Source organism: Lactiplantibacillus sp. ME-2, from assembly GCF_022549155.1.
In the GTDB taxonomy this organism is placed as follows: domain Bacteria; phylum Bacillota; class Bacilli; order Lactobacillales; family Lactobacillaceae; genus Lactiplantibacillus; species Lactiplantibacillus plantarum.
Genome location: NZ_JAKZEQ010000001.1, coordinates 57,672 through 115,342 on the forward strand (window position 1 = coordinate 57,672; position 57,671 = coordinate 115,342).

Sequence of the window (57,671 nt, forward strand, 5' to 3'; positions counted from 1 at the left end):
TAGGAATTGTCACCACCGCAACCCCATTTTCACGATAAGCCGTCCGAATGGCCTTATCGACGACGTATGGTAAGCTTTCTGGTGTCATGACGGTTCGATTAAAGACCGCCACATCACTAAAAATCGGTTCTTCAGCGAATTCTTGGAAATAATCATAGTTCATATTAGTATGAGCAACTTGGCCCACCAAGGCAAGTACGGGCACGTGATCTTCCTTAGCATCATACAACCCGTTGAGTAAATTAACGGCACCAGGACCGGCCGACCCAAAGGCGACCCCGATTTTACCCGTCAACTTTGCATCCGCTGCCGCAGCGAGGGCCCCCACTTGTTCGTGACGTACGTGCACATATTGGAGCCGTTCTTGCTCAACATCCAACGCGTGCATGGTTGAGTTAAACGATCCACCAGCATAGCCGTAAATCTGTTTAACATCCCAAGCTTCAATAACTTTTAACATTGCAACAGACGCTTCAATCATCTTTGCCATAGTAAATGCCTTCTTTTTAAAATTATTGTATACGTTTTCATTTACGGTTATCAGAATACATCTAAATTGTTCAAAATTCAATTGTAAACAATCATTATTTTATAAATATTTTCTTAACTAACCAAATTCGATGACCTGACACTGGCCCGAAATCGTGTTAGCCTGCCGTTGTTCTGGAAAATATCGAACGCTTATCCATCGGCTTAATCTAACCAATCAGCAAGGTGAAATAATAATGAAAGATAAAGCAATTAATATTCTGACTGCCGAACTGTCAGCACTCCCCGTTTTAATAATGACGTACTATGCGCTTACCGCGAAACCGACCGGACAGTGGCAGCTGACCTTTAGTTTCCCCGTTTATTGGCTGATCAGTTCCGACCTGCTAGCCTATCCCTGGCTCCTCACCCGGATTCCCCGCTTGCGCCACAACCCTCTCAAAATGAATTCACTGGCTCTAAAGGCAAGCTCAAGATACAACTGCCGGCTCAACGAACGGGTCGCGCGCTGGGATGATGAGATGAATCTCGCGATTTTCTTACTGGAACGCGGTTGTCTAATGTTACTGTCAGAACCACTACTTTTAGGCGATTTAGGCTATCATAGTGTCCGACGATTATGGTATTGATGGCAATAAAAAGCACCCATGCTGTTCAGTTTTATGAACAGTGGGGTGCTGTGTGCATTATTTAAGAATGTTGGTCTCCAAGAAAGCGACAGCAGCTTCTTGAATCTTGTGAGGTACGTGGTGAACGCCACCTTCAGCGCGTTTAAAGACAGTTGCCTTCAGGGCTGGCTCATCTTTAAAACGGTGCTTAAAATCACGAATATACTGATAAGGTACCATTTGATCGGCCGTACCGTTGAAAAAGAACATTGGTCGTCCTGCCAGTGCTTCTGGGTGTTCAGATAAGTCAAACTTCGCCAGTTGTTGATAAGTTTGTTCAATTAGTTCTGCTGGGAGCTTAGCTTGTAATGCCGCTGGTAATTGTGCAACTTGATCGGTTGCAAAGGCCACCGGTTCTGGTGAACCAATTAACGAGACACCAGCAACTACCGTGGGCTGCGTTGCCATAATACCGGCAGCGGTAATGCCGCCCATCGAAGTTCCCATGACACCGATTTTATTAGCATCACTAATTCCAGCAGCCACTAAGGCCGCGACTAATTGTGGAAATTCCGCAACTGAATGTCCAACAATCGACCAAAAATGTTCAGGATGCCGATCGAGATCAGTCCCATCATTTCGACTGCCATGTAAATACGCTGTCGGGAGAATGACTCGAAAACCCGCGCGTACTAACTGATAAGCCGTACCCAGTTCAGTCGCTGTCTGATTTGTCCAACCATGATAATCGATGATCGTTGGTAATTTAGTTTGTGCTTGACTAGCTGCAAACACGTGTAATACGGGCAAGTCACCAAATTTGGTCGTCCGCACCACCACATCTTCAAATAAATTTGTTGTCATGTTTATCACCGTTTCCAAAATTAATAGTTAATAGTGTAGCAGAAGCCCAAACGAAAACCAACCCAAACGCGTCCATCGTGGTTAAAGCTTAACCATCATGGACGCACTCGAGTTGGCTCGTTTTAACACGGTTAGTTATCAGCTAACGTCATGCCTTTCAAAACTACTTTTCAAGTGTATCTAAGAAATCTTCAACTTGCTTTTGGGTCTTACGGAATTTGTCAACATATCGACCAATTTCTTGACCATCTTCAATCCCAACAAAACTAGGAATCCCCATCACACCCATGTCTTGGGCAATTTCAATGTTGGCGTCACGATCAACCGTGATCCAGTCATATTGATCGTACTTCGCTTCGATTTGGGGCATTACTGGTTTAATAAAAGCGCAATCCGGGCACCAGTCCGCCGTAAAGAATAACATGTGTTTACCCGTCTTGATACGTTCGCGAATTTCTTCGTCGCTTAAAGTTGCAGTTGCCATGAAAAATGCCTCCAATATCTTTATAATAATTATAGTTTACCACATACTAAAAGTAAGTAAAGCCTTTTGCTTTATTTTGTTGCTCGGATCAGCGCTTGCTTGAGATCCGCTGCTAAATCGGCACTATTTTCGATCCCAACGGATAGCCGCAATAAGTTAGCGGTGATCCCCTTTGATTGTCGTTGCTCTTCCGTTAAATCTGCGTGTGTCTGAACTGCCGGAACTGTTAACAGGCTCTCGACACCGCCAAGACTTTCCGCAAACGAGATTACGTTCAATGCTCGTAAAAAGGTATCGACGTCGGTACCCGTAGCGAGATAAAAACTAATCATTCCACCACGTCCTGGATATAAGACACGTTCAACGTGTTCATCTGCCTCAAGGACCGTAACGAGTTCCTGCGCATTAGCCTCCTGCTGATGCAAACGTAATGGCAAAGTCTTCAAGCTCCGTAAGAGCAGCCAAGCGTCGAACGGGTCAAGGACCGCACCAGTCGTCACCAGATTAAATTCAAGCGCATCAGCATCCGCCTGCGACTTGACTACCACTGCACCGGCTAAAACATCATTATGACCGGCTAAATACTTAGTTGCGGAATGAACGACGATGTCTGCGCCTAGATCCAGTGGCTTTTGAATCAACGGTGTATAGAAAGTATTATCAACGATTAACTTGAGGTCATGGGCGTGTGCGGTAGCCGCTGTGGCCGTAATATCTATGACCTTCATGGTTGGATTCGATGGCGTTTCCAACCACAGGGCAACGGTTTGATCGTCTGCCAGTGCTGCCAATGTCGCTTGATCCTGCCCATCCCAGACAGCAAAATCCAAATGATAATGGTCGTGTAAGAGGTCAAAGAAGCGGTACGAACCCCCGTATAAGTCATCAGACACAATAATTTTGTCACCACTATTGAAAAGCGTGAAAACGAGCTGGATTGCCGCCATGCCAGAAGTCAGCGCATACGCAGCGATGCCGTGTTCCATCTCTGCCAGCACTCGTTCCAAAATACAGCGGGTCGGTTGGGCCTCGCGCGGGTAGTCAAATCCTGTAGATTGTCCTAAACCAGCATGTCGATATGCTGTCGACAAGTAGATGGGCGCCGAAATTGCCCCGGTCTTCTCATCATCACTCCGATTACCAGCTTGTGCTAACCGCGTTTCAATGTGTAATTTCTCAGCTTGTTTTGTCATAATCTCAATCCCATCCAATCTAGTTATGGTCGGGCAGTCTACAGAGACGCCAGTGTAAAAATGACTACAAAAAAAGCCGCCATCTTCAAGGGACGCCGGTCGCGTGTTACCACCCAAGTTCAATTACGGGTCACCCCGTTAAACTCATCAAGTCATTATTGACTCACTGGAGTATCGGCCAGTCCCGCCAGTACAGCCTTGCGACCGCAACTGGGCATTCCGAGTTCATCTTCATCAGGCGCTACCTTACCGCTTTACACTCCCCACGGCTCCCTGTCAAAGGTATAACCTGACTACTCTTCTCATCAACATGTTATTTAATGATGTTTTCATCTTACTCTCATAATAATAGGAGCGCAAGCCCCAATCTTATTTCAGCACAATAAAAAATGGTGCCAGCATTATCCTGACCACCATTTTTACAGAAACGCATTCGACACTGCCTAGCTATCCCAATAATTTCAAGACAATCACAAAATATCCTAAAATCAAAATACTCAACCCCAGCGTCTTCAAGAGGGCTAACCACTGGCCCCCTGCAGTTCGACCTTTAGGGCCCAGACAAATCGCAACGCCGCCACAAATCACGGCCAAGGTTCCTAGCTCACGGCCCCAGTTTGCATTCAATAAGTAAATGAACGGTCCCACTAAGCCGCTGACAATCGCGACGATCCCCAGTATTTTCAGAATCAAGCGGCCCAGTCGCTTATCCTGTTCGTCATAAATTTCATGTTTCTCTTTTGCCATCAAACCAGCCACCAATCTTTATGAACTACTTTCAGTATGCTGTATTTGGTCACAATGAGCAAGAAGGCGGTTACAATATCCTGGTCAAATTACTGAGGCATCACTAGGCTAGCTTGTCATACCTTACCTTGGGCCCTGCCGGCACTTACCCGTGATAACAGCTGAATCAAGCTACCAAATTGACCATGATGATACTAAAAATTAGGTGTTCAAAATTGACACCCGCTGAACACCCAATTGGCAATAACTATTTTTCAATTGTAACCTGCTAAACGACGCCATTATGGCTGTGTTGCAACAACTTGCCATACGTTCCCCTTAGCCAACTGCTGTTGTTCCAATTGACCTTGGGCGTTAATCCGAAAACGACCCGCTAAGTGTGCGACATCGGCGTTGGTATTTTCATAAACTTCCACGTAAACTAAACCACCGCTTTGATACTGATTAAACACAAAGTTTTGCTTATTGGCGGTTGTTTGTTGATAGTCCTTAGCCACTTGTTGCCAAGCCCAATCATTAATCTGACTAGCTGTTAACTGCTGTGGATTGGTCGTCTGCTGGCCGCTAGTTGATGATGAGGTCGCGGATGCAGACTGCCCGGTAGTTGTTTGACTAGTTGCAGTGGTATTTGAATGTCCCTGCGAGCTAGCTGCAGTAGCTGTCTTACTACCCTGACTAGTCGTTGCACTAGCTTCGGATTGTGACTCATTAGCTGAAGTTGTGGAAACTGACGATGCTTTAGTTGACGACGATTTAGCAGCTGTCGATTGCTTCGTCGACTTTGCTGAAGATGACGCGTCTTTTTTAGCCTTAGTCTTTGACACAACTGATTGTGTTTCACTAACCCGCGACTGACTAGACTGATGGTCGGCTTCTAAGTAATAACCGCCTCCCAGCGCAATGATCCCAGCAATCACGGCTGAACTAACTAACATTTTTTTCAAGATAATCAACTCCCCAAAGATTAATTGTCTGATGCTAACTACAGCATACGCTATGTTGTCTCACTTTACCAACGTTTACCTGTTCTGGATCGAAATTTAACTTTAAATTATATTTGGCTCAGTTGGTCCATTTTTGGGCACCTAAGATTCATTGTGCCATCCTTTTCTTGACTACGTATCTCCTCAACAACAACCGTGGCATCAGCAGAAATGAATTTTGTTAACTTGAAAGCTGTTTCCACAACCTTATTTCTTTAAAGTTCATTTTGCCATCATACTGCCCCTTATAAGTATATCGTAAATGACACCCGACTACGGCCCAAAGCGGGCTAACAATGTAACCGTTTCATAATTTGTCATCAAATTGTTACTTATGTGAGGCCCCCTTCGCATGCTATAGTAATCAACCGATACAAAAAAACTAGGAGTGTGTGAATAGAATGCCACGTAATTTAAAAGAAGAAGTTGTCTTTACCGCCATTATGGCCGGTTTAATGGTCTTTGTGATGACCGCCTATAACGTTACCCTTGCTCAAGGTTTCAGCAACGGGTTAGTAATGGCAATCCTTAGTGGCTACCCACTCGGTTTATTCGTTGCCATCATTTTAGACTTATTGGTCGTGGGACCAATTGCCAAACGATTAGCTTTCAAATATATCATTAATGATTACATGCGCAAACGGGTTGTCTTGATTGGGATTACCATCTCCGTCTTGATGGTTCTTGGCATGGTAACTTGCATGTCCCTCTTCGGGATTGCAGTGGAAGGTGAATTGTCCGGAAGTCACGTTTTAGCGACTTACGGTCACACTTGGATCTTTAACTTGATTGTTGCATTACCACTCCAACTCATCATCGTCGGCCCAATCGCCCGCGGTGTGCTTGGAAAAATGCAACGGGCAACTGCTAACACCGAGTCAGCAGCTGCAATGAACGAAGAGGACTAATCTTTCAGTCCATTGACGGACGGTCGCCGGGATAATCTTATCCTGATGGCCGTCCGTTTTATTTTACGACTATCCAGTCGACCACCGCTTTTGCCGAATAGTCCACCCTATGAAAGTCTTATGCGTGATCTGTACGCAAAAAAAAAGCGTGTCAGCCATCCGAAAATGGTTAACACGCGTTCATCGCGGCACTGGTAAAACCAGCGGGAGTGACACTCCACAATGTCAGTGACCCAGACACTCTGAAATACGTCAGAGAAACGTGCCCCGCTATCAATATTAGTCACTAGCCGCTCGCGCGGAACCGTTATTGCTAACGATCTGACTCTATCGACTCATCGCATGGACTACCGTATCATCTTCATTGATAAAATGCAAGTCGCACCGCCACAAAATTCGTGGCTCCTACTCACCACAGTTGGGCCGCAGTACTTAACTTTTCGCAACCAAAAAAATTGAGTATCCCGTTCGATTTAATGAACGACACACTCAATTCCATTGGTATTTTGATTTTGGCTTGGCTCCAATATCAATTCTTACCTTACCATAGTCATGTAAAGATTTAGTAATTAACTCGTAAAGATTACGTTTAAGCTTCCGCCGCCGTGATCTGGTCTAAGCGATCAGTCTGAGCCGTCAGCCAATCGGTTAATAACTTTTCAGCGTTGGCTTGATCAGCGAGCACGTCGGCAACGCTTCCCAGCTCATCAATTCGCAATCCTGACGGTAACGCATCGGATTCTGCAATCATGTAAACGTTGATTGGCAGCGTATCCTCTGCCGCCGTAACCTTTCCAATTTCGGTCAGATTAGCCAGTGGCAAATTAATAACACTCGTCTCCAACCGAAAGCTGATAGCTGGCTCATGCTTAGCCGTCAGCGTCACTTGGGCAAGCTGGTCGGCATTGAGTGCCGCTACCAGCTTCGCCAGCCAAGGCTTAACCTTGGTCGCTAGTTTGGCATAGGTACCAGTCAAGCTATCCTGCGTAACCTTGTCAGCCGTAACATCATCAATAAAAGCTTGTACGTTTCGTTGCATAAAACATTATCCCTCATTCATTATTCAATTTCGTTAATTTGCACGTCGCCAGCGAGTCAGTAACACCAACGTATAAAAGTTGATCCCCAATCCAATCACACCCATAACTTCTAACGCCAGTTTAATTTCCATGCCAGCCGTACTCTGATAGCCCGACATTAAGGCGCTGACAAGTCCTAAGCTATATATCAGTACAACTAACCCTAGGACGTAAAAACCCAGCATACGATTAATATACACTGCTAGAACGCCTAGAAAATATAAGACTAGGGCAATCAGCAACCCCTGCCACATTTCCGCTACCGAAATATTTTTTGCCTGCAGGTGAAAATGGCTAGTCGACATCATCCAATTGACGATACCGTAACAAAAAAAGGACACAAACGCAAATGCAACTAAGCGAGTCAGTTTCAACAAATCACTCCTATTATTGGGCAATTAAGTCAATAACGGCTGACCGTTCAATTCCCGTGAAGTACTGATTTAAATCAATATCTGCCAGCGCTTTAGCGATGGCCTCATGGTCGTACCGCACACCTTTAAGGGCGGCTTCAATATCTTGAACGTTGCCACTACCAAAGAAATCACCATAAAATTTAATGTTATTGATCAAGCCGTCATCAACCGAGATCCGCGCATCAATGGTTCCCATATCAAAGTGTTGACGCCGCTTAACCGAGAATTCCGGTGATTTACCGTAAACCCAATCCCAATTAGCATAATAGTCTTCGTAAATTTTATCAATAGCTTTTTGTTGTTCAGGTGTCACGTGATATTCCTTATCCGCAATCTGATCCAACGAATCAACATGGAACAACTCTTTTAACAGGGCATCCTGAAATTCTGGCACCGTGATATTCTGATATTCTGGCGCTAAATAAGGCCGTAAATTCGTGACCCGACTCCGAACGGACTTAATACCTTTGGAAGCAATCTTGTCGGTCGGGACTGTTAGCGCCTGTGGGACAACGTTTAAATCAACATTCAACATCAAAGTGCCATGGGAGAACGTCTTGCCATTCCGTGAATACATGGCGTTACCGGAGAATTTCTTACCATCAACGAGCAAATCATTGCGACCACTGACCGTCGCTGTCGTCGCCCCCATATCGTGAAGCGCATCAATGATTGGCTTGGTAAATGTCTTAAAGTCGCCAAACTCTTGACTGTCACTATCCACCACAAAGCTGAAGCAGAGGTTACCAAGATCTTGATACACAGCCCCACCACCAGAGAGACGCCGCGTTACGGTAATGTGATGTTCCCGGACATAGTCGGCATTAATTTCTTCAAGGGTGTTCTGGTTCCGACCAACAATGATGCACGGTTCTTCATAGTAGAACAAAACTAATGGTTCATCGAAATCCACGTTATTCATTAAATATTGTTCGGTTGCCAAGTTACGGCCAATCTCATGATCTTTCATTGCGACATAATACATGTTTTAAAATCTCCTTCAGCTTTAGGTTACTTTAATCATACAGCAAGATGAAAAAAGGACCCACAATGTGAGCCCATTTTTTGGAAGAATCATACAAAAAGTTTGGCGTGGCATTCTTCACACCACAAGATGACTGATTCACTATCCACATCCGTGAACGTTTGATTGGCGGCAATCCGTTCTCCGTGGACATAACCGTGCCATCAATAGATGGAGGTTGGGCCAGTCAGTTATCCGAAATTAGCGGAAACGCTGCTATACTGCACTAGCTATCACTTGACGGGTTTGTTACAACAACTGGGTAACAGTTTGATACTGACCTGTGACTCTTCCGATAAATCCAATATAGCATACAATGTAAGCGATTGCAAACCGAGTAAAAAAACAACCTAGTCAGCCGAAGCCAACTAGGTTGCCGAAACATTAATAGCGGTCGTAATCGCTATTCCATTTCAATATCCTTAGTATAAAGCCATTTGGACGCCGGAACAACTAATATGCCTAGCCTTCAAGCTTAGCAACATAGTGCGTTGCACCGGAGCGACTCAGATATCGGAGCCACGTGTAACCCTCAGCTTGAACCGTCCCATTGTAATAAACCGTTTCACCTGGGTTATATTCACCGACAACGCTTGCGCGCGTACTTGGCGCCGTACGAATATTAGTCGTCGTTACGAAGCGGAACGCCCCTTGACTGTTTGTTACCGGCTTAGACGTCGTATTTCCGGTAGCGGCATTACCACTAATCGCTACGTAATGTTGGGCGCCCGAATAAGACAAATACCGTAACCAAGTCTGGCCGTTAGCCGTTACCTTAGCGTTGTAGTAGACTGTATCACCAGCACTATAGGTACCGACACTTGGGGCATTTCCAGCCGGTGTATTCTTAATCGCCGTTGTTTGCGTAAAGCGATAACTACCACTTTGAGGCGTTACTTGCGGTTTATCAACATTGGTCGACGTACTCTCACCACTAATTTGCACATAATGCTGGGCACCTGAGTAAGACATGTAACGTAACCAAGTCTGACCATTTGTCGTCACCTTACCATTGTAATAGACCGTATCGCCAGCATTATAAGACCCAACCGTTGTCGCACTAGTTGCAGGTGAACTCTTGATTGCTGTCGTTTTCGTGAAACGATACGACCCACTGGTTGCAACCACGTCCGGTTTAGCCACAGCACCAACCTCATCACCACTCATAGCCACGTAATGCTGAGCGCCTGAATAGGATAAATACCGTAACCAAGTTGTCCCACCCGTGGTAATCTTGCCATTATAGTAAACCGTCTCACCAGCATTATAAGTGCCGACCACTTGAGCCGTTTTGCTTGCAGCTGATCGAATGTTGGTCTTTGCGGTAAACTTATATGACCCACTAGCTGGCGTAACTGTCGCCTGGTTATTATTATCATTAGTTGTTGTTTGACTAATCATCACATACCGTGATACGCCAGAATAGGACTGATAGCGTAACCAAGTTGCATTACCGACCGTTAACTTACCATTGTAATTGACTGTTTCACCAGCGTTGTAAGTACCCACTACGGCACTCGTGGCGTCCGGCGCATTGTGAATTGTCGTTGTCTTAGTAAACTTATGTGTACCACTGGTTGGGGTGACGTCTTGATCAGGCTGAACTTGGTTATTATCATTTCCGCCACTTGCCTGACCACTGAGCGCTTCTTGATCCCACTCGTGTAGCTTGTTATATTCAATGATGCTGATCAGCGAACTCGCGTACGTTGGCGCGGTTGCGTAGCCGTCTTGTTGCAAGAGACTGGCAACGCGCCGATAATCGGTAACCCCAATTAAATTGCTGTAACGCGGATTGACAACCAAAAAGGCGCCATGATCTTCAACACTAGCTGACCAATTCGGGTACTTCCGAAAAGCGTCTTGAATCGTAATGTATTGTGAGCCATTCCATTCCTGGGTTGGGAAGTAGATTGATTGCCCATGATAACTTCCCTTGATACCGAATAAGTTGTTTCCCTGAGTTGCAAGTTGTGATTGTCCCCAACCACTTTCCAGAATTGCCTGTGCGGCCGTGACTGATGGCAAGACTTGATACTTGTTCCAACCAGAGATTGCCCCCGCTTTAATCTGACTCAGGAAGATTTCCTGACTAGTCATTGCCCGCGTGGACCGTGCCATCATCGCTGATGACTGGACCGCATCAGCCGCCACAGCCGTCTCAATCTTTGGTGAGATTTTCGCGGCTACCGCCTGCTCAGTCGCTTGCTTAGGTGCGGCTGACGATGCGGCTGATTTGGCTACTTCACTCGTCACAGTCGCGCTGGATTGGTCCGTAGTGACATGACTATCCTGACTTGCGGCCGCGCTGGCTTTAGCCGTCTCATTAGTCGTACTGTGACTGGCTTGGCTCGTGGCTGCACTAGCTTTGGCCGTTTTATCAAGTTGATCAACAGCACTAGTTGTGGAGTCCGCCGTAGCACTAGCAGCCGCGTTATCCTTGGCAGCTTCACTGGCGGAGGACTGGCTTTGCGGTCCTGTACTGTCAGCTTTAGCGGCTTGACTGGCTGCCCGCACTGTGACACGACTTGTCGCACTGGTAGTAGCCGTCGTCGTGCTGGTCGATTCAGCTTGATCGTCAGTCTTGGCACCGTCACTGGCAACTGATTGGTCAGTCGCACCGGCCGCTGTCGTTTCCGTCTGACTGCCAGCACTTAAGGTCACTTGTTGGCTTGCAGCTGAAGCAGCGCTGTTTCCCTTAGTCGCAGCTGCCGGTTTTTGATTTGCACTTGCCGTATCAGCTTTACCACTCAACATCGGCAACAAAGCGGTACTTAGCAATAATGAAGTTACTACTTTTTTTGTCATTCCAATTTTCAATTTTAAAATCCCCAAACTTTCCGTGAGTTAGCTGTTAGCACAACCGATTTAATTCCCCTGTAGCACCTGCTATTACAGAATAATATTAGCATGTCGAAGAGGGACATTCAAACGAGATCGCTTCGAATTATTTTATTAATATCAATTGATTGACACCGCTATCATTTTAACTGATTGATCAGTTAACAATTTGTTATCGTTGACCGAATTGACAATCGCTGCAAGACGTTATGACCAGGGGCTTTTCCAAAATCAACTCGCTTCTCAATTACTGTATTTAAATTAAATGTGACTGATTGATCGATTAACGACCTTGAAGAATATTATTTTTCAAGGACTAGTACCGACTGAAAAAAATTAGTCATTTTTCAGTCCATTAAAATAATTATCCTTACAAACTCAAGTTATCAAATAAATCAATCGATTTTAAATGCTTACATTGCTGAAAATTAATGCTAAAATATAGTTATTAACTAGCCATATCAAACGGGGGTAACCATTATGTTACAACAATATCAAAATATCCTGGTACCAGTTGATGGCTCCAAGGCTACCGACGAAGTTCTTCGGCGGGGCATCGAAGTCGCTAAGCGTAACAAGACCCATCTCGACATTTTAAACGTGTTGGAAGTCAACCAATTTAGTGACACGTACGGCGGTGCGGTCAGTGGTGATGTCATCTACAAGTTGTCGGAAGACGTTCAAAAGCGCTTGGAAGAACTCAAGCAACAAACGATTGACGCTGGGGTGACCGACGTTGATGTCCATGTTCGTTTTGGTAATCCCAAAACGGTTATCGCGCGTGAATTTCCTGCAGACCACCATAATGAATTAATTATGATTGGCTCAACCGGCTTATCCGCCGTTGAACGTTTGATGGTCGGCTCCGTAACCACCTACGTCAGTCGCAACGCAATTTGTGACGTTTTGATCGTTAAGCCGGCCGCTAAAAAAGAAGACTAACAAAAAAGTCTGGATACGTTCCAGACTTTTTTAGTGGTTTCCGTGCGTTGCCCGTCTTCTTCCCCGTTATAAAGGAGCTTTATTCATGACCTGGACTTATCAACTCACTATCCCGTCTAGTTTGAATCAACAGTCGATTCGGGCTTGCCTTCGGACTTGGCTGATTCCAAAGCGGATTCAGGGCCAGTTACGCCAAACGCGGCGGATTCAGCTGAACGGTGCACCAACGTCGATTGCACAACTCGTCAATACTGGTGATTGCCTGACGCTGACGTTTATCCCCAGTGACTTTCGGACTCCGACCTCGAACTATATTGCGGCTGCCACGGCCCCAGCCACGATTTTATATCAAAACAGCGATCTGTTAGTCGTTGATAAACCCGCTGGCGTGAAATCGCATCCTAATCAACCAGGTGAAACCGGATCAATTTTAAATGACCTAGCAGCCACACTCCAACCAACTCAGCAGGTGCCATACATGGTTCACCGGCTCGACCAGATGACTTCTGGTGCGATGCTAGTCGCATTGAACCCGGTCGTCGTCCCGATTCTAGACCGCTTAATCAGTGACAAGCAAATTCGCCGGACTTATTATGCCTGGGTACGTGGTCACTTTGCCACGCCAACTGGGCATTTCACCGCGCCAATCGGTCATGATGCTACCGACAAACGCAAACGCTGGGTCAACACGGCCGATGCCCAGCCAGCACTCACCGACTACGAAGTATGTGCAACAACCGCCCATCAGAGTTTAGTTAAACTGACCCTGCATACTGGCCGTACCCATCAGCTACGGGTCCACTTGGCCGCCAGTGACCACCCGATTATCGGTGATCCACTTTACGACTCGCAAACGGAGTCGGCGCCTCGGCTGATGTTACATGCCCAATTGTTGGATCTACAACTTCCATTTAGCACCACACGGGTGACGGTACCGGCCCCATTGCCAAGTTTATTTGAGAAGCCGCGTTTAATCGAGAACTACTGATTGCTTGAATCTGTTTCAAGCATAGCGAAACCTCTAAAATTAGTGCTAAGACGCTTAATGGATTAAGGAGGATTCCCATGTTAACCGAGATAGGCAAAATCATTCGGCAACGCCGACAGCAACACGGCATCACCATCGAGCAATTGGCCGAACAATCCAATGTTTCAATCTCTCTAATTTCTCGACTCGAACGTGGTAAGGTCGATAACATTAAACTACAAAGTTTGACCGCAATCGCTGAAACTCTGAATTTAAAAATAGCGGACTTCTTTCGCGACGAGCTTCTCCAATCACCTAATGTTGTTGCATTACTCGACTACCTGAGTGATCTGCCAGCCCATCAACGTGAAGAACTTGCCGGTACGTTACTCAAACTACTCCGACTATCCAAATCGTGAGCATTTGCGCAACGCACTCCGGACAGTTAGTTCACCATTGAACCCCGTGATTCATCTACACTAAAAAATGATTCACCTTCCTCTGACAAGAAGGCGAATCATTTTTAATTTATCAAGCTTGTTAACGGTCGGCTAAGCGCCCTTAAAGCCAGCATACAGTTCTTAATGGTGCGTTGTCACTAGTAACCCACTCATCACTGCCAATATGATACCCACCGCCATGGCTTTGAGTGGTTCACGAACGATGGGGGTGGCGGTCAAAGCCTCGACCATCGCCCCACCTAAATACGTTACAACGAGCCCCAATACGGCGCCCCAAAAGATTGTGACTAGTAAACTAGCCAGCCACGTTGTCTTCAATAGCAAGCTCCTCCAATGCGGTCAGGCACGGCTGACCTTTTGATTGAGTGTATCAAAGTTGTCACGCGTTTGCAAATTTATTAATAGAATTCATAACTTTTATATAATAGTTCTATCCAAAGAAAATCCCCACCATCAATGACAAAAAAGCTCAGCACCGACCATTCAGGTCCTAAGTACTGAGCGATTATCATGACCGCTATGACAGGCTAATGTCCCCCACTACTCAAATCCGCAGGCCAATTTGATTCGACGACCGTTTGCGGAACATATTGGCGATTCAATAGTGCCAGCCACTGCCGGACAATCTTGCTCAAGGTAAAGTCATGACTGCGTTGCCGAGCGCGCGCGGCATATTCAGCGCGACAGTCAAAATCAGTTAACAGTGGCATTAAGCCAGTAATCAGAGCATTAACATCGCGGGCCGGAGTCAACACACCGTACTGGCCACCCTGCAAGTACTCGGCTGAGCCAGTATTCCACATTGAGACGATCGGTAACCCCATCGTCATCGCTTCCCCCATAACTAATGGCATCCCTTCCCAACGCGAAGTCATCATGAAGACACTCGCCTGTTGATAATGCGCCCGTAACTCAGTATCTTTCAGCGCACCCCGATAAATAATGCGGTCACGAACATCGAGTTCAGCCATCAACCGATTGAACGTCGCTAATTGGTCTTCGGGACCAGTCCCCGCGACTGCAATTTGCCAATCAGCAGGCAAGGCTCGCGCAACTGTCAACAAATAATCGAGCCCCTTATGTTGCAGGTCAATACGACCAGTGTAGGCAATGATATGTTGCGCCAAGTCGGCCTGCTGACCATGAGCTTGCATGGTCGGTGGATTATAGAACTTGACCGTATGGGCGTTAAAACGTGAGTAGCCTTCCCAATCATAATCGGTCAATGTCACGACCGTATCAGCCGCTAAGAGCCCTGCGACCAGTTCATCTTGCATTTGGACGTAATACTGATTGAGGTAGATATCAACATTATTGTGCATCCACGCAATGACATTGACCCGTGGAAAACGCTGTTTGATTGCCGGAGCAAAACTCGTCAGTAAACCTCCCGGGAGAATAACGGCATCGTAAGCTCCCGACCCAATCGTCGTGAGTAAATCATCTATTTGAGGCGCATAAACGGTCAACGGATCAGCGCCAAAGTAATTAAGTACCGTCGCACTTGCAGGCCGGCGCGCCGTGATAAGCGGTGCGCTCAGTTCATAGAAAGACCGGGGTTGGGCCAAGGAGTAAAAGGCAACTTCGGCTTGCGAGGTCAACGCATTGCCGAGGACCGTCGCCGCTCGTTTGACACCATCCATCACTAAATTCTCGACTGTTATCAAAATTTTCATTAGCATCGTTGACTGGCGATTAAACAACCAGTCGCTCCTTTCCACATAAACTCGGTTCATGGAACCGGAATCGACGATGTTAGGCTGAGCTGATTGCGTCAGACCCGTTCATCCTTAACTAATCACCATCACTAGTATCAGCTTAGGTAGCGTTATTATAACAGGAATAATTAAAAACCAATTAAAATATGCTCACAATTCACATTATGCTAGTCATTGCAAGTTGCTTCTTGATTAAACGTCAGTTAGCTAGGTTCTGATTAAGACGTCATAGGCTACATTCCAGCACCAATCAGCACTTGTTGACATACCACTAGTATTGCTTGATATACACGCAATCTGAAATAAGTCGCCCATGCTGAGTTGACAGTATCCAATCGACACAATTAATAGCGCACAAAAATAGCGTTGCTACTGGAGGCACAGGCCAGTAGCAACGCTATTTTCAAATTAAGATTTTAACTGCTTATTTTAAACCCTTCCATTGCCAATCATTAACTTCTGGCAAGTCAGTTCCGGCATCCCGGATATAGGCATTGTGTTTAGCAAGCATATTATCCATGGATTGAACGAAGGCCGCACCAGTGTTTTCCATTGCTGGTTGCGCCGCAATTGCCGACTTAGCTAAGTCGAAGCGGTCCATCTGGTTCATGACCCGTACGTCGAATGGTGTGGTAATATCACCATTTTCACGGTAACCGTGGACGTATAAGTTATGGTTGTGACGATCAAAGAAGATGTCACGAACTAAGTCTTCGTAACCGTGGAAAGCAAAGACCACTGGTTTGTCCTTAGTAAAGTAATGGTCAAACTCAGCATCTGACAAGCCCCGCGGATCCTTTTCAGGACTACGTAACTTCAAGATGTCGACCACGTTCACGAAACGAATCTTCATCTCTGGGAAACTGTCGTGTAGTAATTGGATGGCAGCCAACGTTTCAAGCGTTGGTTCCGTCCCAGCAGCTGCAAAGACAATGTCTGGTTCGCTATCTTGGTCCGTACTTGCCCAATCAATGATACCAAGACCATTGTCAACTAATTGCTTAGCTTCTTCAATGCTGAACCATTGTTGACGTGGGTGTTTTGACGTAACCACGTAGTTGATCTTTTCTTGGCTCCGGAAAATGACGTCACCGACAGCTAATAACGTGTTGGCATCGGCTGGTAAATATTCGCGAATGTATTCTGGTTTCTTTTCGGCCAAATGAGTTAATGCACCTGGATCTTGGTGGGTATAACCATTATGGTCTTGTTGGAATACAGTTGAAGCCGCGATAATGTTAAGTGATGGGTACTTTTTACGCCAATCAAGTTCATTGGCTTTACGTAACCACTTGAAGTGTTGCGTCAACATTGAGTCCACAACGCGTAGGAAGGCTTCATAACTGGCAAATAACCCATGACGTCCAGTTAAGACGTAACCTTCTAACCAACCTTCAGCTTGGTGTTCAGATAACTGAGCATCTAAGACCCGGCCAGCTGGTGCTTCATATTGGTCACTATCTGGATGAATGTCTTCCATCCATTGACGATTAGTGGTTTCGAAGACACCATATAAGCGGTTAGACATGGTTTCATCAGGTCCGAACAACCGGAAGTTATCAGGATTCTTCTTGATGACATCCCGCAAATAGTCTGACCAAACGATCATATCTTGCTTAACATTCGCGCCTTCTTTGGACGTATCGACCGCATAATCACGGAAGTTTGGTAAGTTCAAGGCTTTCGGATCGACCCCACCATTGGTGATTGGGTTAGCAGCCATCCGACTGTCCCCAGTAGGAATAATTTCTTTAATATCATCCTTCAAAGAGCCATCTTCATTGAAGAGTTCTTTTGGTTGATATGATTCGAGCCAATCAACTAAAGCATCCGCATGTTCCATGTCATTTTGATCAACAGGAATCGGAATTTGATGAGCACGGAATGAACCTTCGATCTTATCACCGTCCCATGACTTCGGACCAGTCCAGCCCTTAGGTGCGCGGAAGACGATCATTGGCCATACTGGCAATGTCGCATCGTCATTTTCGCGAGCATGCTTCTGGATTGCCTTGATCTTTTCAACGGCTTCATCCATGGCCTTAGCTAAGGCTGGGTGAACCTTTTCAGGATCGTCACCTTCAACGAAGATTGGTTCCCAATTCATGCTTTCGAAGTATTCCTTAATCTTAGCATCAGAAGTCCGACCAAAAATCGTTGGGTTAGAAATCTTAAAACCATTTAAGTTCAAGATTGGTAAAATAGCCCCGTCGTTGATTGGGTTAATGAACTTCGTTGATTGCCATGAAGTTGCTAATGGACCCGTTTCGGATTCCCCATCACCAACAACAACCGCGGCGATCTCGTCAGGATTGTCAAGAATTGCCCCAACCCCGTGTGAAATTGAGTAACCAAGTTCGCCACCTTCATGGATTGAACCGGGTGTTTCAGGTGCCGCATGGGAAGCAACCCCACCTGGGAATGAGAATTGCTTAAAGAGCTTTTGCATCCCTTCAACATCCTGCGTAATTTCTGGATAAATATCGGTGTAAGTACCGTCAAGGTAAGAGTTTGAAACCATCACTTGACCACCATGACCTGGACCTTCAACGTAGAACATTTTCAAACCGTACTTGTTGATGACCCGGTTAAGATGGGCATAGATAAAGTTTTGACCGGCAATCGTCCCCCAGTGACCAATTGGATGAACCTTAACGTCACTGGCCTTCAATGGCCGTTGTAATAGTGGATTATCTTTTAAATAAAGTTGACCAACTGATAAGTAGTTGGCAGCACGCCAGTACTTATCAACTTTTTGCAAATATGCTGGTGATGAGTAATCTGTTGTCATTTCAAAAACACTCCTTAATTTGCTTTTCACTTGAACGCTAACTGTTTAAATGTTTTCGTTTACAAGTTCTATTTTAACAACTCATTTCAAAAAATCAACCTTTTTGTTAATTGGAACGGTCCAATTTTATAAATTAAAACAAAAAAACAAGGCTCATCCCTTGGGACACCTTGCTTTTAGATTAATATATTTTTTAATAATTTGTACGCAGAATGATTGAAGCAGCCCATCAATTAGCTTTAATATGCCCAGAATTAACACCGGCGCCCTGATTAGTTAGTGGCAACCAGTTCAGTGCTTTTAATAGATAGCGGTCCCAGAAATCCCACTCGTGCGCTCCAGAACCGACCACATATTCATGCGAAACTTTTTTGGCCGTTAGAAAATGATCAAATTCATCATTCGCTGGCTTTAAGCCGTCCTGATCGCCAATCGCCATAAAAATCGCGGGTAAAGCGACGTGAGCTGCCAGTAATTTAGTTACGAGCACTTGCGGGTTTAATTCCGAATGACCAGCAGCTGCTAGATCTGGGCCAAAAACGCCATGCTGATATGCGGCCGTTTCCGCAAACCACTGAGGTTTTGCCGGTAACTTTTCCATTCCGGGTCGCACATTCAGTCCGGCTGATAAACTCACAATGGCCCCAAAAGTATCGTGAAATTTTAGTCCGTTATACAGCGCCCCGTAACCACCCATTGATAATCCGCCAATAAAAGTTTGGTCACGCTGGTGTGATAGTGGAAACGTCCGGCGTGTAAAATCAATCAATTCCTGACCAATAAATTGACTATACGTCTCCCCAGACCAAGGATGATCAGTATAGAAACTATTCTCGCCCACTGGCATCACGACAGCCAGGTTCCGTTCGTCGGCCCAGCGCTGGATTCGTGTGCCACTAATCCAGTCGACTTCACTACCTAAGATACCGTGCAATAAGTACAGGGTGGCAAACGGACCCTGAATCGGGCGCGGCACGCCCTGCTCATCTGGGACCAATTTATCCGTTGGTAAACACACCATCAGGGGAACGGTCCGGTGTAAACTAGCCGCCATAAAATTAATACGAATCAGTGCCATGACACCTCAGACTCCTAACTATTCGTTGACACAAACGTTGTATACTTCATATATTGATAATGTAGTCGCATATTAGACACTTCAAAGGGTGTCCCATCATCTAAGAAGAAAATCCCACTCATCAGGCCCACCGGTTCATTTGGCTGCAAATGTAGCAACTCTTGATCAGTCGTATTGGACGCATCGGCCGCAATCGATAAGAATGATTTGGTCACTGCGGCGTGCAAGGTCTTTTGCACGTAATTAAAGATCGAGCCACTGACCACTTGCCGGTTCAACTGGGGCACAAGCTTGATTGGAATATAGCCACTTTCAATCATGAAAGGCTGGTCATCCAGTAATCGCAGCCGTTTGATTTCATAAACAAACTCGTCAGCAGTTAAAAATAAGTCTTGTTGCAACTCTTGACTTGCAGGAATGACGCGAAAGTCTAATAATTGAATACTGGGCTTAGCACCCTCAGTATTTAAACTGTCCGTAATTCCTAGGTTAGTTCCTTCATACTTAAACGAAGATTGATTTTTAAGATATAATGGATTAATGAACGTTCCCGAACCCCGCTTCTTGAAAATCAGGCCCTTATTGGCTAGCACGTTAAGCGCGCGCTTAATCGAGCTACGACTTACCTGATACTGTTCGCTAAGACTACGTTCATCTGGAAGCTTCTTATCAACAAATTCATTCGCCATGATCCGTTTATTGAGATCATTGATGACTTGTTGATAAACTAGGTCAGCCATTGTAATCCCTCCTTTGAGGTTATTTCATACCTCAAGTATAGCAGAATTAATGGCGTTTGGGTGAATTGTTCCGGTCCATTTATAAAATTGGACCGTATTTTTAATAAATGTGAGGTTAACAATAATGTCAAAAAAGAAGAAAAAAGATCAATTAGGTAAAACACTTGTTGAAAAGATTTTGGATAAAGCAAATATCAGCTATCAACAATATGAATTCCCAACCGAAACGGAAGGCGACGTTCAACAATTACAAGTCGACCACCTCGGTGTTGACGAACATCATATCTACAAGACCTTAGCGCTGATTGGTAACAAGACCGGTCCCGTCGTCGGCGTCTTGCCGTTAGATGAGCACCTCAGCTATAAAAAATTGGCTAAGCTATCCGGCAACAAAAAAGTTGGCATGATTCCATTAAAGGACTTGGAACGGACTACCGGATACCAACACGGCGCCAACACACCAGTTGGTATTTGGGAAACTAAGAAGTTTCCCATCTACTTAGACGAGACCGCTAAGCAGCAAGGTAAGATTCTCGTATCTTCGGGTAAAATCGGGCGTTCAATTGAAATCGACGCTGATGATCTACGCAAGCTCGTGCACGGCACTTTTGGTCCAATAACGGAGTAGCCTCGTGGATAACTTGATCAAGAATAACGGCATCGTCTTGCTGGTCATCATTGGTTTACCCGGACTATTTGCTTGGTTACTGACGATTATCAACCGACAAACCAAAGCGAATCTGGTCAACCACTACGGTATTAACAGTCAGGTCTACTGTGGTTTTCTGGGCATCATCATCCACGAGCTTAGCCATCTAATCCTCGCACTGATTTTTCGCCACGGCATCCAATCGGTCCGGCTGCTCAAACGCCCTCACCTCCATCCTGAAGATGAGTCGGCGGATGATCTGGCACTAGGCTATGTTAACCATACTTGGAATCGGCACAGCCGGTATCAAGTCATTGGTAACCTGTTCATTGGTGTCGCCCCCATCTTCGGATGCACAGCGGCACTCCTTGGACTAGACTGGCTACTCGCTCCTGGCCTATTTCAAGCCATCTTCAAATTAGCTGATACACCCGAACAACCACAATGGGCTGCAAGTTTTCACTCGTTAACCAGTACGCCAACGAGTTGGTGGCAACTATTAATGTTGCTCTTTCTAACCCTCGTCATTGTGATTGGTGGCTTCGATCTAAGTCCCGCTGACTATCAGAATAGTGCGATCGGGTTGTATAGCACCATCGTCATCATTATCGTGCTGACTACCTTACTGACGTTCATCGGTATCACCGGTTGGATCCATACGTTAGTTACTTGGGGACTAATGGTCGCCATTATCTTGGGCTACTCACTACTCGTGTCCCTACTAGTCATGTTGGTAACCCATCTTCTGACCAACCGTGCCTGATTTAGATTGCCAGCCTTAAAACCAGAATAAGAGCTAAAAAGGCCATCACAAGAATTCACGATACATTCTTGTGATGGCCTTTTTCGTTAGCCAATATAAATGGTAATTGCATCATCTGATAACATGATCTCAGCTCAAAGAACTAGTGACTCAACTAGACGTAGGGATGCCATTACGCCTTATCATCCGCCGTCCACTCAGCCTTAAATTGGTCAACAAACTCGTGCATCACCGCTGTCCGGTGGGCTGCCAGTGCTTTGGCAGTATCCGTATTCATGAGAGCTGCTAACTTGAACAACTTTTCATAGAAGTGATTGATAGCCGTGCCGGGCTGGTGTCGATATTGTTCACGCGTCATATGTTCACGTGGCGCAATTGCCGGGTCATAGATTTTTTCACCGACATGACCTGAATAATACAACGCCCGGGCGATCCCGATAGCGCCAATCGCGTCTAACCGATCCGCATCCTGAACGACTTGCCCTTCAAGACTTAATTTTTGAGGGCCGTTGAAGGATTTGCTGAATGACATGTGATCAATAATTGCAAAAATAGCCGTTTGATCGGCAGCCGTAACATTTTGCGCGTTCAATTGAGCAATCAAATCTTGATGCGCCTTCGCTGGGTCGGCCATCAATTTATCGTCGATCACATCATGCAGCCAAGCTGCCGCTAAAGTCAGATTTAAATTTGCCCCTTCGGCTTTTGCCAGCCGGCGTGCTAGCCGGTTGACCCGCTGCAAATGATCGCGACCATGCCCACTATGATCGTGAGCAAGCTTTTGCAAAGCATACGTTTGAATTGCCGTTAATTGTGTTTCAGTTATCATACACTCATCCTATCCCTGGGTCTGGTAGTACGCCCGTAGCTTCTTGATCGTTCCCCGGCTAAAGGTCAAGTGATCATGATTGTCCATACTAATCACGCCCTTATTAAAATCAACCGTAATCACATGGTCAAGGTTGAGGGCATAACTTTGAAACTCATTAAAAAAATGCATCGCTGTCAGTTGTTCCTTAATCGTATTTAAATTCTTATGTACGACATAGGACTGGGTCGTCGTCACGATTCGCGTGGTCCGCAGCCCATGTTCCTTCTCACAGTAGATGATATCTTTAAGCTTCAGCGTTAATAATAACACACCACTTCGAATCGTTAAAGTCGGTTCAGCAGATTGCTGTAACATACCTAACCGTTTTTTTACGACTTGTAGGACTCTTTGTACTTCTGGAACAAACTTTGCCTTATCGAACATATTTGTTTTTGAAATAAACCCGGTTGGTGTTGTCATCGCACTCAACGTATCCGGGATCATGTCATCACGCACCGTCACATAGACAATAAACCCATCAGGATCATAATCACGAATCTTAGAGGCCAATTGAATGCCATTGATTTCGCGTTGTAAAACGATATCTAAAAAATAAAGATTTGGTCCGCCGCCATCCTTTACCGCCGCTAACACATCGGTCGGCTGCCATACTGAGACTAACTCATAATTAAAGTGCAATGCCTCCAGCTGTGCCGTAATGATGTCGTTTAACCAGAGACGCTGTTGTTCTTGATCGTCACTGATAAACACCTTCATATCAATCACTCTTCCCAATGTAAAGCAGATTAACAAACAAACCACTGTTGATCCACTCTATCCCAATTTAAATTGCTTACAATCATTTTATATGATACTAAAGCCCCGCCATTCCAGCAACCAAAAAAACACGTATGGACCAAATAACTGACATTACTTGGTCCACCGCATTCAGCTTATTTTTCAATTTGTTGTGGCTTGGTCTGTACTTGATTAAGTCGCAATAATTCATCCGTGCGCAATTTATTAACAATCAGTTGAGCCGCTGCGGTTGTTAAACTGTGACTGAGATCCTGATCAGAAATCGTAATTGGATCATCGGGATGATGAAGTTGATTCGTTAATACCGTAATAAAATTGTCGTAAGCTCGCTTGGGATAGCCAGTCGCAGTCACTTGGTCGATTCCCTGACGAATTTTATCCAGTGGATAACTCGGTTTTAGTAAGCTAATGACAATAATATCCGCCAATTGCATAATTTGATATTTCTTCTTGACTGGTGACAAGATCACTTTATGTTTGACATAATTATTGATCATTGCGGCAGTAACTGGATCAGCACCTAATGGCTGCAACGTTTCATTAATTAATAATAGGACCTGATCCATATATAAATCAAAGTTCGGTAACTCGATCCACTTCGGCAGAATCACCTTTGCCATGCGGGCTTGCCAATCTGCATAAGTCTCATTAGCTGCCATGCTGCGTCCTCCTCTGATAAATAGGTTACATTAATTATACCTAGATTAACTAGTCTTGTAAACTAGATGACATTGTAAATCACATTAATTTCTGAATATGGTATCATTTATGGGTTAATGCAAATACAAATGAAAAGTAGGTTATGTAGTATGTATGAAATGACCAAAAAGCTCCGTGTCGGTGACGATGTTAAAGAAATGATCCCACAAGCAGTGATTGCCGGACTTTGGGACCGTCTCAAAGCGATGCGCAAAGAGAAATTATTGATTGATAGCACGATGGCCATCATGTTCAGTGACGATTACGAAGACAATAAAATTTTCTTCATGACACTTCAAAAATCCGGCTCATTCGCCAATGAATATGAAATGGCCTATGATGGGCCCAAAGACTTCCTCGGCCATGGGACGATTGTTATTATCAAAGACCGTCCCCGTACGATTCAAATGAGCATCTCGGATGCTAATAAAGCTGAAGACACCACTGACGATGCGACTGATGAGCAAAAGTAGGCTCGCACTTTAAATCACATCATGATTGCTAATAAGCTGCTCAGGTGGTGACCGATGTTCACTGACTACCCCGAATTTGTACCTGGTTATGCTACAGACTTTCAGATTCGTGCTCACTTAGGTTGTCACGACTGATTGCTAGCTCTATCAACTAGTTGAGACAGCACCTTGCTAACAACACCCCTAAGTGTGCAAAAAAATCCGTTGTCATCAATGTGTATGTACCGAATAAAAGCACCGTCAGGATTCGCTGACGATGCTTTTATTTATTGTATTTCGATCTTACCTTCGCTATCCGCAACGGTTTTTGGCAACGTCACGGTCAGCAGTCCTGCTTGATAATGCGCTTGAATCTCTTCGCGCACGACATTCGTTAGATGAAACTTCCGGGTAAAGTCCGCGTCCATTCGTTCGCGATGGAGTACGCGCCCGTCATCGTTGCGATCGTCTTGCGACCGGTGCGCCCGAATAGTTAGCCATTCGTCAGCATACTTCACCGTAATAGCGTCCTTATCAAAACCGGGTAATTCTGCCGTTACGGTGTAATCATCGTCATGTTCAACCACGTCCGTTTTCATCCCAACGTGTGCGTTTAAGACGTTCTCTGCTTCCCGGTGAGCCCGCTTCAATAATTTGGTGGGCTTTAGTAGATCATCCAGATGATGACCGAATAATTGCTGGCGCATGTCAATAACCTCCGTATCAAATCAATTATTAGTAAGCCTGTTGGTGAATGGCTTCAGCAAGTAAATCTAAGGCATGGTCACGCGTGCCAACTTGGTCCATATCAAAGATGATCGAATCAATGTCGCCACCCTTGAAATCAAATTGTTCGAAGTAGATGTACGGGTCTTCGCCTTCAACTTTTAGGAAAGCGGCTTCAATCTTTTGATCAAAACCGGCCGCCCAATCCGCATCGTCCATCTGATTGAAATCTGCACGGGTCACGTAACCACGGTCACGAATTAAATCCATCGCTTTTTTGACATCACTATCTTGATAAACCAATTTCTTCGAATCCTCATGAATCTTAGTTTTCGTTTCTACTGGCATCATTAAAGATCTCCCTTTACTTGGTATACCCTTAGTTTAGCACCATTCATTGGAAACGTTAACCATCTTTCTCGCAATCGCATTATTTGGGCTTAAAGGGTTGCCAGTAGGCCCGCTGACTACGATAGACCAATTAATTAACCGTCGCGGGGGCTGACAAAACGGGTGATAAGCCTTATAATATTAGCTACTTCGCGTTATACTTAAAGTAACTAATATTATGAAATGAGGAATGTTTCTTTGGACAGTGGCCAGATAATTTTAAATTTAGTCATTATTGTCATTACGTTCTTCGTCGCGGCTTTCTTTGTGGCCTGTGAATTTGCACTCGTTCAGACCCGCCCTAGCGCTCTCGAAGAAGAACAAAAAAAACGTGATAAACCGTCAAAACGGATCGCAACTTCTTTGCACATGGTCCGCAACCTTAACGAGTATCTTTCAACCACCCAAGTGGGGGTCTCGTTAGCTGGTATCATTTTAGGTTGGATTGGTGAACAAACAACTGAACACTTTGTGCTTGATTTCTTATCCCTCTTCAACCTATCCGTCTCAACCACGGTATTACGAGGTATTAGTATCGTCATTGGGGTTTTCCTACTGACCTACTTAGAAGTGGTCTTAACCGAAATCGTGCCTAAAAATATCGCAATCGACATGCCACTCAAAGTAATGGCAGTCATTACGACACCATTACGGTGGTTCCACGTGATGTTCTACCCCTTTGTATGGTTGTTGAATGTCTCATCAGCTGGCGTCGTCAAAATGTTAGGCATCCCAGTTGCGAATGAAGATAATGATGTTTATTCACAAGCCGAAATTCTTAACCTATCACGAAATGCCGTAACTGGCGGTGAGCTTGAACGTAACGATTACCTTTACATGGAGCGGGCATTTGAGTTCAATGACAAGATCGCTAAGGATATCATGATCGACCGTACTCAGCTAGTTGTGATTGATATCAACGATACCGTCAAGCAAGCCATTCGCGTTTATTTACAGAAACGCTTTAGCCGCTTACCCGTCGTAGCTAACAATGATAAGGACAAGATTCTGGGTTACGTTTATAACTATGACTTAATTCGCCAAGGTGAAGTTGACGATGATATTCGGGTCAATAAGTTATTGCGTAATATCATTACAATTCCTGAAACTACACCGATTCAAGCTATTCTCCAAAAGATGATCGACAAACAAACGCCGATCGTCGTCGTGGTTGATGAATATGGTGGGACCAGTGGGATCGTCACTGATAAGGATATTTACGAAGAACTTTTCGGAACCGTCAATGACGAAATCGACAATGTTTCTAACGAATACATCGAAAAGCAGGCCGATGGCACTTACCGCATCAGTGGTAAGATGACCATCTACGACTTTGAACGCTACTTCAAGACCGACTTACAAGAATTTGAAGATTCCGATGTTGTCACTTTGACCGGTTATATTTTGGATAATTTTCCTAAAATCCAAGCCGGTGATACGATTCAAATCGGTAACTTCAATTTCAAAGCGCTTGATTTTGAAAATGCTTATATCAATTGGTTTGAGATTAGCGCCCAGAGGGATAGCACACCTGACGATCAAACACAAGACTAAATATTTACACGCACTACTTAAAATGGCACTTAAGAAAGTTGATTTCTTAGGGGCCATTTTTTTGTATCCGGCGAACTTCAACTGGTCAACTTTGGTACTTTTATATGATAAGTCGTGTGAATTGCCACTAACCTGTTGTACATAAATTGGATGCGGTTGATTTAAGGGAAAGCCTACTAAAAATTAAGTTTATCTTAAGCCGGCCGTTATCACGACAAACTGCGACGATTCGGAGCCGTAGTCGTTTGCAATTAAGTAGTGCCCAGCGTAAACTAAAACTAATGTAAAACAGAAATGAGGAACTGCTGTGAGTAAATCAACAATCAATATCATTTATATCTCCATTGAAGGCAATACCCGCTCATTTGTCACTGGTATGCAGGATTACGCCAAGACCCAGCATGCAGCTGATGATAGCAACCCGTTAATTACCTTAAAAGAAATCACCGAACAGTCAGACTTTGCCATTGAGACTGAACCCTACTTCGCCTTTGTCCCAACCTACCTTGACGGTGGTAACGGCATTGACAATGGGGTTAAGGAATTGATGACCAACGTGTTAGGTGAATATCTTAACTACGATCAAAACTCACGGTTCTGTCTCGGAGTTGTTGGTTCTGGTAACCGTAACTTTAACGATCAGTACTGTCTAACCGCTCGGCGTTATGCTGAACAACTTGACACGGACATGATTGCGGATTATGAGCTTCGCGGGACTGCCGTTGATACTGAACGCGTCTATAACGTGATGAAAGACCGTTTGGCCGCCTATTTAGACAATCAAACCTTTTAATCGAATTAACCAAACAATCAAGGTCCAAGTTAGTTTTCGCTAACTTGGACCTTGATTGTGTTCACAGCACGAAGTTGACCAATCGCCTCAGTAACGACGATTTCACGCTATTCCGTTGCCTTATCCTTATCAAATATCGTGGGGCCGATGACTAGTGATTCCGCTAATAAGGTTTCATTGTACAATTTAAAAACGTACTTCTGATACTTGACCTCTCGTTGTGAAATCATATCCAAATATTGCCGTTCTTGTTCGAGTGCATTCATAAATGCTCGCATCTCTAATTCTTTTTCTGCACCAGTAAATTCCGGTCGCCGAACAACGTCAACCCAGGCACGCGCAAAATCACGAGTCCTAGTCCGTTGTTTCTGGGTCATCAAATCAAAAATGACGGATTCTTTCACATTCGACGGCAAATACATTTTCTGAACCGTATCAATCGCGTGGTGAACCATCGCCACCCGAATCTGATCAATCTCACTAGTTGCCTCATCATCAGTCAACGCCGGCTTTAGCAACCAGCGAAAAATAATCGTCGGCACGACCATACTCAGAATAATCAACGTACTGGCAGCCATTAGAACCAAGTTAAAGTCACCACGTCCGACCGCAGTATCGGTTAACGTATAGGCTAAGGCCAGCGTTACCGCACCGTGCACGCCACCTAACGCAAAAATCCATGCGGGCCGATTTTTGAAACTCAACCGCAACCGACCATAGCTGTAACGCACCAGCACATTGCTAATATACAGAACAAGCCCAATCAACAAAAAGTTCAAGGACCCATGCCCGAATTGTTCGTTAACAAGAATTTTGATAAACATGAATCCAAGAACCACAAACACCATGCTATTAAAGATTTCAGTAATCATGCTCACCAAGTCAAAAGCAAAATGAACTTGTTGTGCATTAATTAACCGGCTTCGTTGGGCTTCCGCATTATGCACTAATCCCGCAACCACAACCGTAATGATTCCAGAAACGTGAATCGCCTCAGCAGCATAATACAAAATAAAGGGCGTAATCACGTACATCAACAGCGACGCATTCAACGAATTATACGAAGAGCGTAACAATACTTGCCGAAACAGAACCATGATCCAGGCACTGACAAAACCAAAGAGTACCCCACCCACAGCTGAAATAATAAAATCAATAATCGTTTGCCCATAGTTAATATAGCCATTAGCATACCAGAGAACCGCCATGTTCAATAAGATGATGCCAGAAGCATCATTAAACAACGACTCCATTTTTAAAAAAGTTCCCTCAGTTGATGGCATCTCCAAACCGTTCGTCACCGATTCCATTGCCGTGGCGTCGGTCGGCGTACTGATAGCCGCTAGAATAAAAGCTAACGGCAAGCCGACTAATCCCAGTCCTGCCAAGCTAAATCCCGCGACAATTAAGGCAAGAATGACTAGTCCAACTGTCGTTTGGATAATGTGCTTTAATTCCTTACCAACAGCATTCAGTCGAGTGGCTTGTCCTTCAAAAAACAGGAGTGGCGCAACAATCAGGCCAATAAAGATTTCAGAATTGAAGTTTTCAATATGATTGCTCAAAACTGGAATAAAAAACAAGCCAATACCGACGATCAGACTCAAGTAGTTCACAGATATTTGCGGCATTACCCGGGAAATAAAAATACTAACAACCGCAGCCAACACCAGAATAAAACTGGAAACCATCAAATTCACGTACTCACCTCATTTTATTAATTAATTCATTTATTCTATCCGATAATGCTCAAATTGTATCGTCAATCGTCTCCATCATCACTTTCAAAGAATCAAAAAAGCTTTCAAGGCATTTGACCTTAAAAGCTTTGTTAATATCACGGGGCCCACCTGCTCCTTAACCATTTAATAAGTGTTCTCGCCGGGCGCGCCACAAGACTAACGCCAAACTACCTAACATTAAGATAGTCACCGTAATAAACAATAACGAGTAGGAGAACTGAGCCACCATCATGCCACCGAACAATGGTCCCACAGCTCGTCCCAATGACAAAGCCATGTTGTATCGACCTTGATATTTTCCGCGCTGATCATCAGCCGCCATATCATCGACCCAGGCGGGTGCAATCGGTAAGCCAATGACCTCACCGATCGTTAAAACCACCATGATAATAATAAAATCAACGTATTGCCGAGCAAACACTAATCCCAAGAATGATAAGGCAAATAGCGTAATGCCCAAGCCAATCTGAGTGCCAATCTTAAATCGTTCGTTGAATAACGCCACGATCGGCTGACTCACAATAATTAATAGCCCGTTAATCGTCCAAACTTCACTATACCGGCGGAACGGAATCCCCAAGTTGGTCATGTGCACGGAAAGAATACTTTCCCATAAGGCATAACTCAGATAAATGGTGAAAATCATCAAACAAATCATCCAGATTAATTGACGGTGATTTTTAGGCGTCACATCCCGCTTCTGCGGCGCAGCTTTCTCTGTCCGAACAGTCGGTGTGACGTTAAAGGTACTTAGCGTAATCGCCATAAGGCCAAGGTAGCAAACTGTTGCCACCATGAACACCACATTGATACCTAGTTCCAACAAGTAACCGACCAATAATGTCCCAATAACGACCCCAACGTTGAGTGCTAAATAAAGCATGTTAAAAACATACCGGTTGGATCTAGTCGTTACCGTTGCGGCATAGGCATTGACGACTGTCATGCTGATACCATCACCAAAGCCGACAATGATCAAGCCAATCGCGTAAGGCCACAAACTATGCCAGAAAATCAACGTTGTTAAAATTGCGGTCGAAATACCACCACCAAGTAGCGCTGTATAATATGGTCGCCAGTGATCAAACAAGCGCCCGCCAATAAAGTTACCAGCAATCATAGCCAACGACATCAAAAAAAGAATAATTCCCGAAAACGTCAAGCTTTGTTTGAGATAATTATGCATGTAGACCGTTGTTAATGGCCACATAAAAGCGGCACCCGCATTATTCAGCAAATTGGCTAGAAACAGCCACCGTAACCGAACTTCTTTTTGCATCTCCTCACCACATTTCTGATTTAAGTTTATTCATTGAGAAAACAATACCCTAAATAGTATACGCCGCCTGACCGTTTTTACCTACCAATCAGGTCGCAAAAGGTGCTGAGTAGTCTACGAAATCATTTTTACTTAAGCCGCGCTTAGCATCAAGTCTTACACTGCATGTTGTTTACAATCGCAACGCTGTAGTCGCAGCCTAGGCCCGTGCTTTGACCATTTGGTGCATTCTAAATGCGGCCCCCACTCCGCGGAGCCGTTTCATCCGTTTTAGTATTGTTCCGAGAAGCACTGACCACGTGTATACTAAAGTCAAAAAGGAGCAATTGACATGAGACTTTTCACCATTCCAGCCGAACAAACGGCATTTAGTACCAAAGAGGTTGTCGCCATCACCGGTATGACCAAGGACGCCCTCCGTTATTATGAACAACAACGGTTGATTGGGCCCGTACCACGCAACCACAACAACTACCGACAGTATTCACGTCAAAATTTAGAGCGTCTACAATTCGTTGCCACTTTTCGGCAATTAGGCCTTGATCTAAAACTACTCAGCGGTGACGGCCACATTCCAAACCGGGCCCAGCGAATCCAAGAACTGAGCGCATATCGTGCTACTGTGAAAAAGCAAATCGCTCAATTACAGGCAACTGATCAGTTTTTAGCACATAAGATTGCTTACTTTGAGGCTTCTCCAAATCATTAACCAACTTTTTTACTTTTTACTTGCTATCGTGTGGACACTATAGTTTATACTAACGGCACACTTAATCAAAGAAGGTTACGATATTATGAAAACAATTGCTATTAACCAATACGGTTCCGCAGATGAATTTACGATGGTCGACATGCCCACGACCGAACCACAAGCTGATGAAGTTCAAGTTGCGATTCACGCCTTTAGTCTCAATCCCATGGATATTGCTGGCCGGATGGGAGCCCTATCCTCACCCTTTACTGACTTATGGGCCTTTCCATTGGTCTTAGGTTGGGATTTCGCTGGTGTCATTACCAAAATGGGCAAGGCCGTCACTGGTTTTAACATCGGTGACGCTGTGTTTGGTTCCGCCGCGCCTGCCCACGCAGCTAATAACGGCACTTATGGTGAATTTATTACTGTTAATACTAAAGAATTAGCCCATCTCCCAGCAGGCTTATCATTTGATCAAGCTGCTGCTTTGCCAATCGCTGGACTAACCGCTTATTACGGCATGAAGCACAATCTTAAGCTGCAATCCGGACAGAAGATTCTGGTGCAGGGTGGAGCTGGTGGTGTTGGCCTCTTTGCAATTCAAATTGCTAAAGCCTTTGGCGCTTACGTCGCGACCACCGCTAGTGCTAATCACCGTGACTTGTTAACTCGCCTAGGGGCCGATGAAGTCATTGATTACCACGAAACCGATCCTGCCGCCGTCTTGCACGACTATGATGCCGTTTTTGACACCGTTGGTGATATTGATACTGGTCTCAAGGTCCTAAAAGCTGACGGCCAGCTCGCAACCATTGCCGGCCAACCGACGGACGAGCAGCAACATGATCAACAGAAAAAAGTTGCCTTTCAGTTCACCCAAGGCTCATCACAAGACCTAGCCGACTTAGCCCAATTAGTTGTCAGCGGTCAAGTGAAGCTAACCGTTGCGACATTACCGTTCTCCGTAGCCAATGTCATTAAGGGTCATCGATCCATCGAAAGTCGCCATACGACGGGTAAAATCGTCATTCACGTGACGGATTAACCAATCCTGCTACTCGATAAATATCTTCCGGCACCATTCTTAGTAGCTAGTCCCACTGTAAAAATGAACGTTCAGAGTTCGAAGGACTTCTGAACGTTCATTTTTATTTTAGCGGCCCAATTAGCCATGGCACACTTGGTAGCAAACCAACCAATTTAATTTAATGAATCACTTTAAACTTCGCAGCACACTTAACAACCAGTTATAATTCACGATGCCATGATGAATTTGAACTAAGTTCAAACTGTCTCAACCAGGTCGTACTAATATTAATTCGACAATCCATAAAAATTAATATTGAAATGTCCGGTTTTTGAACCTGATTGTCGACTACCACCCCTGATGATTGTTATAATATAATTAAACACTGCCAACCGGTGTAATCTTTCAACAATTGAGGTGACAACATGGCGAATAACAACTTTGGCTTGGCGTTAGGCTTCCTAGTGATTCTGTTGCTCTGGATCTATCAACGCGTGCGAATGCCTAAGATGCGCTCACTCGCTGGCTACATGTCGCGACGCGCGATTGAAAATGAGGAAACATGGCGGTTCGCACAACGCTTCTATTCAATGTTTGGCATCGAAATCTTTTCCATTTTGTTAATCGGCGCGATTATTGGTGGTCTGTTCAAGATTCCGCTATTGCAAAGCTTTAATTTTCAAGCCATCGCCTTAGCGGTTGGTTTGATCATGCAAAACGTTGCAACTGAGCGTGAACTGAAACACCAGTTCCCAAAATCTCCGCAACATTAGTACTTTATAATTGACCATCACCACGTATGGTTTAATATTAATACGGTAGTTTAATCTGAATTAATGCTTATGAACAAGTACTTGGTTTAAAATATTCTTAGTAAAGAAGTGAAATTGATGAGTAACGAAAAAATTGCCTTATTCACCATCTTTGGCGGTACTGGTGACCTCGCACAGCGTAAACTGTACCCGTCACTATTTAAGCTCTATCAAAAGGGCTATCTCAAGGACCACTTTGCCGTTATTGGGACGGCTCGGCGTCCTTGGACTGATGATCACTATCATGAAGTTATTAGTGACTCCCTAGCTGATCTGAATGCTGATCAGGAAACGGTGACGCAATTTGCGAGCCATTTTTATTATCAATCGCATGACGTTACTGATGCTGAACATTACCGAACTTTGAAAAAATTATCAGAAAAGCTGGACGCCCAATATGGTTTACAAGGCAACCGGATCTTCTACTTAGCAATGGCACCAAACTTCTTCGGTACGATTGCCCAACACTTACGTTCCGAAAATATTCTGACAGATAACGGTTTTAACCGCGTCATTATCGAAAAGCCTTTTGGTCATGATTATGAAAGTGCCAAGGAACTTAACGACCAATTAACGGCTACTTTTAACGAAAATCAGATTTATCGAATTGACCACTACCTTGGTAAGGAAATGATTCAAAATATCACGGCCATTCGTTTTGGCAATAATATTTGGGAATCATTATGGAACAACCGTTACATCGACAATGTCCAAATTACGTTAAGTGAAAAACTGGGTGTCGAAGAACGGGCCGTTTACTATGATAACAGCGGTGCCTTGCGGGATATGGTCCAAAATCACATTTTGCAAATTTTGAGTCTGTTAACAATGGATCAACCAGTTGAATTCACTGAAAATGATATCGACGTGGAAAAGGTCAAGGCTTTACGGAGCTTACGACCACTTAAACCAGAAGAAGTCGCAACCAACTTTGTCCGTGGTCAATACGGTGCCGGCGATGATGCTAAAGCTTACCGCGACGAAGATAAGATTTCATCAGATTCTAACACCGATACTTTCGTCGCTGGTAAAGTCATGATCGATAATTATCGGTGGTCCGGAGTGCCGTTTTACATCCGGACTGGGAAACGCTTAGCCGATAAGTTCACGCGAATCGACGTGGTGTTCAAACGGCCAGTCGTCAATATCTTCAATCATGAAGACGTCCGAGCTAATGACGACGCAGCAACCAGTCTCGATCCAAACATCTTGACAATCAACGTTGAACCGACTGAAGGCTTCGAGCTCCGCATGAATGCTAAAGCAATCGGCCAAGGCTTCGCAACCACCCCGGTCAAGTTGAATTATTCTCACGATGCTGAAGCCACGGCTGGTAGCCCAGAAGCTTACGAACGTTTGCTTCACGATGCCTTAAATGGCGACGCAACCAACTTCACCCACTGGCAAGAGGTTGCCGATTCGTGGAAATTCGTTGACGTCATTCAAAAATACTGGGATGAACATCAACCCGAATTTCCAAACTACCGCCCTGGTACAATGGGACCAGATGCGGCCGATGAATTATTACGTCAAGATGGTCACCGCTGGGTCTACCGCAACTAGCCGTCCTAGCGTATTCACTTAAATGGCTTAATTAAAAGAACCAGTTACCAACACTTGCCTAACAACGTGTTGATAACTGGTCCTTTTTATATCGCTTTAACAATTGGATGGGTTGCTGCCCATCGGCAATACACGTTTATTTTGCTCTTCGGGATTGCGCCTGCGGATTAGCTTAACTAGCGTCGCAATAATCCCTAACACCACCCATTCCGCTTATAAACGCCTACCCTACCAGTTGTTCACAAACTTGAATCAACCGTTTGACACCGGTCGTCAACTCTGACAGTGTCAGCCCGGCAAACCCTAACAAGTAATAGTCCGCCGTGGGCATGTCGCGCCAATTGGAGTTAAGCGGATAAATCCGAACCTGTTGCCGTTCTAGGGCTTCTAATAATTTAGCCTGTGCAATGCCTGGAATCTGAACAACTAAGTGTACCCCCGCGCCGGTTGCAATTGGTCGGATCTGCTTAGTTTGCGCTAACTGGTGACAAAGTACCCGATACTTTTGTCGATTAGCAGCTCGGTTTCGACTAAGGTGCCGATAATACGCCCCATCTTCAAAATAATTAGCCATTGCTTGTTGTAACAGGCCGGCCACCATTTCAGCCCGATATTGATACCGTTGATGATAAGTTGCCACCAGTTGTGGTGGTAAGACCAAATATCCCATCCGTAATGTCGGATCAATTCCCCGCGAAAATGTCCCCAAATAAGCCACCTGATTAGCCGTTGCTAGCGACTGTAGCGCGGGTAATGGGTGCGCACTGTATCGGTATTCACTATCATAATCATCCTCAATGATGAGATGCTGAGTCCCCGCCCATTGTAACAACGCTAATCGTTTCTCGATGGGCAAGACGACTCCTAATGGAAATTGATGGCCAGGGGTCGTATAAATGATCTGAGAATTACGCGCACGAACTTGTGTCAAATCGAGCCCATCTTCCGTCACTCTGATGGGGACCGCCGTCTGTCCATAACTAGCCGCCAATTCGGATAAACCGCGGTAGCCTGGATTCTCAATTCCGACCGTTCCGCGTGGCAAGATACTAAGTAGAATACTGAGACCTGCCTTAGCCCCACTCGTGATGACAATCTGGTCCGCTGTGCACCGCACACCACGAGTCGTTTTCAAAAATCGAACCAAGTTTTCACGTAAAGCCGGTAAGCCCTGCGCATCCGGATAAACGGCCGTTGGTTGCTGCTCAGTCTGACGCAACGCTAGTCGGACAGCCCGTTTCCAAGCGTTCCAACTTGGCGATAACAACTGAGTCACACCATACCGAAAATCATAAGTGAACGCCCTGGGTTTAGTGGGCTGTGGCACAGTCTCCAGCGCCTGTTTAGCTGCTGGCCAGTGTGTCCGATCGCGATAAAAGTAGCCACTCCCGGGAACGGTATAAACATAGCCCTCTGCTAGCAACTGATCGTAAGCTTGTTCGACAGTGGTCTTGGAAACTCCCAAATTTTGTGCCATTTTACGAATTGACCATAACTGGTGGTTGGCTTGAGTAGCATCATAGTCATCACGCATCTGCTGGTATAACTGAATATATAACGGTGTCGTTGACTGACGATTTAATGGCATCACACAACTGTCCTTTCATTTTTATCAAAATTGTCTATTTATAGCCGGACGATTGTTGTTTATTATAAACGGTAATCACGTTGAGAGGAAGGTCCTAATGATGAATACAAATATTCGGATCCAACAAATTCAAGTCTCTGGCATCCGACGCTTCGATGAAGCAATCAGTCAAATTCCCGATATTATCAGATTAACGGTCGGCGAACCTGACTTACCCACCCCAAGTCACGTAAAAAAAGCGGCAATTCAAGCTATTCATAATGATTGGACACACTACTCGCCACTAATGGGATTTGCCGCTTTGCAAGATGCTGCGAGTCACTACTTTCAACAGAAATACCAACTCACCTATGCACCTGAGCAAATCATTGCAACAGTCGGCGCTAGTGAAGCCGTGGCAACGACCCTGCTCACTTTACTTAATCCTGGCGATACCGTCTTATTGCCAACACCGGCTTACACGAGCTATCAACCCGTCGTTGACATCGCAAACGCACAATTAGCTCCCATTGACACAACCGCAACGGGTTATAAATTAACACCCAGTGCGTTACAAGCTGCGCTAGATGATCACCGTCGCGACCACGTCAAGGCCTTAATTCTAAACTACCCGACCAACCCCACCGGCGTCACGTACACTGATGATGAATTACGGGCTTTGCAAGCCGTCATTGCTACCGCCGGAATCTACGTTATTAGCGATGAGATTTACAGTGAACTAACCTATGAACAGCCCCATACTGCTTTTGCCACACTATATCCAAGCAAAACGATCACAATCAATGGCCTCTCCAAATCGCATGCCATGACTGGTTGGCGACTGGGATTCATCATGGCCCCAAGTAACTTGATTACCGAGATGAAGAAGACCCACCAGTACCTCGTTACTTCAACGAGTTCAATCACCCAAGCGGCTGGTATCGAAGCACTTACCCATGGTCTGGATGATGGCTCAGAAATGCGTGACGTCTATCAAACACGCCGCGATTACGTCGTCAAACGTCTGAGTGAAATTGGATTCAATTATATCTATCCGACGGGCGCATTCTATATCTTTGTCCAGCTACCACAGGATTTCCAAGGCACCAGCTGGGACTTTGCGACCCGACTCGCACACGAGGCCCAAGTTGCTGTCGTTCCTGGCTCAGCATTTGGTACGAGTGGCGAGGGTTGGTTCCGGATAAGTTATGCAGCCAGTCAATCGGCACTACGCGAAGGGCTAAATCGTTTAGCCTTATGGCGCGCCCAAACTACCACACAGGAGGATTAGCCACATGAATTTAGCATCCGCACACCTGATTACCGCTATGGTCACCCCATTTGATGACCAACAACACATTGATTTCCACCGCTTAGAGCAACTGATCGAACACTTACTTGCAACTGGCACGGACGTCTTATTAGTCGGGGGCACGACTGGCGAAGGCCCCACGTTGAGCATCGCTGAAAAACGAGATTTATACACGCAGACAGCTAGGATCGTTGCTGGGCGAGTTCCAATCATCGCTAATACGGGGACCAATGACACTGCCGCCACAATTCATTTCACCCACATTGTCAGTCAAATCGAGGGCATCGACGCCGCCCTCGTCGTTGTCCCGCCCTATAACAAACCCAACCAAACCGGGATGATGGCGCATTTTACAGCCATTGCCGAAAAATCAGACTTGCCCATTATAATTTATAATATTCCCGGTCGCGTAGGCGTTAAGATGACGGTCACGACTATTCTGACGTTGGCCCACAACCCCAACATTATTGGAATCAAACAATGTGGTTCCGATGAAGAATTGGCCGCAATTGTTGAAAAGGCGCCTAAAGATTTTCTCGTTTACACGGGCGAAGATGCTCAGAGCTTGACCACCCTCGTCTTGGGTGGTCAGGGAACGATTTCAGTGGCGAGTCATTTATTTGGAAATGAAATGGCGACGATGCGCCGCGCCTTGAACCACGGCGATATCACCCAAGCAGGGCAAATTCAACGACGTTTAATGCCGAAGATGGCAGCACTATTCACACAACCCTCACCGGCACCCGTCAAAGCGGCGCTGAACGCCCAACACTGGTTAGTCGGAAGCACGCGCCTACCAATTTTACCGTTAACCACCAATGAACAAAGTCAACTACTCAACAGCTTAAAATAATGCAGAACGGTTGGTAGTACCTGGCAAAAGCGCGTATACTGAAACTAAAATAATTAGGAAAGTGGTGACCATGATGTGCGGTTGGGCTTTTACTGGCGGTATGCCCTTTATGTGGATGGGTGGCGGCTTGGGCATTATCAGCTTACTGATTCTGTTAGCCGTTGGTGCTTACTTTTTAGGGACACGTTCACGCCATCACGATTAAAGTTCTCATTGGGATAATCAAAAAAGACTTTCAAGGCACGGCTTGAAAGTCTTTTTTGTTTCATCATCAGGGATCAGCCAACCGGGTCAAACCCTCCCCATTTCAGGTTACCTGCAGTTTTGCCTGATAGTATCAGCCCAAACGCTGATTTAGACCCGATGACTTAATTTCAAGATCGTAACGTAAGTAAGTTTACCAGCCTTAACATTGCTATTGAGTTTGTCCCCACTAACTTCATTTTCACTCACAATCCATAAGCCGATTTGAACAAACTGGCCGCCAGTCCCAATGCCCCGATTCCAATCACAATTTTAAGTAATCTGGCAGGTAAGTGGCGTACAATTCGTGGTCCTAAGCTACCACCAATTAGAAAACCAATGCCTAAGGGTAATACATAGCGCCACTGAATTGGCGTTTGTAGGCCATAAACAACGGCTGAAACAATATTGGCTAAACCCAACGCCAGATTTTTCTGAGCATTATAGACGACGAACGGTGCGGCACTCGTGAAAGACAGGATCGACAACATCAAGACACCACCCGCAGCACCAAAATACCCCGTATAAGCTCCGACTAAAAAGATGCCCAACCAAGCTAAAGCCGTCATCCATTTAGGTGTCACAACAATTTCACCGGGCTGTTTAATATGAATATGACGAGGAATCAGCACTAAAATTCCCGCAATCAAAATAAAAAATGGGACGACCTTCGCAAAGGTCGCTGCCGGGATAATAAATAACAGAATTGCCCCAACAATACTCCCAACTAAAGTCAGCGGGATGAGCGTCTTCAATTCCTGACCATGCCCCCGTAGTTCCCGGCGTGAGGCCGGCACGGCTCCAAAGCTAGTAAAGACTAAACCCACGGTGTTAGTGACATTAGCCGTAACGGGCGGCAGTCCCAGCGCCAGTAGGACCGGGTACGAAACCAGCGACGCTAACCCCGCTGCAGTGCTAACGATACCCGCAACAATCCCAACAACGACTAAAATAACGATTAACTCTCCGAACGTAAACATGTACAACGTTCCCTTCTCTCTTAATAGCCCTACAATAGCCACAACGATTACCATAGTCAAATAACCATGTTATAATAACAAATCATAATACTAACAATTAAGCATCAATTAAATAAGGACTTTAAAATGAATATTAAAGATTTGCAATATTATGTTTCGTTAACTCAGCTGAAAAATTTTTCATTAGTTGCAGCCCAATTTCACGTTAGTCAACCGACCATTTCGGCTGCTATTCGGCGCTTGGAGACCGAACTGAAAACACAATTACTAATTCGGGCTAATCCCCACTTACCCGTGGCACTCACCACGACCGGGATTCAAGTCCAACGACACGCCAATCAGATCCTATTAGAGCACCAACTGATGTGCCAAGAAGTTGCCCACACCACAACCGATCAACTTGTCATCGGGATGCCGCCAATCATTGAAATCAACTACTTTCCCCGGATTGCAAGTCAATTACCACAGGCTTTATTCAGCCAGATTCAACCTATCAGTCAAGGTTCACTCGCGGCGCTCAAAGGATTAAAAAACGGACAATTAGACTTAGCCGTACTTGCTTACCTCAATGAATTCACGGATACGACCATTCAACTCACGACGTTTGACACCCAGTCATTTAGTATTGTTGTACCAACTGACGATCCGCTAGCAACCAACTCACAACTTCAGTTCAGATCGTTGCGTCATCAGCATTTTGTGGCGCTCAAAGATAACTTTGTCCACCGCCAGGCGTTTCGTCAACTCAGTCATCAAAATCATGTTCGGCCAACGATTGTCTTTGAATCCAACGAAATCGGCAGTATCTTAAACATGGTTCGTCAGCATGTGGGCATTGCCTTATTGAGTAACGCCGTCCAATTACCGGCGGGATTACAGCGGCTCCCCCTAACTGACGCGCAAGCGCCCACGTTCAATGTCGGCGTTGCGTACCGCCACTCAATGACGTTTAGTCCAACCCAAGCCGACCTGATCCAACGACTGACCGCTGCTTTTCAATCCGTCGATTGGCACGCATACTAACCAGCACCTAAAAATCCACCGTGTAAGTTTATCAATATGATAAGCTCACACGGTGGATTTTATAACGACTGTACGTCAAGTTAGGTCGCCAAATGCAGGTCATTAAACAGACAAGTTTTAGTAACCTATCATGGTCGCTAACCCGTCTCAACCTCAGATTAAGCTTGTTGAACAGCCTTCGAGATTGGGGTATCGCCATTGATCAACGCAATGGTTTTACCGACCGTTGCAGGGGTGTGTAGCGTTTGAACTGTAAAAGTTGCGACATCATCACGCGTAATCTCACCGCCAACGTCAGGGTTAACGGTTACTTTGCCAGTACCGGCATCATTGATCAGCGTACCTGGTTGTAAAATGGTGTAATCCAATTGGGTTCTGTTTTTTAACCATTCGTCAGCATAATACTTTGCCACGTAGTACGGTTGTAATGCTCGTGGCCAACGACTCCGATCCGGTGTAAATTCAGCACTAATAATTACGTAGCGTTTAACGCCGGCAATTTTGGCTGCGACCATTGATTTGACAGCCCCATCCAAGTCAATCATTAAAGTCATATCATAACCCGTTTGACCACCTGATCCGGCTGCAAAAACAATGGCATCCATACCATTAAAAGCCAACGCTAAATCTTCAGGCTGAGCCATCAAATTGAATTGTACTGGCTGCGCACCAGCATCCTCGAAAGCCTCAGCCTGTTCTGGTTGGCGAATACCCGCGTACACTTGGTCACCTTGGGCAACTAACTTGGAAATGATTTTCTTACCAATCTGCCCATGGGCACCAATCACAAAGATTTTCATCTGGGTCACTCCTGTCCTTTAGTTAAGTTTCATTATAAAGCTTACCAGGACAAAAAAGTATCATTCTGTTCCTGATTTGTCCAGTTTACAAAATTGGCTTATAATATGAGCATCTAAACGAGAGTAGTGATAATTCATGTCAAAATATATTCGTCAAGCTACTAGTGCTGACTTACCAGCCATGATGGCTATTATCGAACAGGGCAAACACGCCTTGGCTGCCGATCAGATTCCCCAATGGCAAGATGGTTACCCGTTAGCTGCTGATATTCAGGCTGACATTGATGCTAGAATTGCCTGGGTACTCATTGTCGATGATCAGATTGCTGGGACGGCTGCACTGCTAACAACACCTGACCCCAATTACGCTATTATTTATGATGGCAGCTGGGCGCCTACTGAGAACCACCGCTATGCCTCGATTCACCGTATTGCTATTGCCAATGGTTACCACGGACAACATCTGACTGACTTTTACTTTAGCAATCTCATTACCATGAGTTACCAACTCGGCTTTCGTCAACTCCGAATTGATACGCACTTGTTAAACAAGCGAATGCAACACATTATTACCAAAGCTGGCTTCGAATACCGTGGTATCGTCTACATGAATCATGACAACAACGATCAACGGAATGCTTATCAGTTACTACTATCCTAATATTTGTCAGCCACGCGGCATTTGGCTTTAAACATCACGAACGCTTTAATTAAGACCAAACTCAACAAAAAGCACGCCAGATTATTCTGACGTGCTTTTTCCAACTTTGTAAGCACCACCTGACAGCCAAACTTAATTAACTGGCACAAACACCTGTTGTGGCAGTGAGTACAAATACTGTTTAGTCACCTTTCCTGGATACATCGACGCTAGCGCTGCTGCATATAGTTTAACTTGACCAGCGTAGCGCGTCTTCAATTCTTCAGGCCGCTTGACGTGGTCCGTCTTATAATCAAACAAGGTTAACCCATCAGCCGTTTCTAAATAGCCGTCAATAATTCCATGAATCAGGACTTTTCCCGTCTCATGTTCATCAACATCGAAAATCTGACGTGCTGGAATCAGTAACGAGAATGGCACTTCGCGGTGCACCTTCGCCGGATTATCCAAAATTTGACTGCCCAGCGCACTCTGGTAAAAAGCCACGATGGTGTCAACTGCAATCAATTTCGCGACATTGGTCGTTAAGACCCGGTTAGCCACTAACCCATCAATCGTACTTTGAACCGTCGTTTCATTGACCGGTTTGGTCAAATCAAGTTGTTCTAAAACTAAGTGGGTCGCACTCCCAACTTCCGCACTGGTTGGCGCCTGCATAGTTTGTAAAAATTGTGGTAACTCCAGTGACCCTGTCACAAACCGGGATGTCGGTCGTGAACGCCGCTGACTAACAGTCGGGTTCGCATTCATCAGCGGAGTATCCGGATCTTCAAAGATTCGTTTCACTTCTGATACCGATTGATATGCCGTCGTCGTCGTGGAAGCCTGGTGTGGATAATGAAAATTCAGTAACGTGGTCAGATAATCACGCGTTACTTGATCAACATCGATGGTGACTTGCTGTTCAACTAGTTCAAGCGCATCAGGTTGAGTACCCGATACCGCTTCACTTTGCTCCGCCAGGACGGTGGTGGCATCTCCCAATTCAACGGCTAGCTTGGTCGGATCATCCGTCAATTCGTAATTGGGCCATTCATCTCCCCAATATGCCTTCATGGCCGGATGCCGTATCACGGCCATACCGACCCAATCTAATTGATTAGTCGCCGCAATCCGTGCTTGGGCACTTAAGACGCGCCCGTCGCTAGCAAAGGCCTGCCGCCATTTTTCGGTCGCGGTATCAATATCCTTGATTGTTCCAACCAAATAGAGCTGTTGCTGAGCTCGCGTCATCGCGACATATAGTTTCCGCATCTCTTCAGCGCGCATCTTCTTGCTGACTACCTGCTTAGTCACAACTTGTGGCAAGGTCGGGTACTTCACACGCGTTTCTGGGTCCAAATAAGTAATCCCAATCCCCGCTTCTCGGTCCAATAGCGCGCTTGAGCGCGTATCAGTCTGATTGAACTGCTTATCCATATCCATCACAAAAATCACGGGGTATTCAAGCCCCTTGCTACCATGAATCGTCATTACGTTGACCGCTTCCGCATCAGTCTCGGCCACGGCAGCTGCCAAGTCCTGATCCTTTTCCTGCATCCGGCGAATAAAACGAACGAACTGAAATAAGCCCTTAAAACTGCCCTGTTCATACGTATAAGCACGTTCATATAAAGCGTGGAGATTAGCCTGACGCTGTTTACCAGCCGGCATGCCGCCAACGTAGTCTAAAAAGCCAGTTCGTTCATAGATTTGCCAAATCAGGGTTACGATTTGATTACGTCGTGCCAGATCTCGAAATTCAGTCAATTGTGTCAAGAAGGTCTCGATCTTAGCATAAACTTGATCACCATATTCAGTCGCCGGACCAGTCGGATAATGATGATAAAAGTCCTGGACGGCTTGAAAATAATCACTCGTTTTATTCTGGATACGCAAATAAACTAATTGATTTTCGTCTAATCCGACAATTGGCGAGCGTAGAACCGCCACTAACGGAATATCTTGATATGGATTATCGATAATACTGAGTAGTGCCATCATGATTCGAATCTCAGTGGTTTGAAAATAATTCTGGGCATCATTGACCACAACGGGAATGTGATACCGTTTGAAAACATCAATAATTGTTAAATTATGATTACGTGTTGGTACTAGTAACGCCACGTCGCTGTAACGAAACGGCCGGTATTCCCCATTAGCACGTTCATAGATTGGCTTATCTTGGGCCTTAAGTGCCAAAATCTTTTGGGCGACCATCGTGATACTCCCAACGGCAGGATCATCAATTGAAAAATTGGTTTCATCCGTGGAGACATCTTCTGTCGACTTGTCAGTTTCCGTCTGGTAAAGTAATAGATTCGTCGTTTGTGGCATATCGGCCGGATAATCCTTGGGCCCATACTTGAGGTAAGCCGCTTCATCATAATCAATTTGCCCGACCGGCGCGTCCATCAGCTGACTAAAGATTAGGTTAGTCAAATGATCGACATTCGCCACCGACCGGAAGTTTTCAGCTAATACGATTCGTTCCCCGTGTTCGGGATTCGTCCCAAAATCGTGATACTTGTGCAAAAACAATAACGGATCAGCTAATCGGAACTGGTAAATCGACTGTTTGACGTCTCCCACCATGAACATATTTCCTGGCTGGTCGCGCGCCAACAGCTGCAAAATACTTTCTTGCAAAGAGTTAATATCTTGATATTCATCAACCATAACTTCTTCAAATTGGGCCCGTAACTGCGCCAAAGCTGCCTGACCACTTTCATTGTCACTCGTTAAGATTTGCAACGTTAGGTGTTCCAAATCCGAAAAGTCCAGGACGTGTCGCCGCCGTTTTTCAGCTGCAAAAGCCGTCTTAAACTGCTTGGTCGCATCCACTAGCTCAGTCACAATTGACTTTGCCCCTACCATAATATCTAAGACTTGCTGCTCATCGGCCGCAAAATAAGTCTCGCTAAGGGTGGTCATTTGTTTCTTGACACCGTCCACAAATGTGCCCATAGTTTTGGCCCGTGCAGTCTTCTCCGGCTCGTCCTTATAAGTTTTTTTGAGAGCTCCAATCTTGAAAGTGGCGACTTGAGTACGTAACTCATTCCAACTTGCCGTTGCCAATTGTTCACGGAGCGTCGTCAGCGTTTTTTGTGCTGTAGCGAGTACCTCAAGCGTTTTCGGGACTAAGTCAGCATCCGTCGCAACTTTTTGCGCCTGTCGTAATTTCATTTGCATCCCATCGACTTCATTAATGAGCAATGGTAATAATTGTTGTTGATAAAAGGCACTGGCCGTTAACGCTTCCTCATCCACCTGATAAGGTTCTGGTAACTTGCTCAGCCAGCCTTCCGGATCCGGGGTCGACTGGGCAAAATCAAATAACCGAAAAATCAATCGACTGAGACCATCATCACTTCGATCATTAGAAAAATTCGCTGTTAATAAGTCAAATAACGTACCATCTTCATCATATAATTGTTCACGAACACTGTCCCAAACCTGATCACGAATGAGTAACCCCTCAGTGTTGTCCGTCAATAGGCGAAAAACAGGATCCAAATCAATAACGTAGTAATAACGCTGAATCACGCGGAGACAAAAAGCATCCAACGTACTAATGTTGGCTACCCCGAGCAAATTTAATTGCTGCCGTAATTGCCGAATCGCTGGTGACGCCGTGGTTTGCGCCGGATTGTCCGTCATTAACTGTGAGATTCGCTTATTGATTTGCGATTCCAGCTTTTGTTTCATATGCTTGGCAGCTAAGTTTGTAAACGTCACCACGAGTAACTGGTCAATATTCGTGCCGGCCAATATCTTGCGCATAATACGTTCGATCAATACGGTCGTCTTTCCAGAACCAGCCGAAGCTGAAACTAACAAGTTATTTCCCTGCTGTGCGATAACAGCTTGCTGGCTAGGTGTATAGTTTGTACCCTCACTCATGGTTTTCTCCACCTTTCTGTGTCTTTAGTAAATCAAGAACCTGTTTGGCTGATAATGGCGGTAGATCCCGATAAGCATTTTCTGCCAACATTGCATCAAACTGCATAATTGATAGATACGGCGAATACTGTAAAGCAGTCGTCTTATCGTTCAGCCGAATTGGATTTAGTTGAATTTCTCCAGCGAAAATTGCTTCAGCAGCTGCAATAATCAATTGACTATTATGCTGTAATAATCGTTCCAACTGGTCATTCGTCACCAGTGAAGCTGCACGCCCCCCACTATACGCCCCGTCCTTTTTACGTGCGAATGGGTAAACTTTCGAGGTCCCGTTACCTTGTTGTAGTTCGCTATCTAAATGTTCCAATAACTGCGGATCATCGAGCAAAATTCCCTTATACTTGTTCTTCTTTAGGAGTGCTGCTTCAAAACCGCCCTGAATATCTTTTGGTTTCAGAGTTGGATTTTGAATGTGCATGTAAAGTGCGCCAGCTAATTTAACCGCAGCTTGATCAGAACCGACTAAAGCTTGCTCGTTATGCAGCACAGCGTCCAAATAAGTTAACATTTGCATTGCGAGACCATAGTAAGCCTCTTGAAAATCAAATTTATGTTGGGATGACTTATAATCGACGATTCCCAGGTAACTTTGATCTGCCACTTGAATTTGGTCGAGACGGTCAATCTTCCCCCGCACGTGCACACTATGCGTTGCATCAATTTGAAAATCGAGCGCTTTTAATCCGTGTTCCTTGCCAACGTTACCAAATAAGACCTCGGTTTGCTTCGGTTCAGCGGCTGACAGTTTACTTTGATTGCGAATCGCAAATGCAATCTGCCGGACTGTGTTGATTAACTGCCGTTGCAAGTAAGCCATCCGGTTAGAACTCGTCAAAATTGTAAACTGTGGTTGATCTAAGATTTGACGGGTCACAGTCTCTAAATACTGTCCTAACTGCTGATCACTGGCTTGGGCCAATGGGATTTGATCAGACCGTAACGCCTTGATGAGCCCATCTAAGACAGCGTGGAAAAACTCCCCAGTACTAGCAGCTGATAACTCGAACACATCACGCTCACGCAGTTTGAGCCCATATTTCAAGAAATAAGCGTACTGATTACGATAAAATTCTTCTAGTTTTGAAATTGACGTATAAATTTGATGCCCATACAAAGCCTCAACGCTGGCTGGTGTCAGCTTGACAGGTTGATTGCGATAGCTTAATCCAGCCATCAATTGACGTGCTAGCTCACCGAATTGGGGGTCACGCGTCAATTGTTGCCGTAACCACACCCACACCGGAGCAGGTTGTAATGGTGCGCCAACACGATTACGGTCAGTATTCGTCGTTAACACATCGCGGTAAACCTGAATCACATGACTAATCGTCCGGCGCTTAGTCCCAACAAATGGCCGCGCATCGGCATTAGTCGGATCAGGCGTCCCAAGATAAGTATGTTCTCGCAAATTGAACTGGCGTTGAATTCGCCGCACATAGTTGGACCAATTTAAATCTGTTTCTTGATCATCTTTTAACGGGGCGCTGAAAAACAAGTGTCGACGGGCACTTAAAAAGGCCAAATAATTCAGACAACTTTCATCACCGAGCTGAACGACAGCTGAATCATTTAAATAGTGGTCACCATCTAACGAACTGAGCGTTGGTTGCAAATTTTCTTTATCCACATCACTCAATAAGTTGTTCGTCATAATCCGGTCAGGCATCACTAAATCGGTTGCCCCAACCATGAAGACAACTTTATGGTCCTGACTTTGAACCATTCCGCTCTCTGAAATTAACACCTGGTCCAACGTCGACGGAATTTGCGAGTAACTAGCACCTTCAAAGCCCGCTTGTAATAGTGCCAAAAAGTCCGTAATTTCAAATGGCTCTGCACCTAAAATCGTCACGTATTCATCTAGCATCCCACAGAAAGTTTGCCAGGTCTGCTCAGGCTCGGCAGCTGCCCGGACATCTTGGCGATCCAAGGCTTGATCACGCCAAGCTAATAGCTGGTCCGTAACGCCCTGGCTTGTCAAAAAGTTGACCAGCAATGTCACGGCCGCTTTGCCATCCGGTGCTTGCTGCATTTTTTTAAAAAACGGTGGTAACGTTTCAGCAACAAAGTGATGAATCAAGTTGATTTGTCGCGAAATTTCAGCATTTTGGTCCGTCTCGACCCCGGCATCACCCTCGGTTAATTGAAAGTATTGCCAATCTTCCCTTTGTACCCACCGCTGGCCGTGATAACCACTTTTAAGGATAAAGTTTTCGGTCAGATCTACTGCTTGGCGGTAGGCTTGCCGATCCATCGGTTGCCCATTGATATTTGGCATCAACAGCTCGGTTTTCAACACTCGCATAACATCACGATATTGATACTGCTGTGCGTCGATATCAAACAACGCGTTAATCAACTCAACTAACGGATGGTCGGCCATTGAACGCTGTAAATCAACAAAGTATGGTATTTCTAATTCATGAAAAGTCGGCGCTAACATCGTTTGGTAGGCATCTAAGTGCCGTGTCATGATCAAGAAGTCCCGATAATGATAATCGTCGGCGGGATCGGCATGTTTTTTCGCGACCATTGCCCGAATCATGCGGCCAACTTGTGCCAATTCGGTCTGTCGACTATCGGTCCGGAATAAATGCACATTCGTATTCGGCTCCTCGTAACCGGTAGCCGCTTGGGGCTGACCACGCCAAAAATCATCGAGAGCCACTAAGCCGGGAGCCACGCGCGGCGTTTCAGCATAAATATCTTGGCTAACCGGAATCTGACGAATACGGGCATACTGATAAAGCCGATAATAAAGCCGACCAGATTGATAAAACAGCGTGCCATTTTCTGGCGCCCGGTCAACGACTTTGTGATCGAGCATCAAACTGATTGTCACGTCCGCGCCCTGTTCCAGCATAGTCGTGACGATTCCCTGTTCCTGGGCCGGTAATTGGGCAAAGCCAGCGAGTTCCACATAAACGTGCGTTCCGTGCAAGTCTTGACGCCGTAAGTAAGCATTCAATTGAACGAGAATATCAGCGGGCTTAAGATACTTATCTGCAGTCGCCGCCACGAAGTCTTTGTAAACGATCGCCAGATCATGTAGCTTAGCCTGCAAGTCACCCGCCTGAGCATTCGCTGCCAATTGAACCACATCTTCTGGTTGCAAATTAGCGGTCTGTAACTCATTAATTTCACGAGCTAGTTGAGTCACAAAACCCGTTTGCGAGATTTCACCACCAAACAATCGCAGCTCATCGGCATGTCGTTGTAGAATGCGATATAATAGCATGTCAATCCCAGCAGCGGAGAGTCGTGGTACTTGATAAGCTGCTTCGTTCTTCATCAAGTACCAAGCAAGACGGGTAAATGAAAAGACCTGAACCTGAGTCTGGGCATACAAATCTGGTTGCCCAAATGCCTGTGCCAAGCGGTTCAACACGTCAACTTCAGTATCGAACTTAATATGGTTCGGTACCAAATAAAAAAACTGATCTTGTGGCTTAGCCATCAAGGTTGCCACTAACTGCGCCACCATGGTACGGCGATGGTCCATCTTGGCTGGTCCCAATACAAATTGTAAGCTCACCACTAATTCCTCCTCTGAACTGAACAAACGTTCTCATTAAGTTAGTCTCATTATCGCATATTTAACCGGCTAAAAAAACACCTAACCCGTAAGTTAGATGTTTATTATCGCGTCCATTAAATACCACGTTATTCAGCCAGGTGACCCGTGTGCTGCACGTCTTAATTCTCAACGTTGACGGCCACTGCTGCCAGATGTGCGTCGGATTTATAATGGCTTATCGTGCCCGGCATCCAGTACCGTTTTGTCATCCTGATTTGAAATTTTAGAAGCTTTAACGAACGTGGTCACGGCTTAATGTGGGCAACTCGCACGGCCGCTTATTCATCCGGCTGCAAGCCTCGACCTCAAAACACCTTACCGATCACCCGGTGACACTCGCCAATCCTCAGAGTGCTTAAAAGACACGAATTAGCACAACCCCCACAATCATGACGAGCAAGCCCATCAACTGGACCCCCGAAATTGGGTTCTTTTTTGAAGCAAACCAGCCAAATTGGTCAATCATTAAACTACCGGCCATCAGTCCGACTAAAACAATGACGACCGCTAAACCAGTGCCAACGACCGGAACCAAGTAAACATTACCCAAAACATACAGCGCACCAATCATGCCACCAATCCACATCCACCAAGGATTAGGCGTCTTAGTTGGCCTAATCAATTTGAATTGAGGTCGCAAGACTAACACGATGACGATCAGTCCCAGAGTACCAACTAAAAAAGAAACAAATGCCGCGTGCACTGTGGAGCCAAGCACCCGACCTAGGTGCCCATTGACCGCAGTTTGCATCGCACTGAGCATTCCGGCAACCACACCTAGTGCACGCCAAATTCCAAGGCCACTTTGGTCAGTGTCAGTAGCTGTATCTTTTTCCGCGGTTTCAGTGATTCGATTATGCCGCTGTTCGAGCCACCCCTGAGCCGCAACGGTGATGATGACCCCCGCCAAGACTAAAATTGCACCCAAAAATCGGGTCATCGTCAATGTACTTTGGGGTGAGTCGAACCAACCAAAATTATCAATCAATAGCCCGGCCAAAATTTGACCAAGCACGGGCATAATAACGGTTTGAACACTACCCAGCTTCGGAAACAACAAGATATTGCCAGTTAAGTAGACGACCCCCAATAGCCCACCCAGCCAAATCCAAACCGGTTGACTCGTAAATAACGTCGTCGAAAATCCTAAAGTATGGACATCAATTAGTGTCATTATCGCCAAAAACAACGTCCCCACAGCAAAAGATATTAGGGAGGCGCCAAATGGAGATCCCACTGAATTGCGCAATCGCGAATTAATACTCGTTTGCATTGGTAACCCAATCCCGATTGCTAAGCCAACTAAAATTGCTAACATCGAATATTCCCTCATTTCTTTATATTGTCTTAACAATCTGTCACAGGTTAATATTAGCACGAGCCGGTAACTAAAATAGTCATGAAAATCGTCTGGATAATCCAGCTTAATTTTCATGACTATTTTAAATATGCCAGCCATTTATGGCGCGTAATCCTAATCAGTCACTCCCCAGTGTTCTGGGTCCTGACGCCACGTATGCAGCGAAGCTAATTCTTCGTCATCAATGTAATCTGCTTGGCGAGCAACTTTGATTAGTTCAGGATAGTTGGACAAACTGAACAGCGGTAATGACGCAGCGGCAAAGTTTTGCGTTGCCGCATCCAAGGCATAACTGAAGATTGCTCCAACAGCCTGAGTATCGCCACCTGCTGCTTGAACGGCCTTAGCCGCCTGTAACACACTGCCACCCGTCGAAATCAGATCATCCAGCATGACAACTTTTTGACCGGGCTTTAACACCCCTTCGATTTGCCGGCCAGCACCGTGATCCTTGGGTTTAGCACGAACGTAGATCAATGGTAGATTTAACAATTCCGCCACCCAGGCTGCATGGGGAATGCCAGCCGTTGCGACCCCCGCAATCACTTCGGTCGCCGGGTATTCACGCTTGATGATGGCGGCGATTCCGTGCGCGATATGCTGGCGGACCGCCGGATAAGAAATCGTCAGCCGATTGTCCGTATAAATTGGACTTTTAATGCCACTGGCCCAGGTGAATGGGTCGTTTGGTCGTAGTGTAACGGCTTTAATCGTCAACAAATCAGTGGCGATAGTTGCTGCAATTTCACTCATATTAGTTACTCCATTCTGTCATAATGTCTCGGTAAGCTTGAACTGGTTCTGCAGCCTGCGTAATTGGCCGCCCGATGACGAGACCGTTGCTCCCAGCCTTAGCAGCGGCAGCCGGTGTCATCACCCGTTGCTGGTCATCTGACTGCGCCGACGCTGGCCGAATTCCCGGCGTAATTCCGAGAAAATCGGCACCGACGGCCGTATGAATCGCCTGAACTTCTTGGGCGGAACAAATGACGCCATCACAGTCACTCGCCCGTGCTAGTTTGGCATAATGCACGACACTCGCCCGAATCGTTCCCATGATTTGCTGGTCCTGATTCAAAATAGCTTGATTAGTCGAAGTTAACTGCGTAATCGCTAATAACTTGGGGGCAGTGACTCCAGCGGCCATTGCACCCGCGACCAATCCTCGTTTGGCGGCTGAAAGCATCACGTGCCCACCCGCAGCATGAACCGTTGTATAGGTTACCCCTAACCGCCCGATCACCCGCATTGCGGATTCGACGGTATTGGGAATATCATGTAGTTTCAAATCTAAGAAAACCGCATGGCCGCGAGCTTGCACGTCCGTCACAATACTCGGTCCCGCTGCATAAAATAACTCCATGCCGATTTTGACAGTGACATGTAAATCAGCCGGAAATTGGTCTAAAAAAGCTAAGGCCCGTTCGGCGGTGGGAAAATCTAACGCAATGATAATTGGTCGCTTCATCCTTGGACCTCCTGAATCAACGCTTGCAAGCTGGTGATCCCGTACTGATCCATCGCCGCCGGTAATCCAGCAATAATGTCTGTACAAGCAGTCGGGTGACCATACGTTGCGGCCCCAACTTGAACAGCATTTGCACCAGCCAGGTAAAATTCCAACACATCAGCCGGCGTGAACACGCCACCAACGCCAATAATCGGCAACTTGGTATGTTGACGCACGTCATGGATCATCCGAACAGCAAGTGGATGAATGGCTTTTCCAGATAAACCGCCCGTACCATGCGCTAAGATCGGTTGACGTGTGGCTAAATCGATGCCCATACCCGTTAACGTGTTAATCATCGTCAGTCCAGCCGCTCCACCAGCTTCGGCAGCGAGTGCAATTGGGACAATATCAGTGACATTCGGGGTCAGCTTCATGAAAACTGGTTTATCGACCGCGGCAACAATCGCCTTAGTCAACGCCGTTACCGTCGCTGGATCAGTTCCAAATGCTAGGCCGCCATGGTCGACGTTTGGACATGAAATATTGATTTCCAATAATTTGACGTTAGGTGCCGACGCCATTTTTCGTGCGACTGCCACGTATTCATCAAAGCTCGCCCCCGCGACACTCCCAATAATCGGTAAATCTGGATAATGAGTCGCTAACCACGGTAATTTATCGGCCAGCACATTGTCAATTCCGGGATTTTTGAGTCCAATTGCATTGAGCCACCCCGCGGTTGTTTCCGCGGTCGTTGGTCGTGGGTTGCCCGCTTTCGGTTCGGCGGTGGTCGACTTGATGACCAACCCCCCCAACGCACTCAGGTCTAACTGTTGAGCCATCTGTTGACCATATGCCGCCGTACCACTAGCCGGCATAACCGGATTTTTGAACGTGACACCGGCTAAATTTACTGTTAATCGTCCCATCGTTTTCCTCCTATGATCAAGCTTATCGGCGGGTGTCCTGATTTAGAGCGCCTGCGTTACAAATGACTGTGATTCTCGTACTTGCAAAATTGCCGCGACCGTATCTAAGGCCGTAAACAATGGAATACCGTGCATAATTGACGTGTTTCGAATCAGGGTACCATCATTTTCAGCCTGTTCTTCATCCGAAACCGTATTAATGACGACTTGAATTTCGCCAGCTTCCATGCGATGCAGTAAATCATGCTCGCCACTATCGATCTTGTCGACGGTCGTAACGGGTAACCCGTGTGTGGTCAGAGCAGTCGCCGTTCCCCGAGTCGCTAGCAATTGGTAGCCCAACGCATGGAACCGCTTGGCTAACGCCACTGTTTCTGGCTTGTCTTCATCCCGGACAGTCAAAAGTACGTTACCATGGCTCGGCACGTGTAGCTTAGCCGCTTCAAAGGCTTTGTAAAGTGCCTTTGCCATCGTGACATCGCTGCCCATGACTTCACCCGTTGACTTCATTTCTGGTCCCAACAAACTATCCACACGATTCAACTTTGAAAATGAAAAGACCGGCGCTTTGACGTGTACTAAGGGACCCGGTGTGACCAAGCCAGTCTGATAACCTTGTTCAGCCAATGACTGGCCAAGGATTGCCCGAGTCGCAACTTGAGCCATCGGAATGTTCGTGACCTTGCTTAAGAATGGCACCGTCCGGCTCGCGCGCGGATTGACTTCAATCACATAAACTTGGTCGTCGTGGATTACGAATTGAATGTTCATCATCCCGACACAGTTGAGCGCAATGGCTAATTTTTCAGTATAATCCACAATTTGTGCTTGGACCGCCGCCGAAAGTGACTGTGGCGGATAAACGGCCATCGAATCGCCAGAATGGACACCCGCCCGTTCGATGTGTTCCATAATTCCCGGAATCAAGACTGTTTGACCGTCACAAATGGCATCAACTTCACATTCCTTCCCGACCAAATAACTGTCCACTAAAACGGGGTGGTCATGCGACACCTTGACCGCGTTATGCATGTAATAGTCTAAGTCGGTCCGCTTCTTGACAATTTCCATCGCCCGGCCACCAAGGACATAACTGGGCCGGACAAGGACGGGATAGCCCAACTTATCCGCAATAGCTAGCGCGGTTGCTTCATCACTTGCCGTATCACCAGCCGGTTGTGGAATAGCTAAAGCTTTGATGACCTTATCAAATTCGTCACGGTCTTCCGCACGGTTGACATCCGCCACACTCGTCCCTAATATTTTGATACCATGGTCAGCCAATGGTTTCGCTAAGTTAATCGCTGTTTGACCACCAAATTGCACAATCACGCCCACTGGTTTTTCAAGTTCGATCACGTTTAAGACATCTTCAATCGTCAGTGGCTCGAAGTACAATTTGTCTGATACTGAGAAATCGGTCGAGACGGTTTCCGGATTACTATTCATGATAATCGCTTCATAGCCAGCTTTTTGAATGGCTTTAACGGAGTGAACGGTAGCATAGTCGAATTCCACCCCTTGCCCAATGCGAATCGGCCCTGACCCTAACACTAAAACGGATGGGCGTTTCGTGACAATACTCTCATTTTCAAACTCATAAGTGCCGTAGTAATAAGGTGTCTCCGAAGCAAACTCACCGGCACAAGTATCGACCATCTTATAAACGGGCGCTAGTTTGTGCGCTAAGCGGAAGTCGCGAACCTGATCGATTGTTTCGTGCCAATAGTCAGCTACCGTTTGATCGGCGAAGCCATTGCGTTTAGCAACAGTTAGTGTCTCTATGTCATCCGTATGGGTACGCAAAGCTTGTTCGATTTCAATAATGTGTAATAGTTTATCCAGGAAGAACACGTTGATCTTGGTGAGTTCGGCTAATTCATCAATCGGGTAACCGCGGCGAATTGCTTCCGTTAAGTAGAATAACCGATCATCCTGCGCATGAATGAGCTTATCGCTGAGTACATCATCATCAACACTACGCAAAGCGGGTTCTTCAACGTGGTGCACTCCAATTTCTAGTGATCGGACCGCCTTTAGTGTGGCTTCTTCAATATTGCGCCCAATCGCCATGACTTCGCCGGTCGCCTTCATCTGAGTGCCCAAACGACGATCAGCATGGGTGAACTTATCAAACGGCCAGCGAGGAATCTTGCAAACTACATAGTCCAACGCTGGCTCGAATTCAGCGTAAGTGGTTCCCGTCACCGGATTTTTAATTTCATCCAAATGCAAGCCGACTGCAATCTTGGCAGCCATCTTAGCAATTGGGTAACCAGTCGCTTTGGAGGCTAACGCTGATGAGCGACTGACCCGCGGATTTACTTCAATGATATAGTAATTAAAACTATTCGGATCGAGGGCCAACTGAACGTTACAGCCCCCCTCAATCTTCAACGCCCGAATAATCTTCAAAGCAGCATCCCGTAATAATTGCACTTCGCGATCTGCTAACGTTTGAACAGGTGCATAGACGATTGAATCACCGGTATGAATCCCCACGGGGTCAAAATTTTCCATATTGCAGACGACCATCGCATTATCCGCAGCATCACGCATAACTTCAAACTCAATTTCTTTGTACCCGGCAATACTTTGTTCGATCAGAACTTGGGTCACTGGTGATAACGCCAACCCATTTTCGGTAATGTCGTGTAACTGTTGGGGCGTCTCGGCGATGCCACCGCCAGTCCCCCCCATCGTAAAGGCTGGTCGCACGATGACCGGATAACCAGCTTGCTCAGCGAAAGCCAACGCTTCGTCAACCGTCCGCGCAATACCAGAAGCTGGCACGGGTTCGCCCAATTCTTCCATCAGTGCCTTAAACTGTTCCCGGTCTTCCGCCTGATCAATTGCGCTGAGCTTCGTTCCTAACAGTTCAATGTGCAACTCATCGAGAATACCCGATTTAGATAATTCCATCGCCATATTCAAGCCCTGCTGGCCGCCTAAAGTTGGCAAAACCGCATCCGGATGTTCTTTGCGGAGAATCTGTGAAACAAATTCAAGTGTAATTGGTTCCAAGTAGACCTGGTCCGCAATTTCTTTGTCCGTCATAATCGTTGCGGGGTTAGAATTGACCAAGACCACTTCATAATCGAGTTCTTTTAATGCCAGGCAAGCTTGTGTCCCAGAATAATCAAATTCTGCGGCCTGACCAATAATAATTGGTCCTGAACCAATTACCATAATTTTATGAATATCTGTCCGTTTAGGCATTGAATTGGCTTCCTTTCTGGGTTGCTTGATTAGCCGCCATCAAATCAATAAATTCGTCAAAAATATGATCAGCATCGTGAGGACCCGGCGCTGCGTCCGGATGATATTGCACGGAAAAGGCCGCGTAGTCACGATGCCGCAAGCCTTCCACGGTACCATCATTAATCTCCTCATGGGTGATTAACAAGTCAGTCTGCGCTAATGAATCCCGATCCACCGCGTAACCATGGTTTTGCGACGTAAAATCAATCCGCCCAGTTGCAATCTCACGAACGGGATGGTTAAACCCACGATGTCCGAACTTCATCTTGAACGTGTCCGCACCGTTTGCTAGCGCAAAAAGTTGATGTCCGAGACAAATTCCAAATAGCGGCACATGTTTTTCCACTTCTCTGATCATCTCTAAGGCTCCCGGAACATCTTTGGGATCACCAGGGCCGTTCGTCAACATCACACCATCCGGATTCAAAGCCATGATTTCACTCGCCGTAGTATTGTACGGCAACACCGTCAAGTTACATTGACGCTTTGCTAGTTCGCGTAAAATCGAATGCTTCAACCCAAAGTCAACGACGACCACGTTGGGGCCTGTCGCTGGGTTGGGATAGGCGTTATTCGTTGAACTCTGGGCAACAACGGCCCGATT

Annotated in this window: 51 protein-coding genes (2 of these 51 cut by a window edge); 18 read left to right on the top strand and 33 right to left on the bottom strand. The window is 45.7% G+C overall.

Annotated features, from left to right (window positions below):
- Positions 1 to 490, bottom strand: partial view of a pyruvate oxidase gene (spxB, locus tag MMY95_RS00275; protein WP_241277445.1) — the 5' portion only. It extends 1,268 nt beyond the left edge of the window; the window shows 490 of its 1,758 coding nt (coding positions 1-490); its start codon is at positions 488 to 490; the stop codon falls past the left edge of the window.
- A gap of 235 nt (positions 491 to 725) precedes the next feature.
- Here spxB and MMY95_RS00280 point away from each other — a divergent pair, with 235 nt between their 5' ends.
- On the top strand, positions 726 to 1,118 hold the full coding sequence (locus MMY95_RS00280) for a hypothetical protein (protein ID WP_238352229.1): 393 nt from the start codon (positions 726 to 728) through the stop codon (positions 1,116 to 1,118).
- Positions 1,119 to 1,175: 57 nt separating this feature from the next.
- Here the strand turns inward: MMY95_RS00280 and MMY95_RS00285 are convergent, their stop codons facing one another.
- The 5 genes from MMY95_RS00285 to MMY95_RS00305 form a co-directional block, all read right to left on the bottom strand.
- Complete coding sequence (locus MMY95_RS00285; protein ID WP_003642658.1) at positions 1,176 to 1,961, bottom strand: alpha/beta fold hydrolase; 786 nt, start codon at positions 1,959 to 1,961, stop codon at positions 1,176 to 1,178.
- Between the two features lie 163 nt (positions 1,962 to 2,124).
- Entirely contained in the window at positions 2,125 to 2,445 is a 321-nt protein-coding gene (locus MMY95_RS00290) for a thioredoxin family protein (protein WP_003642657.1), read from the bottom strand.
- A 71-nt stretch (positions 2,446 to 2,516) separates the two neighbouring features.
- Positions 2,517 to 3,638: a PLP-dependent transferase gene (locus MMY95_RS00295; protein WP_013355804.1), complete on the bottom strand. Its 1,122-nt coding sequence runs from the start codon at positions 3,636 to 3,638 to the stop codon at positions 2,517 to 2,519.
- 447 nt (positions 3,639 to 4,085) lie between these two features.
- Positions 4,086 to 4,385, bottom strand: coding sequence for a hypothetical protein (locus tag MMY95_RS00300; RefSeq protein ID WP_003642655.1), 300 nt, complete (start codon positions 4,383 to 4,385; stop codon positions 4,086 to 4,088).
- A gap of 281 nt (positions 4,386 to 4,666) precedes the next feature.
- Positions 4,667 to 5,329, bottom strand: a complete 663-nt coding sequence (locus MMY95_RS00305; protein ID WP_021356250.1) for a hypothetical protein — start codon at positions 5,327 to 5,329, stop codon at positions 4,667 to 4,669.
- A 440-nt stretch (positions 5,330 to 5,769) separates the two neighbouring features.
- Between MMY95_RS00305 and MMY95_RS00310 the strand changes: the two genes are divergently transcribed.
- Complete coding sequence (locus MMY95_RS00310) at positions 5,770 to 6,276, top strand: DUF2798 domain-containing protein (RefSeq protein ID WP_003642653.1); 507 nt, start codon at positions 5,770 to 5,772, stop codon at positions 6,274 to 6,276.
- 589 nt (positions 6,277 to 6,865) lie between these two features.
- Here the strand turns inward: MMY95_RS00310 and MMY95_RS00315 are convergent.
- From MMY95_RS00315 to MMY95_RS00330, 4 genes are all read right to left on the bottom strand, one after another.
- Entirely contained in the window at positions 6,866 to 7,315 is a 450-nt protein-coding gene (locus MMY95_RS00315) for a hypothetical protein (RefSeq protein WP_003642652.1), read from the bottom strand.
- A 33-nt stretch (positions 7,316 to 7,348) separates the two neighbouring features.
- A complete protein-coding gene (locus MMY95_RS00320; protein ID WP_003642651.1) occupies positions 7,349 to 7,729 on the bottom strand; it encodes a hypothetical protein in 381 nt (126 codons plus the stop codon).
- Between the two features lie 13 nt (positions 7,730 to 7,742).
- Positions 7,743 to 8,756, bottom strand: coding sequence for a lipoate--protein ligase (locus MMY95_RS00325; RefSeq protein ID WP_003642650.1), 1,014 nt, complete (start codon positions 8,754 to 8,756; stop codon positions 7,743 to 7,745).
- 501 nt (positions 8,757 to 9,257) lie between these two features.
- The gene (locus MMY95_RS00330) at positions 9,258 to 11,615 is read right to left on the bottom strand and encodes an SH3 domain-containing protein (protein WP_053267691.1); all 2,358 of its coding nucleotides are present in this window, start codon (positions 11,613 to 11,615) and stop codon (positions 9,258 to 9,260) included.
- 501 nt (positions 11,616 to 12,116) lie between these two features.
- Between MMY95_RS00330 and MMY95_RS00335 the strand changes: the two genes are divergently transcribed.
- The 3 genes from MMY95_RS00335 to MMY95_RS00345 all read left to right on the top strand — a co-directional run bounded on the left by MMY95_RS00335 (position 12,117) and on the right by MMY95_RS00345 (position 13,964).
- Positions 12,117 to 12,578 (top strand): universal stress protein, encoded by a 462-nt coding sequence (locus MMY95_RS00335; protein WP_003645906.1) that lies wholly within the window; start codon positions 12,117 to 12,119, stop codon positions 12,576 to 12,578.
- Positions 12,579 to 12,663: 85 nt separating this feature from the next.
- A complete protein-coding gene (locus MMY95_RS00340; protein WP_087509168.1) occupies positions 12,664 to 13,566 on the top strand; it encodes an RluA family pseudouridine synthase in 903 nt (300 codons plus the stop codon).
- Between the two features lie 77 nt (positions 13,567 to 13,643).
- On the top strand, positions 13,644 to 13,964 hold the full coding sequence (locus tag MMY95_RS00345; RefSeq protein ID WP_003642643.1) for a helix-turn-helix transcriptional regulator: 321 nt from the start codon (positions 13,644 to 13,646) through the stop codon (positions 13,962 to 13,964).
- 162 nt (positions 13,965 to 14,126) lie between these two features.
- Here MMY95_RS00345 and MMY95_RS00350 read toward each other — a convergent pair whose 3' ends face one another.
- The 5 genes from MMY95_RS00350 to MMY95_RS00370 form a co-directional block, all read right to left on the bottom strand.
- Positions 14,127 to 14,324, bottom strand: a complete 198-nt coding sequence (locus MMY95_RS00350; RefSeq protein ID WP_003645904.1) for a DUF2929 family protein — start codon at positions 14,322 to 14,324, stop codon at positions 14,127 to 14,129.
- Positions 14,325 to 14,533: 209 nt separating this feature from the next.
- Positions 14,534 to 15,682, bottom strand: coding sequence for a glycosyltransferase (locus tag MMY95_RS00355; protein ID WP_045351700.1), 1,149 nt, complete (start codon positions 15,680 to 15,682; stop codon positions 14,534 to 14,536).
- Between the two features lie 466 nt (positions 15,683 to 16,148).
- Positions 16,149 to 18,515 carry a phosphoketolase family protein gene (locus tag MMY95_RS00360; RefSeq protein WP_087509561.1) on the bottom strand — a complete coding sequence of 789 codons (2,367 nt, stop codon included), beginning with the start codon at positions 18,513 to 18,515 and terminating at the stop codon, positions 16,149 to 16,151.
- 229 nt (positions 18,516 to 18,744) lie between these two features.
- Positions 18,745 to 19,593 carry an alpha/beta hydrolase-fold protein gene (locus tag MMY95_RS00365; RefSeq protein ID WP_053267052.1) on the bottom strand — a complete coding sequence of 283 codons (849 nt, stop codon included), beginning with the start codon at positions 19,591 to 19,593 and terminating at the stop codon, positions 18,745 to 18,747.
- A gap of 14 nt (positions 19,594 to 19,607) precedes the next feature.
- Positions 19,608 to 20,333 carry a GntR family transcriptional regulator gene (locus tag MMY95_RS00370; RefSeq protein ID WP_003642638.1) on the bottom strand — a complete coding sequence of 242 codons (726 nt, stop codon included), beginning with the start codon at positions 20,331 to 20,333 and terminating at the stop codon, positions 19,608 to 19,610.
- 124 nt (positions 20,334 to 20,457) lie between these two features.
- Between MMY95_RS00370 and ybaK the strand changes: the two genes are divergently transcribed.
- Together ybaK and MMY95_RS00380 are read left to right on the top strand one after the other, a co-directional pair.
- Entirely contained in the window at positions 20,458 to 20,961 is a 504-nt protein-coding gene (gene ybaK, locus MMY95_RS00375) for a Cys-tRNA(Pro) deacylase (protein ID WP_003642637.1), read from the top strand.
- 4 nt (positions 20,962 to 20,965) lie between these two features.
- Entirely contained in the window at positions 20,966 to 21,745 is a 780-nt protein-coding gene (locus MMY95_RS00380) for a hypothetical protein (RefSeq protein WP_015380710.1), read from the top strand.
- Between the two features lie 172 nt (positions 21,746 to 21,917).
- Here MMY95_RS00380 and MMY95_RS00385 read toward each other — a convergent pair whose 3' ends face one another.
- The 3 genes from MMY95_RS00385 to MMY95_RS00395 all read right to left on the bottom strand — a co-directional run bounded on the left by MMY95_RS00385 (position 21,918) and on the right by MMY95_RS00395 (position 24,034).
- Positions 21,918 to 22,574: an HD domain-containing protein gene (locus tag MMY95_RS00385; protein ID WP_013355812.1), complete on the bottom strand. Its 657-nt coding sequence runs from the start codon at positions 22,572 to 22,574 to the stop codon at positions 21,918 to 21,920.
- Between the two features lie 9 nt (positions 22,575 to 22,583).
- Complete coding sequence (locus MMY95_RS00390) at positions 22,584 to 23,333, bottom strand: LytTR family DNA-binding domain-containing protein (protein WP_202861122.1); 750 nt, start codon at positions 23,331 to 23,333, stop codon at positions 22,584 to 22,586.
- A gap of 176 nt (positions 23,334 to 23,509) precedes the next feature.
- On the bottom strand, positions 23,510 to 24,034 hold the full coding sequence (locus MMY95_RS00395) for a DUF1836 domain-containing protein (RefSeq protein WP_003642633.1): 525 nt from the start codon (positions 24,032 to 24,034) through the stop codon (positions 23,510 to 23,512).
- A gap of 150 nt (positions 24,035 to 24,184) precedes the next feature.
- Between MMY95_RS00395 and MMY95_RS00400 the strand changes: the two genes are divergently transcribed.
- Positions 24,185 to 24,547 (top strand): hypothetical protein, encoded by a 363-nt coding sequence (locus MMY95_RS00400; protein ID WP_021356260.1) that lies wholly within the window; start codon positions 24,185 to 24,187, stop codon positions 24,545 to 24,547.
- 266 nt (positions 24,548 to 24,813) lie between these two features.
- Here MMY95_RS00400 and MMY95_RS00405 read toward each other — a convergent pair whose 3' ends face one another.
- Together MMY95_RS00405 and MMY95_RS00410 are read right to left on the bottom strand one after the other, a co-directional pair.
- Positions 24,814 to 25,233, bottom strand: coding sequence for an Hsp20/alpha crystallin family protein (locus MMY95_RS00405; protein ID WP_003642631.1), 420 nt, complete (start codon positions 25,231 to 25,233; stop codon positions 24,814 to 24,816).
- Between the two features lie 28 nt (positions 25,234 to 25,261).
- Complete coding sequence (locus MMY95_RS00410; protein ID WP_003642630.1) at positions 25,262 to 25,603, bottom strand: hypothetical protein; 342 nt, start codon at positions 25,601 to 25,603, stop codon at positions 25,262 to 25,264.
- A 237-nt stretch (positions 25,604 to 25,840) separates the two neighbouring features.
- On the opposite strand from MMY95_RS00410, the gene MMY95_RS00415 reads away from it, so the two are divergent.
- Positions 25,841 to 27,196, top strand: a complete 1,356-nt coding sequence (locus MMY95_RS00415) for a hemolysin family protein (protein WP_241277447.1) — start codon at positions 25,841 to 25,843, stop codon at positions 27,194 to 27,196.
- Positions 27,197 to 27,503: 307 nt separating this feature from the next.
- Positions 27,504 to 27,989: a class Ib ribonucleoside-diphosphate reductase assembly flavoprotein NrdI gene (gene nrdI / locus MMY95_RS00420; RefSeq protein ID WP_202861124.1), complete on the top strand. Its 486-nt coding sequence runs from the start codon at positions 27,504 to 27,506 to the stop codon at positions 27,987 to 27,989.
- A gap of 107 nt (positions 27,990 to 28,096) precedes the next feature.
- Here the strand turns inward: nrdI and MMY95_RS00425 are convergent, their stop codons facing one another.
- Both MMY95_RS00425 and MMY95_RS00430 read right to left on the bottom strand, forming a co-directional pair.
- On the bottom strand, positions 28,097 to 29,689 hold the full coding sequence (locus MMY95_RS00425) for a sodium:proton antiporter (protein ID WP_003642627.1): 1,593 nt from the start codon (positions 29,687 to 29,689) through the stop codon (positions 28,097 to 28,099).
- A 157-nt stretch (positions 29,690 to 29,846) separates the two neighbouring features.
- Positions 29,847 to 31,010 carry an MFS transporter gene (locus MMY95_RS00430; protein ID WP_003645896.1) on the bottom strand — a complete coding sequence of 388 codons (1,164 nt, stop codon included), beginning with the start codon at positions 31,008 to 31,010 and terminating at the stop codon, positions 29,847 to 29,849.
- A gap of 331 nt (positions 31,011 to 31,341) precedes the next feature.
- Here MMY95_RS00430 and MMY95_RS00435 point away from each other — a divergent pair, with 331 nt between their 5' ends.
- From MMY95_RS00435 to zwf, 4 genes are all read left to right on the top strand, one after another.
- The gene (locus tag MMY95_RS00435) at positions 31,342 to 31,719 is read left to right on the top strand and encodes a MerR family transcriptional regulator (RefSeq protein WP_003645895.1); all 378 of its coding nucleotides are present in this window, start codon (positions 31,342 to 31,344) and stop codon (positions 31,717 to 31,719) included.
- 85 nt (positions 31,720 to 31,804) lie between these two features.
- Positions 31,805 to 32,749, top strand: a complete 945-nt coding sequence (locus tag MMY95_RS00440) for an NADP-dependent oxidoreductase (protein WP_003645894.1) — start codon at positions 31,805 to 31,807, stop codon at positions 32,747 to 32,749.
- 407 nt (positions 32,750 to 33,156) lie between these two features.
- Positions 33,157 to 33,504 carry an SdpI family protein gene (locus MMY95_RS00445; RefSeq protein ID WP_003642623.1) on the top strand — a complete coding sequence of 116 codons (348 nt, stop codon included), beginning with the start codon at positions 33,157 to 33,159 and terminating at the stop codon, positions 33,502 to 33,504.
- Positions 33,505 to 33,621: 117 nt separating this feature from the next.
- Positions 33,622 to 35,106, top strand: coding sequence for a glucose-6-phosphate dehydrogenase (zwf, locus tag MMY95_RS00450; RefSeq protein WP_003644713.1), 1,485 nt, complete (start codon positions 33,622 to 33,624; stop codon positions 35,104 to 35,106).
- A gap of 223 nt (positions 35,107 to 35,329) precedes the next feature.
- On the opposite strand, the gene MMY95_RS00455 is transcribed toward zwf, so the two are convergent.
- A complete protein-coding gene (locus tag MMY95_RS00455) occupies positions 35,330 to 36,694 on the bottom strand; it encodes a PLP-dependent aminotransferase family protein (protein ID WP_003645892.1) in 1,365 nt (454 codons plus the stop codon).
- 97 nt (positions 36,695 to 36,791) lie between these two features.
- Between MMY95_RS00455 and MMY95_RS00460 the strand changes: the two genes are divergently transcribed.
- Positions 36,792 to 37,964 (top strand): aminotransferase class I/II-fold pyridoxal phosphate-dependent enzyme, encoded by a 1,173-nt coding sequence (locus tag MMY95_RS00460; protein ID WP_016527267.1) that lies wholly within the window; start codon positions 36,792 to 36,794, stop codon positions 37,962 to 37,964.
- A 4-nt stretch (positions 37,965 to 37,968) separates the two neighbouring features.
- On the top strand, positions 37,969 to 38,838 hold the full coding sequence (gene dapA / locus MMY95_RS00465) for a 4-hydroxy-tetrahydrodipicolinate synthase (protein ID WP_241277448.1): 870 nt from the start codon (positions 37,969 to 37,971) through the stop codon (positions 38,836 to 38,838).
- 449 nt (positions 38,839 to 39,287) lie between these two features.
- On the opposite strand, the gene MMY95_RS00470 is transcribed toward dapA, so the two are convergent.
- Positions 39,288 to 40,061: a sulfite exporter TauE/SafE family protein gene (locus MMY95_RS00470; RefSeq protein WP_003644715.1), complete on the bottom strand. Its 774-nt coding sequence runs from the start codon at positions 40,059 to 40,061 to the stop codon at positions 39,288 to 39,290.
- Between the two features lie 126 nt (positions 40,062 to 40,187).
- Between MMY95_RS00470 and MMY95_RS00475 the strand changes: the two genes are divergently transcribed.
- On the top strand, positions 40,188 to 41,084 hold the full coding sequence (locus MMY95_RS00475; protein WP_003642617.1) for a LysR family transcriptional regulator: 897 nt from the start codon (positions 40,188 to 40,190) through the stop codon (positions 41,082 to 41,084).
- Positions 41,085 to 41,242: 158 nt separating this feature from the next.
- Here MMY95_RS00475 and MMY95_RS00480 read toward each other — a convergent pair whose 3' ends face one another.
- A complete protein-coding gene (locus MMY95_RS00480; RefSeq protein ID WP_053267055.1) occupies positions 41,243 to 41,884 on the bottom strand; it encodes an SDR family oxidoreductase in 642 nt (213 codons plus the stop codon).
- A 136-nt stretch (positions 41,885 to 42,020) separates the two neighbouring features.
- Here MMY95_RS00480 and MMY95_RS00485 point away from each other — a divergent pair, with 136 nt between their 5' ends.
- On the top strand, positions 42,021 to 42,545 hold the full coding sequence (locus MMY95_RS00485) for a GNAT family N-acetyltransferase (protein WP_003642615.1): 525 nt from the start codon (positions 42,021 to 42,023) through the stop codon (positions 42,543 to 42,545).
- Positions 42,546 to 42,677: 132 nt separating this feature from the next.
- On the opposite strand, the gene addA is transcribed toward MMY95_RS00485, so the two are convergent.
- The 8 genes from addA to MMY95_RS00525 all read right to left on the bottom strand — a co-directional run.
- Positions 42,678 to 46,427, bottom strand: a complete 3,750-nt coding sequence (gene addA, locus MMY95_RS00490) for a helicase-exonuclease AddAB subunit AddA (protein ID WP_003645886.1) — start codon at positions 46,425 to 46,427, stop codon at positions 42,678 to 42,680.
- Positions 46,420 to 50,022 carry a PD-(D/E)XK nuclease family protein gene (locus MMY95_RS00495; protein WP_241277449.1) on the bottom strand — a complete coding sequence of 1,201 codons (3,603 nt, stop codon included), beginning with the start codon at positions 50,020 to 50,022 and terminating at the stop codon, positions 46,420 to 46,422. The genes addA and MMY95_RS00495 overlap by 8 nt, the downstream gene beginning before the upstream one ends.
- 397 nt (positions 50,023 to 50,419) lie before the next feature.
- Positions 50,420 to 51,523 (bottom strand): DMT family transporter, encoded by a 1,104-nt coding sequence (locus MMY95_RS00500; protein ID WP_016527268.1) that lies wholly within the window; start codon positions 51,521 to 51,523, stop codon positions 50,420 to 50,422.
- 15 nt (positions 51,524 to 51,538) lie between these two features.
- Positions 51,539 to 52,177, bottom strand: a complete 639-nt coding sequence (gene pyrE / locus MMY95_RS00505) for an orotate phosphoribosyltransferase (protein ID WP_104795894.1) — start codon at positions 52,175 to 52,177, stop codon at positions 51,539 to 51,541.
- A 1-nt stretch (position 52,178) separates the two neighbouring features.
- Positions 52,179 to 52,892 carry an orotidine-5'-phosphate decarboxylase gene (gene pyrF / locus MMY95_RS00510; protein ID WP_003645882.1) on the bottom strand — a complete coding sequence of 238 codons (714 nt, stop codon included), beginning with the start codon at positions 52,890 to 52,892 and terminating at the stop codon, positions 52,179 to 52,181.
- Entirely contained in the window at positions 52,889 to 53,806 is a 918-nt protein-coding gene (locus MMY95_RS00515; RefSeq protein WP_003645881.1) for a dihydroorotate dehydrogenase, read from the bottom strand. The genes pyrF and MMY95_RS00515 overlap by 4 nt, the downstream gene beginning before the upstream one ends.
- A gap of 42 nt (positions 53,807 to 53,848) precedes the next feature.
- Complete coding sequence (carB, locus tag MMY95_RS00520) at positions 53,849 to 57,025, bottom strand: carbamoyl-phosphate synthase large subunit (RefSeq protein ID WP_015640814.1); 3,177 nt, start codon at positions 57,023 to 57,025, stop codon at positions 53,849 to 53,851.
- On the bottom strand, positions 57,018 to 57,671 hold the 3' portion of the coding sequence (locus MMY95_RS00525) for a carbamoyl phosphate synthase small subunit (protein ID WP_003645878.1). Its footprint extends 441 nt past the window's final position; the window shows 654 of its 1,095 coding nt (coding positions 442-1,095); its start codon lies off the right edge, out of view; the stop codon is at positions 57,018 to 57,020. The genes carB and MMY95_RS00525 overlap by 8 nt, the downstream gene beginning before the upstream one ends.

Excerpts from the sequence above, each read along its gene's own strand:
- MMY95_RS00285 (WP_003642658.1), bottom strand. The coding sequence starts at position 1,961 with ATGACAACAAATTTATTTGAAGATGTGGTGGTGCGGACGACCAAATTT.
- MMY95_RS00295 (WP_013355804.1), bottom strand. The coding sequence starts at position 3,638 with ATGACAAAACAAGCTGAGAAATTACACATTGAAACGCGGTTAGCACAA.
- MMY95_RS00515 (WP_003645881.1), bottom strand. The coding sequence starts at position 53,806 with ATGGGACGATTAACAGTAAATTTAGCCGGTGTCACGTTCAAAAATCCG.
- zwf (WP_003644713.1), top strand. The coding sequence starts at position 33,622 with ATGAGTAACGAAAAAATTGCCTTATTCACCATCTTTGGCGGTACTGGT.
- MMY95_RS00395 (WP_003642633.1), bottom strand. The coding sequence starts at position 24,034 with ATGGCAGCTAATGAGACTTATGCAGATTGGCAAGCCCGCATGGCAAAG.
- dapA (WP_241277448.1), top strand. The coding sequence starts at position 37,969 with ATGAATTTAGCATCCGCACACCTGATTACCGCTATGGTCACCCCATTT.
- MMY95_RS00410 (WP_003642630.1), bottom strand. The coding sequence starts at position 25,603 with ATGATGCCAGTAGAAACGAAAACTAAGATTCATGAGGATTCGAAGAAA.
- addA (WP_003645886.1), bottom strand. The coding sequence starts at position 46,427 with ATGAGTGAGGGTACAAACTATACACCTAGCCAGCAAGCTGTTATCGCA.
- carB (WP_015640814.1), bottom strand. The coding sequence starts at position 57,025 with ATGCCTAAACGGACAGATATTCATAAAATTATGGTAATTGGTTCAGGA.
- MMY95_RS00405 (WP_003642631.1), bottom strand. The coding sequence starts at position 25,233 with ATGCGCCAGCAATTATTCGGTCATCATCTGGATGATCTACTAAAGCCC.
- MMY95_RS00390 (WP_202861122.1), bottom strand. The coding sequence starts at position 23,333 with ATGAAGGTGTTTATCAGTGACGATCAAGAACAACAGCGTCTCTGGTTA.
- MMY95_RS00435 (WP_003645895.1), top strand. The coding sequence starts at position 31,342 with ATGAGACTTTTCACCATTCCAGCCGAACAAACGGCATTTAGTACCAAA.
- MMY95_RS00480 (WP_053267055.1), bottom strand. The coding sequence starts at position 41,884 with ATGAAAATCTTTGTGATTGGTGCCCATGGGCAGATTGGTAAGAAAATC.
- MMY95_RS00470 (WP_003644715.1), bottom strand. The coding sequence starts at position 40,061 with ATGTTTACGTTCGGAGAGTTAATCGTTATTTTAGTCGTTGTTGGGATT.
- MMY95_RS00460 (WP_016527267.1), top strand. The coding sequence starts at position 36,792 with ATGATGAATACAAATATTCGGATCCAACAAATTCAAGTCTCTGGCATC.
- MMY95_RS00280 (WP_238352229.1), top strand. The coding sequence starts at position 726 with ATGAAAGATAAAGCAATTAATATTCTGACTGCCGAACTGTCAGCACTC.
- MMY95_RS00400 (WP_021356260.1), top strand. The coding sequence starts at position 24,185 with ATGTATGAAATGACCAAAAAGCTCCGTGTCGGTGACGATGTTAAAGAA.
- MMY95_RS00475 (WP_003642617.1), top strand. The coding sequence starts at position 40,188 with ATGAATATTAAAGATTTGCAATATTATGTTTCGTTAACTCAGCTGAAA.
- MMY95_RS00310 (WP_003642653.1), top strand. The coding sequence starts at position 5,770 with ATGCCACGTAATTTAAAAGAAGAAGTTGTCTTTACCGCCATTATGGCC.
- pyrE (WP_104795894.1), bottom strand. The coding sequence starts at position 52,177 with ATGAGTGAAATTGCAGCAACTATCGCCACTGATTTGTTGACGATTAAA.
- MMY95_RS00355 (WP_045351700.1), bottom strand. The coding sequence starts at position 15,682 with ATGAAAATTTTGATAACAGTCGAGAATTTAGTGATGGATGGTGTCAAA.
- MMY95_RS00370 (WP_003642638.1), bottom strand. The coding sequence starts at position 20,333 with ATGGCTGACCTAGTTTATCAACAAGTCATCAATGATCTCAATAAACGG.
- MMY95_RS00360 (WP_087509561.1), bottom strand. The coding sequence starts at position 18,515 with ATGACAACAGATTACTCATCACCAGCATATTTGCAAAAAGTTGATAAG.
- MMY95_RS00290 (WP_003642657.1), bottom strand. The coding sequence starts at position 2,445 with ATGGCAACTGCAACTTTAAGCGACGAAGAAATTCGCGAACGTATCAAG.
- MMY95_RS00385 (WP_013355812.1), bottom strand. The coding sequence starts at position 22,574 with ATGATAACTGAAACACAATTAACGGCAATTCAAACGTATGCTTTGCAA.
- MMY95_RS00455 (WP_003645892.1), bottom strand. The coding sequence starts at position 36,694 with ATGCCATTAAATCGTCAGTCAACGACACCGTTATATATTCAGTTATAC.
- MMY95_RS00325 (WP_003642650.1), bottom strand. The coding sequence starts at position 8,756 with ATGTATTATGTCGCAATGAAAGATCATGAGATTGGCCGTAACTTGGCA.
- MMY95_RS00340 (WP_087509168.1), top strand. The coding sequence starts at position 12,664 with ATGACCTGGACTTATCAACTCACTATCCCGTCTAGTTTGAATCAACAG.
- MMY95_RS00345 (WP_003642643.1), top strand. The coding sequence starts at position 13,644 with ATGTTAACCGAGATAGGCAAAATCATTCGGCAACGCCGACAGCAACAC.
- ybaK (WP_003642637.1), top strand. The coding sequence starts at position 20,458 with ATGTCAAAAAAGAAGAAAAAAGATCAATTAGGTAAAACACTTGTTGAA.
- MMY95_RS00430 (WP_003645896.1), bottom strand. The coding sequence starts at position 31,010 with ATGCAAAAAGAAGTTCGGTTACGGTGGCTGTTTCTAGCCAATTTGCTG.
- MMY95_RS00500 (WP_016527268.1), bottom strand. The coding sequence starts at position 51,523 with ATGGCTGGCATATTTAAAATAGTCATGAAAATTAAGCTGGATTATCCA.
- MMY95_RS00445 (WP_003642623.1), top strand. The coding sequence starts at position 33,157 with ATGGCGAATAACAACTTTGGCTTGGCGTTAGGCTTCCTAGTGATTCTG.
- MMY95_RS00365 (WP_053267052.1), bottom strand. The coding sequence starts at position 19,593 with ATGGCACTGATTCGTATTAATTTTATGGCGGCTAGTTTACACCGGACC.
- MMY95_RS00335 (WP_003645906.1), top strand. The coding sequence starts at position 12,117 with ATGTTACAACAATATCAAAATATCCTGGTACCAGTTGATGGCTCCAAG.
- MMY95_RS00440 (WP_003645894.1), top strand. The coding sequence starts at position 31,805 with ATGAAAACAATTGCTATTAACCAATACGGTTCCGCAGATGAATTTACG.
- MMY95_RS00315 (WP_003642652.1), bottom strand. The coding sequence starts at position 7,315 with ATGCAACGAAACGTACAAGCTTTTATTGATGATGTTACGGCTGACAAG.
- pyrF (WP_003645882.1), bottom strand. The coding sequence starts at position 52,892 with ATGAAGCGACCAATTATCATTGCGTTAGATTTTCCCACCGCCGAACGG.
- MMY95_RS00485 (WP_003642615.1), top strand. The coding sequence starts at position 42,021 with ATGTCAAAATATATTCGTCAAGCTACTAGTGCTGACTTACCAGCCATG.
- MMY95_RS00300 (WP_003642655.1), bottom strand. The coding sequence starts at position 4,385 with ATGGCAAAAGAGAAACATGAAATTTATGACGAACAGGATAAGCGACTG.